49 protein-coding genes, 3 tRNA genes and 2 pseudogenes (1 of these 54 running past the window's edge) are annotated in these 57,147 nt (G+C 49.1%); 20 read left to right on the forward strand and 34 right to left on the reverse strand.

Going from position 1 to position 57,147, the window contains the following annotated elements; translation table 11 throughout:
- Positions 1-62: 62 nt before the first annotated feature.
- The 5 genes from HMPREF2696_RS09645 to ccoG all read right to left on the reverse strand — a co-directional run bounded on the left by HMPREF2696_RS09645 (position 63) and on the right by ccoG (position 3,625).
- Positions 63-138: transfer RNA gene (locus HMPREF2696_RS09645), tRNA-Gly, on the reverse strand.
- A 24-nt stretch (positions 139-162) separates the two neighbouring features.
- Positions 163-238, reverse strand: a tRNA-Gly gene (locus tag HMPREF2696_RS09650).
- A 95-nt stretch (positions 239-333) separates the two neighbouring features.
- A complete protein-coding gene (gene pgsA / locus HMPREF2696_RS09655; RefSeq protein ID WP_003679552.1) occupies positions 334-894 on the reverse strand; it encodes a CDP-diacylglycerol--glycerol-3-phosphate 3-phosphatidyltransferase in 561 nt (186 codons plus the stop codon).
- A gap of 676 nt (positions 895-1,570) precedes the next feature.
- The gene (locus HMPREF2696_RS09665) at positions 1,571-2,137 is read right to left on the reverse strand and encodes a FixH family protein (protein WP_039862483.1); all 567 of its coding nucleotides are present in this window, start codon (positions 2,135-2,137) and stop codon (positions 1,571-1,573) included.
- A gap of 3 nt (positions 2,138-2,140) precedes the next feature.
- Positions 2,141-3,625 carry a cytochrome c oxidase accessory protein CcoG gene (gene ccoG, locus HMPREF2696_RS09670; protein WP_004520803.1) on the reverse strand — a complete coding sequence of 495 codons (1,485 nt, stop codon included), beginning with the start codon at positions 3,623-3,625 and terminating at the stop codon, positions 2,141-2,143.
- 444 nt (positions 3,626-4,069) lie between these two features.
- Here ccoG and tkt point away from each other — a divergent pair, with 444 nt between their 5' ends.
- A complete protein-coding gene (gene tkt / locus HMPREF2696_RS09675) occupies positions 4,070-6,049 on the forward strand; it encodes a transketolase (protein WP_039862482.1) in 1,980 nt (659 codons plus the stop codon).
- A 66-nt stretch (positions 6,050-6,115) separates the two neighbouring features.
- Here tkt and clpA read toward each other — a convergent pair whose 3' ends face one another.
- Both clpA and clpS read right to left on the reverse strand, forming a co-directional pair.
- The gene (clpA, locus tag HMPREF2696_RS09680) at positions 6,116-8,395 is read right to left on the reverse strand and encodes an ATP-dependent Clp protease ATP-binding subunit ClpA (RefSeq protein WP_004520800.1); all 2,280 of its coding nucleotides are present in this window, start codon (positions 8,393-8,395) and stop codon (positions 6,116-6,118) included.
- A 3-nt stretch (positions 8,396-8,398) separates the two neighbouring features.
- Positions 8,399-8,710: an ATP-dependent Clp protease adapter ClpS gene (gene clpS / locus HMPREF2696_RS09685; protein WP_004520799.1), complete on the reverse strand. Its 312-nt coding sequence runs from the start codon at positions 8,708-8,710 to the stop codon at positions 8,399-8,401.
- 257 nt (positions 8,711-8,967) lie between these two features.
- On the opposite strand from clpS, the gene HMPREF2696_RS09690 reads away from it, so the two are divergent.
- The 4 genes from HMPREF2696_RS09690 to HMPREF2696_RS09705 all read left to right on the forward strand — a co-directional run bounded on the left by HMPREF2696_RS09690 (position 8,968) and on the right by HMPREF2696_RS09705 (position 10,505).
- Positions 8,968-9,171, forward strand: coding sequence for a cold-shock protein (locus HMPREF2696_RS09690; RefSeq protein ID WP_003682902.1), 204 nt, complete (start codon positions 8,968-8,970; stop codon positions 9,169-9,171).
- Positions 9,172-9,246: 75 nt separating this feature from the next.
- Positions 9,247-9,462 (forward strand): hypothetical protein, encoded by a 216-nt coding sequence (locus tag HMPREF2696_RS09695; RefSeq protein WP_003679564.1) that lies wholly within the window; start codon positions 9,247-9,249, stop codon positions 9,460-9,462.
- Positions 9,463-9,546: 84 nt separating this feature from the next.
- Positions 9,547-9,993, forward strand: a complete 447-nt coding sequence (gene smpB, locus HMPREF2696_RS09700; RefSeq protein WP_003679566.1) for an SsrA-binding protein SmpB — start codon at positions 9,547-9,549, stop codon at positions 9,991-9,993.
- A gap of 71 nt (positions 9,994-10,064) precedes the next feature.
- The gene (locus HMPREF2696_RS09705) at positions 10,065-10,505 is read left to right on the forward strand and encodes a hypothetical protein (RefSeq protein ID WP_004520797.1); all 441 of its coding nucleotides are present in this window, start codon (positions 10,065-10,067) and stop codon (positions 10,503-10,505) included.
- A 72-nt stretch (positions 10,506-10,577) separates the two neighbouring features.
- On the opposite strand, the gene HMPREF2696_RS09710 is transcribed toward HMPREF2696_RS09705, so the two are convergent.
- The 6 genes from HMPREF2696_RS09710 to HMPREF2696_RS09735 form a co-directional block, all read right to left on the reverse strand.
- Positions 10,578-11,063 (reverse strand): DUF4189 domain-containing protein, encoded by a 486-nt coding sequence (locus HMPREF2696_RS09710; protein ID WP_004520796.1) that lies wholly within the window; start codon positions 11,061-11,063, stop codon positions 10,578-10,580.
- A 170-nt stretch (positions 11,064-11,233) separates the two neighbouring features.
- On the reverse strand, positions 11,234-12,184 hold the full coding sequence (gene trxB, locus HMPREF2696_RS09715; protein ID WP_004520795.1) for a thioredoxin-disulfide reductase: 951 nt from the start codon (positions 12,182-12,184) through the stop codon (positions 11,234-11,236).
- Between the two features lie 108 nt (positions 12,185-12,292).
- The gene (locus HMPREF2696_RS09720) at positions 12,293-13,588 is read right to left on the reverse strand and encodes an NAD(P)/FAD-dependent oxidoreductase (protein ID WP_004520794.1); all 1,296 of its coding nucleotides are present in this window, start codon (positions 13,586-13,588) and stop codon (positions 12,293-12,295) included.
- A gap of 149 nt (positions 13,589-13,737) precedes the next feature.
- Positions 13,738-14,625, reverse strand: coding sequence for an ABC transporter permease subunit (locus HMPREF2696_RS09725; RefSeq protein WP_003679574.1), 888 nt, complete (start codon positions 14,623-14,625; stop codon positions 13,738-13,740).
- The gene (locus HMPREF2696_RS09730) at positions 14,625-15,590 is read right to left on the reverse strand and encodes an ABC transporter permease subunit (RefSeq protein ID WP_004520792.1); all 966 of its coding nucleotides are present in this window, start codon (positions 15,588-15,590) and stop codon (positions 14,625-14,627) included. Before HMPREF2696_RS09730 ends, HMPREF2696_RS09725 begins: the two co-directional genes overlap by 1 nt.
- A 15-nt stretch (positions 15,591-15,605) precedes the next feature.
- Entirely contained in the window at positions 15,606-16,730 is a 1,125-nt protein-coding gene (locus HMPREF2696_RS09735) for an ABC transporter ATP-binding protein (protein ID WP_004520791.1), read from the reverse strand.
- 475 nt (positions 16,731-17,205) lie between these two features.
- On the opposite strand from HMPREF2696_RS09735, the gene radC reads away from it, so the two are divergent.
- Complete coding sequence (radC, locus tag HMPREF2696_RS09740; RefSeq protein WP_039862480.1) at positions 17,206-17,880, forward strand: RadC family protein; 675 nt, start codon at positions 17,206-17,208, stop codon at positions 17,878-17,880.
- A gap of 59 nt (positions 17,881-17,939) precedes the next feature.
- Here radC and HMPREF2696_RS09745 read toward each other — a convergent pair whose 3' ends face one another.
- From HMPREF2696_RS09745 to HMPREF2696_RS09760, 4 genes are all read right to left on the reverse strand, one after another.
- Entirely contained in the window at positions 17,940-18,218 is a 279-nt protein-coding gene (locus HMPREF2696_RS09745; RefSeq protein WP_004520788.1) for an NF038104 family lipoprotein, read from the reverse strand.
- Positions 18,206-18,538, reverse strand: a complete 333-nt coding sequence (locus HMPREF2696_RS09750) for a hypothetical protein (protein ID WP_004520787.1) — start codon at positions 18,536-18,538, stop codon at positions 18,206-18,208. Before HMPREF2696_RS09750 ends, HMPREF2696_RS09745 begins: the two co-directional genes overlap by 13 nt.
- Positions 18,539-18,686: 148 nt before the next feature.
- On the reverse strand, positions 18,687-19,430 hold the full coding sequence (gene aqpZ / locus HMPREF2696_RS09755; protein ID WP_004520785.1) for an aquaporin Z: 744 nt from the start codon (positions 19,428-19,430) through the stop codon (positions 18,687-18,689).
- Positions 19,431-19,735: 305 nt separating this feature from the next.
- Complete coding sequence (locus tag HMPREF2696_RS09760) at positions 19,736-22,789, reverse strand: DNA translocase FtsK (RefSeq protein WP_004520784.1); 3,054 nt, start codon at positions 22,787-22,789, stop codon at positions 19,736-19,738.
- A 164-nt stretch (positions 22,790-22,953) separates the two neighbouring features.
- Here HMPREF2696_RS09760 and HMPREF2696_RS09765 point away from each other — a divergent pair, with 164 nt between their 5' ends.
- Positions 22,954-23,631, forward strand: a complete 678-nt coding sequence (locus tag HMPREF2696_RS09765) for an energy-coupling factor ABC transporter permease (protein WP_049335881.1) — start codon at positions 22,954-22,956, stop codon at positions 23,629-23,631.
- Between the two features lie 81 nt (positions 23,632-23,712).
- Complete coding sequence (locus tag HMPREF2696_RS09770; RefSeq protein WP_003679592.1) at positions 23,713-24,072, forward strand: CrcB family protein; 360 nt, start codon at positions 23,713-23,715, stop codon at positions 24,070-24,072.
- 76 nt (positions 24,073-24,148) lie between these two features.
- Here the strand turns inward: HMPREF2696_RS09770 and HMPREF2696_RS09775 are convergent, their stop codons facing one another.
- The 5 genes from HMPREF2696_RS09775 to ppx form a co-directional block, all read right to left on the reverse strand.
- The gene (locus HMPREF2696_RS09775; RefSeq protein ID WP_004520782.1) at positions 24,149-24,838 is read right to left on the reverse strand and encodes a suppressor of fused domain protein; all 690 of its coding nucleotides are present in this window, start codon (positions 24,836-24,838) and stop codon (positions 24,149-24,151) included.
- Positions 24,839-24,950: 112 nt separating this feature from the next.
- Complete coding sequence (locus HMPREF2696_RS09780) at positions 24,951-25,577, reverse strand: NAD(P)H-hydrate epimerase (protein WP_004520781.1); 627 nt, start codon at positions 25,575-25,577, stop codon at positions 24,951-24,953.
- Between the two features lie 22 nt (positions 25,578-25,599).
- A complete protein-coding gene (truB, locus tag HMPREF2696_RS09785; RefSeq protein ID WP_004520780.1) occupies positions 25,600-26,514 on the reverse strand; it encodes a tRNA pseudouridine(55) synthase TruB in 915 nt (304 codons plus the stop codon).
- Positions 26,515-26,583: 69 nt separating this feature from the next.
- A complete protein-coding gene (gene rbfA / locus HMPREF2696_RS09790; protein ID WP_003685554.1) occupies positions 26,584-26,955 on the reverse strand; it encodes a 30S ribosome-binding factor RbfA in 372 nt (123 codons plus the stop codon).
- A gap of 87 nt (positions 26,956-27,042) precedes the next feature.
- Positions 27,043-28,551, reverse strand: a complete 1,509-nt coding sequence (ppx, locus tag HMPREF2696_RS09795; protein ID WP_070588378.1) for an exopolyphosphatase — start codon at positions 28,549-28,551, stop codon at positions 27,043-27,045.
- A 173-nt stretch (positions 28,552-28,724) separates the two neighbouring features.
- Between ppx and HMPREF2696_RS09800 the strand changes: the two genes are divergently transcribed.
- The 3 genes from HMPREF2696_RS09800 to HMPREF2696_RS09810 all read left to right on the forward strand — a co-directional run bounded on the left by HMPREF2696_RS09800 (position 28,725) and on the right by HMPREF2696_RS09810 (position 31,374).
- Positions 28,725-29,348: a lytic transglycosylase domain-containing protein gene (locus HMPREF2696_RS09800; protein WP_049335878.1), complete on the forward strand. Its 624-nt coding sequence runs from the start codon at positions 28,725-28,727 to the stop codon at positions 29,346-29,348.
- Positions 29,349-29,462: 114 nt separating this feature from the next.
- The gene (locus HMPREF2696_RS09805) at positions 29,463-30,845 is read left to right on the forward strand and encodes an MFS transporter (protein WP_004520777.1); all 1,383 of its coding nucleotides are present in this window, start codon (positions 29,463-29,465) and stop codon (positions 30,843-30,845) included.
- Between the two features lies 1 nt (position 30,846).
- Positions 30,847-31,374 carry a single-stranded DNA-binding protein gene (locus HMPREF2696_RS09810; protein ID WP_004520776.1) on the forward strand — a complete coding sequence of 176 codons (528 nt, stop codon included), beginning with the start codon at positions 30,847-30,849 and terminating at the stop codon, positions 31,372-31,374.
- A 73-nt stretch (positions 31,375-31,447) separates the two neighbouring features.
- On the opposite strand, the gene HMPREF2696_RS09815 is transcribed toward HMPREF2696_RS09810, so the two are convergent.
- The 5 genes from HMPREF2696_RS09815 to argB all read right to left on the reverse strand — a co-directional run bounded on the left by HMPREF2696_RS09815 (position 31,448) and on the right by argB (position 35,595).
- The gene (locus HMPREF2696_RS09815) at positions 31,448-32,155 is read right to left on the reverse strand and encodes an SIMPL domain-containing protein (RefSeq protein ID WP_039862478.1); all 708 of its coding nucleotides are present in this window, start codon (positions 32,153-32,155) and stop codon (positions 31,448-31,450) included.
- Between the two features lie 112 nt (positions 32,156-32,267).
- Positions 32,268-32,759: a DUF1841 family protein gene (locus HMPREF2696_RS09820; protein WP_049335876.1), complete on the reverse strand. Its 492-nt coding sequence runs from the start codon at positions 32,757-32,759 to the stop codon at positions 32,268-32,270.
- Positions 32,760-32,860: 101 nt separating this feature from the next.
- Positions 32,861-33,136, reverse strand: coding sequence for a cell division protein FtsB (gene ftsB, locus HMPREF2696_RS09825; RefSeq protein WP_003679613.1), 276 nt, complete (start codon positions 33,134-33,136; stop codon positions 32,861-32,863).
- Between the two features lie 23 nt (positions 33,137-33,159).
- Positions 33,160-34,446, reverse strand: a complete 1,287-nt coding sequence (gene eno / locus HMPREF2696_RS09830) for a phosphopyruvate hydratase (protein ID WP_004520772.1) — start codon at positions 34,444-34,446, stop codon at positions 33,160-33,162.
- A 261-nt stretch (positions 34,447-34,707) separates the two neighbouring features.
- Positions 34,708-35,595, reverse strand: a complete 888-nt coding sequence (gene argB / locus HMPREF2696_RS09835; RefSeq protein ID WP_004520770.1) for an acetylglutamate kinase — start codon at positions 35,593-35,595, stop codon at positions 34,708-34,710.
- A gap of 174 nt (positions 35,596-35,769) precedes the next feature.
- On the opposite strand from argB, the gene HMPREF2696_RS09840 reads away from it, so the two are divergent.
- Together HMPREF2696_RS09840 and lgt are read left to right on the forward strand one after the other, a co-directional pair.
- Positions 35,770-36,900, forward strand: coding sequence for a M14 family metallopeptidase (locus HMPREF2696_RS09840; protein ID WP_004520769.1), 1,131 nt, complete (start codon positions 35,770-35,772; stop codon positions 36,898-36,900).
- 74 nt (positions 36,901-36,974) lie between these two features.
- Entirely contained in the window at positions 36,975-37,835 is an 861-nt protein-coding gene (gene lgt, locus HMPREF2696_RS09845; RefSeq protein WP_004520768.1) for a prolipoprotein diacylglyceryl transferase, read from the forward strand.
- Between the two features lie 77 nt (positions 37,836-37,912).
- Here lgt and trkA read toward each other — a convergent pair whose 3' ends face one another.
- The 5 genes from trkA to HMPREF2696_RS09870 all read right to left on the reverse strand — a co-directional run bounded on the left by trkA (position 37,913) and on the right by HMPREF2696_RS09870 (position 44,601).
- Positions 37,913-39,325, reverse strand: a complete 1,413-nt coding sequence (gene trkA / locus HMPREF2696_RS09850) for a Trk system potassium transporter TrkA (protein ID WP_049335872.1) — start codon at positions 39,323-39,325, stop codon at positions 37,913-37,915.
- Positions 39,326-39,420: 95 nt separating this feature from the next.
- A complete protein-coding gene (locus tag HMPREF2696_RS09855) occupies positions 39,421-40,872 on the reverse strand; it encodes a DASS family sodium-coupled anion symporter (protein WP_049335870.1) in 1,452 nt (483 codons plus the stop codon).
- 212 nt (positions 40,873-41,084) lie between these two features.
- Positions 41,085-42,338 carry a complex I 51 kDa subunit family protein gene (locus HMPREF2696_RS09860; RefSeq protein ID WP_070588379.1) on the reverse strand — a complete coding sequence of 418 codons (1,254 nt, stop codon included), beginning with the start codon at positions 42,336-42,338 and terminating at the stop codon, positions 41,085-41,087.
- Positions 42,335-43,963 (reverse strand): FAD-binding protein, encoded by a 1,629-nt coding sequence (locus HMPREF2696_RS09865; protein ID WP_070588381.1) that lies wholly within the window; start codon positions 43,961-43,963, stop codon positions 42,335-42,337. Before HMPREF2696_RS09865 ends, HMPREF2696_RS09860 begins: the two co-directional genes overlap by 4 nt.
- Positions 43,963-44,601, reverse strand: coding sequence for a 4Fe-4S dicluster domain-containing protein (locus HMPREF2696_RS09870; protein WP_004520763.1), 639 nt, complete (start codon positions 44,599-44,601; stop codon positions 43,963-43,965). The genes HMPREF2696_RS09865 and HMPREF2696_RS09870 overlap by 1 nt, the downstream gene beginning before the upstream one ends.
- Before the next feature lie 855 nt (positions 44,602-45,456).
- Here HMPREF2696_RS09870 and HMPREF2696_RS09875 point away from each other — a divergent pair.
- Together HMPREF2696_RS09875 and HMPREF2696_RS09880 are read left to right on the forward strand one after the other, a co-directional pair.
- Positions 45,457-46,980: a fumarate hydratase gene (locus HMPREF2696_RS09875; RefSeq protein WP_070588382.1), complete on the forward strand. Its 1,524-nt coding sequence runs from the start codon at positions 45,457-45,459 to the stop codon at positions 46,978-46,980.
- Positions 46,981-47,134: 154 nt separating this feature from the next.
- A tRNA-Pro gene (locus tag HMPREF2696_RS09880) sits at positions 47,135-47,211 on the forward strand.
- 154 nt (positions 47,212-47,365) lie between these two features.
- Here the strand turns inward: HMPREF2696_RS09880 and HMPREF2696_RS09885 are convergent.
- Together HMPREF2696_RS09885 and yciA are read right to left on the reverse strand one after the other, a co-directional pair.
- Positions 47,366-47,902 (reverse strand): annotated as a pseudogene (locus tag HMPREF2696_RS09885) (formate/nitrite transporter family protein); the annotation flags it as partial.
- Positions 47,903-47,973: 71 nt separating this feature from the next.
- On the reverse strand, positions 47,974-48,408 hold the full coding sequence (yciA, locus tag HMPREF2696_RS09890; protein WP_004520760.1) for an acyl-CoA thioester hydrolase YciA: 435 nt from the start codon (positions 48,406-48,408) through the stop codon (positions 47,974-47,976).
- Between the two features lie 124 nt (positions 48,409-48,532).
- Between yciA and pip the strand changes: the two genes are divergently transcribed.
- The 5 genes and pseudogenes from pip to cas8c form a co-directional block, all read left to right on the forward strand.
- Entirely contained in the window at positions 48,533-49,462 is a 930-nt protein-coding gene (gene pip, locus HMPREF2696_RS09895) for a prolyl aminopeptidase (protein ID WP_004520759.1), read from the forward strand.
- A gap of 121 nt (positions 49,463-49,583) precedes the next feature.
- Positions 49,584-51,871 (forward strand): annotated as a pseudogene (cas3, locus tag HMPREF2696_RS09900) (CRISPR-associated helicase Cas3').
- A gap of 137 nt (positions 51,872-52,008) precedes the next feature.
- On the forward strand, positions 52,009-55,089 hold the full coding sequence (locus tag HMPREF2696_RS09905; protein ID WP_070588385.1) for a TrlF family AAA-like ATPase: 3,081 nt from the start codon (positions 52,009-52,011) through the stop codon (positions 55,087-55,089).
- 165 nt (positions 55,090-55,254) lie between these two features.
- On the forward strand, positions 55,255-55,929 hold the full coding sequence (cas5c, locus tag HMPREF2696_RS09910; RefSeq protein ID WP_070588386.1) for a type I-C CRISPR-associated protein Cas5c: 675 nt from the start codon (positions 55,255-55,257) through the stop codon (positions 55,927-55,929).
- Positions 55,926-57,147, forward strand: the 5' portion of a protein-coding gene (gene cas8c, locus HMPREF2696_RS09915) for a type I-C CRISPR-associated protein Cas8c/Csd1 (protein WP_070588387.1). The gene runs 557 nt beyond the window's last position; 1,222 of the gene's 1,779 nt are visible here — the first part of the coding sequence; the start codon lies at positions 55,926-55,928; its stop codon lies beyond the right edge, outside the window. The genes cas5c and cas8c overlap by 4 nt, the downstream gene beginning before the upstream one ends.

Here is a 57,147-nt window from a genome sequence, read left to right on the forward strand (position 1 = left end):
TGCGCTCTACCAACTGAGCTATTCCCGCATATTGAAAAAGAACAATCAACAAGTAATCAGAATGGAGCGGGAAACGAGTCTCGAACTCGCGACCTCAACCTTGGCAAGGTTGCGCTCTACCAACTGAGCTATTCCCGCATTTGAGTGCATCTGAAATTAAACTGGAGCGGGAAACGAGTCTCGAACTCGCGACCTCAACCTTGGCAAGGTTGCGCTCTACCAACTGAGCTATTCCCGCTCTGATAGTTTGTTGCTTCGTATATCGAAGAAGACGCAATTATTATGGATTTAATCGCGTGCGTCAAGTATTTTGTTTTTATTTTTTTTAAAAATTTATTTGAATTCTTTCCATGCCATTTTCAGGTAGTAGCACATGGACCAGATGGTCAATACAGATGCTATAAACATCAATATGTTACCAATGAGATAGAAAGGATCGTTATATTTGTCTGTGCCGATAAGCAAAAGGAAGATGGCGATCATTTGGGCGGTGGTTTTGAATTTGCCGATAGTGGCCACTGCAACGCTGCCGCGTTTGCCCATTTGTGCCATCCATTCGCGCAAGGCGGAAATGGTGATTTCCCGGCCGATAATAATCATGGCGAAGATGGCGTATGTTCTGCCAAGGCTGACGAGCAGGAGCAGGGCAACGGCAACCATGAGCTTGTCGGCAACGGGGTCGAGGAATGCACCGAAGTCGGAGGTTTGTTTCCAGCGGCGTGCTAAAAAGCCGTCGAACCAGTCTGTAATAGCTGCAAGTGCAAAGATGATAGCGGCTGTCCAGTTGACGGTTTGTGGTTGAATCCATGTGTTCGGTAAATAGAATAGGATGGTGAACACGGGGATTAATAGGACGCGCATCCAGGTAAGTAAAATAGGTATGTTCCAAGGCATGGTTTGGGATCTTTTGGATGATGTGTCGGGTTGTTCATTATAGCTTATTTGTTCACTCTGCTTTTTGAAGTGTTGTTTTTTTGCCGACAAGTATCTTGGGCATAGATTTTTGTCGTGTGGGTTGTGAAGAAAATCTGCTAAGGCCGTCTGAAAAATAGGCTGTTGCGGGGTGTAAATGTTTTTGGGTAGAAAAGTAGCTGCGAAATAGTGAGCAATAAGGTCTGCCTGCTGTTCGATATTTAATTGGTTGATGTGGGGTAAGGGGATAGGGTAGGCGTAAGCTTTGCGTTTTCTGTATCCGCCTTTGAGCATGATGAATAGGCCGGAAAGCCAAACTTTGTGACCGCGCTGGTGTTGCCAGACATGTGTCAGCTCATGAATCAGCCAGATTTTGTAGGCGATGCCGGCTTGAGTGAAATCATCAGGGCAGTGTTTACGAGGAAAGTATATGTTTCCATTGGGCGCAATGGCGGTATTGGCGTTGGGTATAAGTGGAATGCCGCGATATATTTTGATGTGGTGGAAGTCTATGCTGTCCGCAAAAACTTGTTTTGCCATACGGACTTCATTTTCGGTCAGTCTGCGCCAATCGGAAAAAATCATATTTGGAAGGGAATATAAGAGGGTATGAAGATTTCAGGCCGTCTGAAAGGTTTCAGACGGCCTGGGTCGGGATTTATTGTTCTGTTGAAGCGGCTTGTTTGCCGTTGTCGAACAATTTGTCCATAGGCGTCAGATTGACTGCATTGCCTTGGCTGACTATCCATTTGTTTTCAACACGCCATACGCCTGAGGCATCTTCAACGCGTAAGTACCAATGATTGGTTGGGCGTAAAGGTTTAAAGACGGCTTCGTATTCCATGCGGCCGTTTTGTGGTTCGGCTGTTACGGCGCGCAGCTTGACGGTTTGGTCATCGGCTTTGCGCGTCGGGTGCATCAACAATAGGTTTAATGGCTGTTTGGTATCGAATTGTCCGCTGACGAATACTTTGGCGGCATTCATATCCGGACTGATTAAGACCTGCACTTGAATTTGCCGTTTAACGGCTTCTTCATCACGGTGAAGTTGGATTTCGATGTGTTTGCCGTCTTTGTAGTAATCGTCAGACACCAAGTCTGTCGTGTGTTCTTTTGCGACGAAGAACATGGAAACGCTGGCGATAACGACGAAGATGGGGCCTGCCATCAGCACCCAGGGCCAAATATGTTTGTACCAAGGTTTGATTTTGGGTTGTGGGGACACCGTTTATTCTCCGATAAAGGTTGCTTTTTCTTCTAAAGTAGTCGGTTTGGAGTCGGCAGAGCCGGTCTCGCGATAGATAAAGGTAAATTCAATCGGATGGCTGCCTTTGTCGGCGTATTCGGGAATGGTAGATACCTGTACTGGGATGGTAACGGTTTCCCGCGGCGCAATTTTAATACCGTTTTCAGGCAGGCCGGTCAGCGCGATTTCGTCAAAGCCTTTGACGGTTGCGGTCATCAGTTGTTCGTTTTCACTATTGTTGATAATACGCAGGTTATAGGCATTTTCCAACCAGCCTTGGCTGTTTTCGCGAACCATGACACCACGGTCTTTCAGGATATCGACTTCGACCATTTTTCGGGTGGAAATGCCGACCAGGAAGGCGATGATGACCACCAGGAGTACTGCGCCATAACCAGCTACGCGCGGACGTTTCAAGCGTTTTTTGATGTCGCTTTCAGGGTATTCGTGTTCCAACGCGCCTTCGGTTGTATAACGGATCAAGCCGCGCTCGTAGCCCATTTTGTCCATGATTTCGTCGCAGGCATCGATACACGCCGCGCAGCCGATACATTGGTATTGCAAACCGTCGCGGATGTCGATACCGACGGGGCAGACTTGCACGCACATGGTGCAGTTGATGCAGTCGCCCAAGCCGCTGTCTTCTTTGTTGGCGGTTTTCTTGCGTGCGCCGCGCGGTTCGCCGCGTTCGGTATCGTAAGAAATAATCAGCGTGTCTTTGTCAAACATTGCACTTTGGAAACGTGCATACGGACACATATGCAGACACACTTTTTCGCGCATGATGTGGGCGAAGAAGAAAGTCATGAATCCGTAAAATGCTGCGGCAAACATTGCGCCGCCGCCTGCTGCTCCGGTGAATAAATCGGGAACAAATTGGCGGATCGGGATAAACCAGCCTGCAAAAGTGATACCTGTCCATGCGCAGACAAGGAAAATCAGCAGGTATTTGGTGGCCTTAATGCGAATTTTAGTAAAGTTCCAAGGCGATTTTTCCAGTTTTAGGCGTTTGTTTCTATCGCCTTCGACCAAGTTGTCAATCCACAGCATAATTTCGGTGTAAACCGTTTGCGGGCATGAATAGCCGCACCACAAACGACCGGCAATGGTTGTCCACCAAAACAATCCGAATGCGCAAATCATCAGCAGTAAGGCAAGGTAAATCAAATCGCCCATACCCAGCGACAGTCCGAAAATGAAGAAATGACGGTCAGGGATATTGAATAAAACCGCCTGACGGCCGCTCCAGTTGAACCATGGAATAACGTAAAATACAAACTGGGTCGCCAATACTGCGGCGATACGCAGTTTGGCAAAGCGTCCTTCCGCCTTTTTAGGATGGATGCGTTCGCCTTCAGGATGGATTTGAATCACGCTGGATTTAGGTTTGGAAGGTTTGGGCGGAGTGGCTTTTGCTGTTTTTTCTGTTGAGGGTGTGGTATTTTCAGCTTGGTTTTCTGGTGACATTTCAGTGTTCCTTGATGAAGTGCACACAAGCCTGTTGTCATGGTAGTAATTTGATGTGAATATTTTCAGACGGCCTTTCGCGTGCATACAAATCATAACATTTGACTCTATTCAAAGCAAAAGAGGGACTTCGTCTTAACGATGGATTCCTTGTGGCCGTTTGATGTAGGGCCGTCTGAAAAGGGCAGTATTCAAAGGTTTACGAATCAGCCTGTATGCAAACTTATAGTGATTTGCTATTTACACGATAAAAATATATAAAGCACTGTTTCAAAACGAAATAACAGTTAATATCATCTATCCTGTCCGTTTCGGGCAACCGAGTGGAAACAGGCCGTCTGACAAAGCGAATATCAAAAGCTATCCTTGAAAGCACGGCTGATTCAGGCGATAATCGGCACACCTTTTTTCATATTTCCAATCTTGTCCAAGGAAGGTCAAACCATGTCTCAACTGGCAAACGCAATCCGTTTCCTCTCAGTCGATGCCGTACAAAAAGCCAACTCCGGCCACCCGGGTGCGCCTATGGGTATGGCGGAAATGGCGGAAGTATTGTGGACGAAGTTCCTCAATCATAATCCGGCCAACCCAAAATTCTACAACCGCGACCGTTTTGTCCTCTCCAATGGTCATGCTTCTATGATTCTTTACAGCCTGTTGCACCTGACCGGCTACAACGTTTCCATTGATGATCTGAAAAACTTCCGCCAACTGCACAGCAAAACCCCCGGCCATCCTGAATATGGCTACACCGACGGCGTGGAAACCACGACCGGTCCATTGGGACAAGGTATTGCCAACGCAGTGGGCATGGCTTTAGCCGAAAAAATCTTGGCTGCCGAATTTAATAAAGACGGTTTGAACATCGTTGACCACCACACCTACGTCTTCATGGGCGACGGTTGTATGATGGAAGGCGTATCGCACGAAGCCTGCTCGCTTGCCGGCACTTTAGGTTTGGGCAAACTGATTGTTTTATATGATGACAACAATATTTCCATTGACGGTAAAGTGGACGGTTGGTTTACCGAAAACATCCCGCAACGTTTTGAAAGCTACGGCTGGCAGGTGATTCCAAATGTAAACGGTCATGATACCGATGCCATTCAGACGGCCATTGAAGCCGCCCGCGCCGAAACCGGCAAACCTTCCCTGATTTGCTGCAAAACCTTAATCGGTAAAGGCAGTGCTAACAAAGAAGGCAGCCACAAAACCCACGGTGCGCCTTTGGGTGCGGACGAGATCGAAGCCACGCGCAAACATTTGGGTTGGGCTTATCCTGCGTTTGAAATCCCTCAAGAGATCTATGCTGCATGGGATGCAAAAGAAAAAGGCGCGAAACTTGAGGCCGAATGGAACGAACTCTTCGCTCAATATCAAGCCAAATATCCTGCCGAAGCCGCAGAATTTGTGCGTCGCATGGATAAAAAACTGCCTGAAAACTTCGATGCTTACGTTCAAGCCGCATTGAAAGAAGTGTGCGCCAAAGCAGAAACCATCGCCACCCGTAAAGCCAGCCAAAACAGCATCGAAATCTTGGCAAAAGAGCTGCCTGAATTGGTGGGCGGTTCTGCAGACTTGACCCCGTCCAACCTGACTGACTGGTCAAACAGCGTTTCCGTTACCCGCGAACACGGCGGCAACTATATTCACTACGGCGTTCGCGAGTTCGGCATGGGCGCAATCATGAACGGCCTTACCCTGCATGGCGGTGTTAAACCATTCGGCGCGACTTTCCTGATGTTCAGCGAATACGAGCGTAATGCTTTGCGTATGGCGTCGCTGATGAAAATCAACCCTGTATTTGTGTTCACTCACGATTCCATTGGTTTGGGCGAAGATGGTCCTACCCACCAACCTATCGAGCAAACTGCCACTCTGCGCCTAATTCCAAATATGGATGTATGGCGTCCATGCGATACCGTTGAATCTTTGGTGGCGTGGGCTGAAGCCGTTAAAGCTGCCGATCATCCGTCCAGCTTGATTTTCAGCCGTCAAAACCTGAAATTCCAAGCGCGTGATGAACAACAGCTGAACGACATCAAACGCGGTGGCTACGTCATCAGTGAAGCTCAAGGCAATGCACAAGCTGTTGTAATTGCTACCGGTTCTGAAGTTGAATTGGCTCTGGAAGCGCAAAAAGTATTGGCAGAACAAGGTATTGCCGTACGCGTTGTTTCCATGCCTTCTACCAATGTATTCGACCGTCAAGATGCCGCCTATAAAGCCGCTGTTCTGCCGGAAGGTTTGCCACGCGTAGCCATAGAAGCCGGACATGCCGACGGTTGGTATAAATACGTCGGTTTGAACGGCGCCGTGGTCGGTATCAACCGCTTCGGCGAGTCTGCACCTGCTGATTTGCTGTTCAAAGAATTCGGCTTTACCGTAGACAATGTGGTTGCCACTGTTAAATCTGTTTTGTAAATCAGATTTTTGATTGGGATAAAAAGGCCGTCTGAAATTTCAGACGGCCTTTTATTTTTCAGTCGGTTAAACAGTTTCTGTTTCAGGTTTGACCTTGCTTTTCTTAAACTTCAACACGGCTTTTTCTTTTGCTGCATCCCAGTCTATCAGCACAAAGCCACCTTCGGTGAGTTTGCCGAACAGAAGTTCGTCGGCGAGCGGTTTGCGGATTTTTTCCTGGATCAGGCGGTTCATCGGGCGTGCGCCCATTTGCGGGTCGAAACCTTTTTCCGCCAGATATTTGCGCAATGCCGGTGTGAATTCGGCTTCGACTTTTTTGTCGAGGAGCTGGTGTTCGAGCTGGAGCAGGAATTTGTCCACGACTTTGACGATAATGGGTTCGGACAAGGGCGCAAATGGGATAATCGCGTCCAAGCGGTTGCGGAACTCGGGCGTGAAGAGTTTGTTGATTGCCTGCATTTCGTCGCCGCGCTCGCGTTTGGCGGTAAAGCCGAGGTTGGGTCGGCTGAGGCTTTCCGCGCCTGCGTTGGTGGTCATAATCAGGATGACGTTGCGGAAGTCGGCACTCTTGCCGTTGTTGTCGGTCAGTTTGCCTGCGTCCATGACTTGCAGGAGGACGTTGAAAATGTCGGGGTGGGCTTTTTCGATTTCGTCCAAGAGCAACACGCAATGCGGCTGCTTGTTGACGGCTTCGGTCAAAAGGCCGCCTTGTTCAAAGCCGACGTAGCCTGGTGGTGCGCCGATGAGGCGCGATACGGCGTGGCGTTCCATGTATTCGGACATATCAAAGCGTTGCAGCGGTACGCCCATCGAGTAGGCAAGCTGTTTGGCGACTTCGGTTTTGCCGACGCCGGTTGGGCCGGAGAAGAGGAAACTGCCTATCGGTTTGTCGGGCAGGGCGAGGCCGGAGCGCGACATTTTGACGGCGGCAACCAGCGCGTCAATGGCGTTTTCCTGACCGTAAACCATGTTTTTCAAATCACGGCCGAGGAATTGCAACACTTGTTTGTCGTCGTGCGACACGGTTTTTTCGGGAATCCGCGCAACTTTGGCGATGACGGTTTCGATTTGCGCTTTGCCGATGACTTTTTTCTGTTTGGATTTGGGCAAAATCCGTTGCGCCGCGCCTGCTTCATCCATTACGTCGATGGCTTTGTCGGGCAGGAAACGTTCGTTGATGTAGCGGGCGGAAAGTTCGGCTGCGGCTTCAAGTGCGCCTTGCGTATAGCGGACTTGGTGGAAATCTTCAAACATCGGTTTCAAGCCGCGCAGGATTTGTACGGTTTCGGAAATGGTAGGCTCGACCACGTCAATTTTTTGGAAACGGCGGCTTAAGGCGTGGTCTTTGTCGAAAATGGTACGGTATTCGTCATAAGTGGTCGCACCGATGCAGCGCAGCGAGCCTTTTGCCAGCGCAGGTTTGAGCAGGTTAGACGCATCCATTGTGCCACCGCTGGTGCTGCCCGCGCCGATGATGGTGTGGATTTCGTCGATGAATAAAATGGCGTGCGGGATTTTTTCGAGCTGTTTCAAGACGGATTTGACCCGTGCTTCAAAGTCGCCGCGGTATTTCGTGCCCGCCAAAAGCGAACCCATATCCAGTGCGTATACTTCGGCTTCTTTCAGCACGTCGGGAATATCGCCGTTGACGATTTGGTGTGCTAAGCCTTCCGCCAGCGCGGTTTTGCCCACACCAGCCTCGCCGACCAAAAGCGGATTGTTTTTGCGGCGGCGGCACAGGATTTGTACCAGCCTTTCCATTTCGTGTTTGCGACCAATCAAAGGGTCGATACGGCCGGCTTTGACTTCGGCGTTGAGGTTGACGGTGTAGTCGGAAAGAGAGCCGGTTTTCTGTTCCGCTTCTTCGCCCTCGCGTCCCAGGCCGTCTGAATCATTGCAGTCTTCGTCATCAGGCGAGCCATGGGCAATGCAACGCAAGACTTCAAAGCGTGTAATGGATTGCAATTTGAGGAAATAAACGGCATGGCTTTCAGATTCGCTCATCATGGCAACCAAAATATCCAAAGGCTCTACTGCGGCTTTGCCGGCAGACTGGGTATGCACCATTGCCCGTTGGATGACGCGTTGGAAGCCCAATGTCGGCTGGGTTTCGACCGTATCCAGAAGATGATCGGGAATTTGCGGTGTATTTTCTGCAACGCTGGCCGCAAGCTGCTCGGACAGGACTTTCAAATCCGCACCACACAGTTTCAAGACGTTCGGCACAGCCGCATCTTCTTCTATCAACACCAAAAGCAGGTGTTCCAAGCTGATAAACTCATAACGGGCGTTGCGTGCTTCACGGTAGAGCAGTTGCAGGATGTGTTCCAATTCGGGTGAAAGCATGATTTAAACCTCTTCGACTATACATTTGAGCGGATGCCCTTCAGCTTTGGCACGTTCCATGACCTGATGTTGCTTGGTCTGCGCAATATCGCGCGTGTAGGTGCCGCACAGGCCTTTGCCTTCGTGGTGCACCAGCAACATGACGGCCACTGCCTGTTCCTGTGTAAGCATAAAGACTTCGGTCAGGATTTCGACGACAAATTCCATGGTGGTGTAATCGTCGTTCAATAAAAATACGCCGTAACGTTTCGGCGGCTGTGTGTTGATATCGCTGAGCAGGGTATCGGATTGGTGGTCGGTATTCGGATGGTTCATAAGCTTAGGTTTCAGTTTTCAGACGGCCTGTTTTAGAGTGTAAACAGTTTTCTGTTGTATTTCGGCAATTTTTTTCTATTTTCCCACTTTTTTGAAAACATAGCTTGACGTTTTGTCTTAACAAATGTAAAAAGACGGTTAAGCAGAAGTTGGCACTCGACCGCGTATGTGATACGTGGGAGAAACGCTGAACGTTTTAGTTTGCTGTATGCCTTGTTTTGCTGATTTTGTTAATTTTTAAGTATAGGAAGTTTCTAATGGCAACCGGTATCGTAAAATGGTTTAACGACGCTAAAGGTTTTGGTTTCATCACTCCTGATGAAGGTGGCGAAGATTTGTTCGCTCACTTCTCAGCGATCAACATGGATGGTTTCAAAACCCTGAAAGAAGGTCAACGCGTATCTTTCGACGTAACCACCGGCCCTAAAGGCAAACAAGCTGCTAACATTCAAGCTGCTTAATCAAATGCGCGGCGTAAGCCGTAAAATCATGGCGGGGTTTCCCGCCATTTTTTATGGGCGTTCGAGTTAAAAATTATGAATCAAAATTCATCTTATCAAAATGCTTTAAACCAGTTAGACGAGCTTATCCGTCATTTTCGTAGCGAAGGCGAGGTCAGCTGCGCCGTTGCCGAGCGTGAAGACCAAATCTTAATCCGCCTTGCCGATTTGAAACTGGATTTGCGCCCTGAAGATGAAAAAGCGATTGCTGATATCGACCGTTTTTACCGCCGCCATGTTTTAAGCGAATAAACGTTTCAAAACCGTTTGCCGTTTTATTTTTTAAGCATGCCTGATAAAATAGGCCGTCTGAAAAGTTTGTAAAGAATCAGCACAATGAGTATTGCCAATAATAAAAAAGCCTTTCACGATTTCTTTATCGAAGACCAAATCGAAGCCGGTATAGTATTGGAGGGATGGGAAGTCAAAGCCATCCGCGCTGCACGCGTGCAATTAAAAGAAAGCTATATCTACTGGAAAAAAGACGCATTCTATTTGGTGGGCTGCCACATTACCGCATTGCCCACTGCCTCGACACACGTCAAACCCGACCCTGTCCGTCCGCGTAAGTTGTTGTTGAAACAATCGGAAATCAACAAGTTAATCGGTAAAACCGAACGTGCCGGTTATACGATTGTGCCCTTAAACCTGCATTACACACGTGGTAGAATCAAAGTGGAAATCGGTTTGGCCAAGGGTAAGAAACAGCATGACAAACGCCAAAGCCTGAAAGAAGCGGATTGGAAGCGTGAGAAACAACGTTTGATGAAAAACGTACGTTGATTTTTTCAGACGGCCTTTTTGTAAAGGCCGTCTGAATATTTATTGTTTGAAAATTTTAAAAAGGAAAACAGATGAAAACCATGATTTTAGCAGCGGCTTCAGCCGTATTGTTGCTGGGCGCGTGTTCTACTACGGAACAAAGAGTATTGAAACCTGAAGAGCTGACCAGCATCAAACATGTCTGCATCATTCAGAATGCAAAAGTGCGTCCGCATGATTTGGACAAGGCTTTGTCCAAAGCTTTGGCAAAACGCGGCATTGGCAGCACGATTGTAACCGCAGACAACCGTGGCAAACTGTATGATTCTTCTTGCCCGTATAATCTGCGTTACAAAACCAAAGGCAATGACGAAATCTTGCGTAAAGGCGTATTTGTGTTGCGAAGCACGAAGTATGCGGTTTCTACTGTCAGCTACTCTTTAAATGATGAAAACCACTTCCGAACCAACCCTGATTTGGTGAAACAGGCTGAAGGCGTTGTGGCCAAATTGTTGGAAAAAAACAGCAAATAAAAGCCAGAATAAAAAACCGGCTTGCCGTGATATAGAGAATATCGGGCAAGCCGGTTTTATTTTCAGACGGCCTTAAATGGATTTGATTTTTTCCCAAAGGGTTTTGACTGTACCTTGATAGTAGGTTTCGGAAGTGCAATAGACTGTTTCTAAAGCACATTGTCCTTGTGAGCCGTATTTTTTGATACATTGGTTCAAGGCAATTTGATGCACGGTTTTGAAACGTGGGGAGGTAATGGCTACCACGTTTTGAGCAGTCAATTTGCCCATGGCTTTAGGATAGGCAACAGCGATACAGGTGTTGTGCAGAGGGACAACCGTTTTGCAGCCTGTTGCTTGGCCTGCACCGATGCCGGCTAAGGCATCTTGGCCTTTGCAGAATGTTTCGAGTTCGGCTGTCGCATCCAGTTGGGTGGCATTTTCTTTGGTGGTTTTGATTTGCAGCGCTTCATCGCTGTTGGCTGGGTTTTGCCACATGGCCAGGTAGCCGTAAGTATCGGCAGCCAGGGCGGCAGGAGTCAGTGCGCAAAGGATAAGTGTCATTAGTGTTTTTTTCATGTTCGTTCCCTGTTTGTTGGGTATTTGTCGTTATTATAAAGCAAAAGTACTTATTTGATATAAATTTGCTTTTAAAATGAATATTTAGTGTGGCAGATAGATTATAGGCCGTCTGAAATTTCAGACGGCCTTTTGATTATGTTTTAAAGAATAGGGCGTAGCTTAGAGGTTTATACACCGTGGCGGTCGAGCCAACGTTCGGCATCAAGCGCGGCTTGGCAGCCGGAAGCGGCGCTGGTGATGGCTTGACGGTAGGTATGGTCTTTGACGTCGCCTGCCGCCCATACGCCTTCGATATTGGTTGCGCCGACATTGTCACCGGTACCGCCTTTGGTTTTCAGGTAGCCGGTTTCATCCATATCGAGTTGACCTTTGAAGATATCGGTGTTGGGTTTGTGGCCGATGGCGATGAAAACGCCTTTTACAGCGATTTCTTCAGTACTGCCGTCATTGTGTTTCAGGCGTGCACCGGTAACGCCGCTTTCGTCGCCCAAGATTTCATCAACCGAGCTGTTGAGCTTGAGGATGATTTTGCCTTCTTCGACGCGTTGCATCAGTTTGTCCACCATGATTTTTTCGGCACGGAAGCTATCGCGGCGGTGAATCAGGGTAACGGTGTTGGCGATATTGGCAAGGTAGAGTGCTTCTCCCACAGCGGTATTGCCACCGCCGACTACGGCAACATCTTGTTTTTTGTAGAAGAAACCATCGCAAGTCGCACAGGCGGAAACGCCTTTTCCGGCAAAGGTTTCTTCGCTTGGCAAACCTAAATATTTGGCGGATGCGCCGGTGGCAACGATGAGTGCATCGCAAGTGTATTCGCCCATATCGCCTTTGAGGGTAAACGGACGGTTTTGCAAATCAACGGTGTGGATTTGGTCGAAAATCATTTCAGTACCGAAGCGTTCGGCATGAGCTTGGAAACGGGCCATCAGTTCCGGACCTTGTACACCTTCGGCATCGGCAGGCCAGTTGTCCACTTCGGTGGTGGTCATCAATTGTCCTCCTTGCTCAACGCCGGTAATGATTACAGGGTTGAGGTTGGCACGGGCGGCATAGACGGCGGCCGTATAGCCGGCAGGGCCGGAGCCGAGGATGATGAGTTTGTGATGGTTGCTCATGATGGTTTCCTTGCTGATAAATGATTGAATTTTGTCGTATCTAAGCTTTCAGACGGCCTGAATTTTACTTGAATCTGCCGCCGTCTGAAATATGTTTGTTACTTGGGTTTAGTGGCTGTCTTTCCATTGATAGTATTTTGAGCCGAGGAAAGAGCCGAGTTTGCGTAGGAAAGGCTGGGTAATGATGTTGCTGTGGCGCAGTTGCTCAAAAGGTTTCAGACGGCCGTCATCGCCCATGATGGCTTCGGCAATCGCCAAACCGGCAATGCCGGTAATCGCCATGCCGTGTCCGGAATAGCCTTGGGCGTAGAAAACGGTAGGGGCGAGGCGGCCGAAATGTGGAGCGAGGTTGCGCGTGATGTCGCATTCACCGCCCCAAGAATGCTCGATTCTGGCATCGGCAAGTTGTGGGAAAACTTTCAGCATGTCTTGGCGGACGAGTTCGGTCATGCGGCCAGGATCGTCGATAAACTCGTTGTCTTTGCCGCCGAAGAGCAGGCGGCCGTCAGCGCTGAGGCGGTAGTAGTCGAGGACGTGGCGGTTGTCGCAGATGGCCATATTGTTGCGGATCAGGTCTTTGGCACGTTCGCCCAGAGGCTCGGTGGCAATGATAAAGGTGCTGACTGCAATGGCTTTTTGTTCCAATACTTTGAATTTTGGGTGCAAACCGGCATAAGTATTGACGGCATAAACGAGGTTTTTGCACTCGACGCTACCATTAGGTGTATGAACCAGCCAGCCGTTATCGCATGGCTCGATACGCGTCATCGGGGATTGCTCAAAAAGTTGTGCGCCTGCATCGGCTGCCGCTTTGGCAATGCCTAGGGTGTAATTAAGCGGGTGCAAGTGACCGGATAAAGGATCAAATTGCGCGCCTTGATACATATCGCTGGCAAGTTGTTGCTTCAGCGTGGCTTTATCCCAAAGCTGGTAATGGCTTGCACCATAATGTTTTTGAGCGTGTTCGTGCCATTGCTGCAATTCTTCCCAATGCTGAGGACGGACGGCGACGGTAGCGTAGCCGCGTTGCCAATCGCATTGGATATTGTGTTTTTGAATGCGCGAGTCAACCAGTTCAACGGCTTGCAGAGATTGCTGCCAGAACCATTGGGCCTGTTCCAAGCCGACTTGTTTTTCGATTTCTTCCATGCCGCAGGCAAAGTCGCTGATGACTTGTCCGCCGCTGCGGCCTGATGCGCCGAAACCGATACGGGCGGCTTCAAGTACGATGACTTCATGGCCGTTTTCGGCAAGCGGTAGGGCGGTGCATAAGCCGGACAGGCCGCCGCCGATAACGCAGGTTTCAGTTTTCAGACGGCCTTCAAGCGTCGGATAAGATGGATGGGGATTGGCCGTGCTGACATAGTAGGAAGGAAGGTATTCTTTGAAGCTGGGATTGATCATGATTTGAGCTTTAGGTTGGTTTTCACTTCATTGAAATTGGTTTTCAGACGGCCTGGAATGTGGGGTTTATGTTCAGGCCGTCTGAAAGGATAAGATGCAGTTAATAAAACAGGCTGTTCCGACACTTTATCGGACAGCCTGTCTGCATATTAGGCGGCTTTCTCGGCTGCCAATTTTTCTTGGCGGTAGGCTTCGGCAGCCTCGCGTTCCCGTTTGGTTGCCTGACGCATCATCCAGTAGTTGACGACAATCACCAGCGTACCGATGATACCGATCAGGATGGTTGCCAAAACGTTCATCTGAGGGTCAAGACCGAGTTTGATTTTGGAGAAAATCACTTGCGGCAATGTCGATGAACCTGGGCCTGACAGGAAGGAGGTAATCACCAAGTCGTCTAAAGACAGGGTAATGCCTAAAAGGAAGCCGGAAGCAATCGCAGGGGCAATTAGCGGCAGGGTAATCACGAAGAAAATCTTCAGTGGACGGGCCCCCAAGTCCATTGCAGCTTCTTCCAAGGATTGATCCAATTCCACCAAGCGCGAGCGGATAACGACGGTAATGTACGCCATGCAAAGCGTGGTGTGGCCGAGGAAGATGGTGAAGAAGCCGCGATCGAAGTAGAGCGATTGCAGCAATTCACTGCCTTGCAGGAACATTTGCACCTGAATAATCAGCAGTAGCATGGACAAACCGGTAATCACATCAGGCATCACCATAGGCGCGGAAATCATACCGGCAAACAGGGTGCTGCCTCGGAAGCGTTTGATACGCGCCATGGCGTAACCAGCCAATGTGCCGAGTGCCACGGCGGCAAGCGAGGAAACGATGGCGATACGCAATGACAGCCAGGCCGCTTCCAAGATGGTGTCGTTTTCCATCAATGCGCCGTACCATTTGGTTGAGAAACCGCCCCAAACGGTAACCAGCTTAGATTCATTGAAAGAATAAATGACCAAAACCACCAGCGGAATATAGAGGAATGCCAGCGAGAGCAGGAGCATCAGTTTCAAGAACCAGGATAATTTGGTTTTCTGCATTATTTGCCTCCTTCTTCCAATTCGCGGTTTTCATAGTGTTGGAACAGGGCAATCGGTACAACCAACAGGGCAACCATGACGACGGCGACGGCAGAAGCCAGCGGCCAGTTGTTTTGGTCGAAGAATGCCTGCCACAATACTTTACCGATCATCAGGTTTTCAGAGCCGCCCACCAATTCAGGAATCACAAATTCACCGACGGCCGGAACGAAGACCAGCATAGAGCCTGCGATGATGCCTGTTTTGGATAAAGGCAAGGTAATGGTAAAGAACGATTTGATCGGACCTGCACCCAAGTCGGAAGCGGCTTCGAGCAGGCGGTTGTCCAGTTTTACCAGTTGTGTGTACAGCGGCAAAATCATAAACGGCAGATAGGCGTAAACCATCACCAAATTCAGCGAGAAAGCATTGTAGAACAGGTCTAAAGGCTCGCTGATGATTCCGTATTTGATTAAGAAATTGTTGATGATGCCGTTGTGACCCAATAAGCCCATCCATGCGTAAACACGCAACAGGAAAGAGGTCCAGAAAGGCAGCATGATTGCCAACAGCAGGCCGTTGCGCGCAGCCGGATTGGCGCGTGAAATGGCATAAGCGGTCGGATAACCAATCAGCAGGCAGATGATGGTCGTCGTCAGCGCGGTCTTAATCGAAGACCAGTAGGTCATCAGATAGATATTGCTGTTTTCACTGTCGCCAAACGGATTGAGCGTATTCCAAAAGTTTTGGAAGATGTCGGCGTAGTTCTGATAGCTGATGGCAATGTTTAGACGGCCTAAGTCTTCATCAATCGTTGTCAGTGGCGTAAATGGCGGAATAGCGATTTCTTGTTCGGCAAAGCTGATTTTCAATACGATGGCGAACGGAATCAGAAACAGAATCAAAAGCCAAATATACGGTACGGCAATAACTGCACGTTGTCCAGGACGGCGAAACAGTTTCTTTTTCAGTTTTTTAAGGTCCATTGCATTTCCCTCAAATTAACTGTACAGAGGCGTAGGTTGGTTTTCAGGCCAGCTGATATAGACGGTCTCGTCCCAAGTCGGTGGCGTAATGTTACGCACATACCAATAAGGTGCGGGAACTTGGCTTTTGACAACACGGCCGTTGGCGAGTTTGATGTGGTAAATCGCAAAGCTGCCCAAGTAGGCAATTTCTTTGACTGTGCCTTGAGCCCAGTTGTGTGCGCCCAAATGTTCTGGTTTTTCTTTATGCAAATCAATATCTTCAGGGCGGATACTGATCCAGATTTCATGCTCGTTCGGAACGCCCAGGCCGTGGTCGATGCGGACGTGGTTTTCCAAGCCGTCACATTTGACGATAGAGAAATCGGCGCGGTCGTCAACAACGACACCGTCAAAAATATTGGTTTCGCCGATAAATTCGGCGGTAAAGCGACTGTTAGGGTAGTCGTACACGTCGCTAGGGGTGCCGACTTGGCGCAATTGGCCGTCAGACATAATGGCGATACGGGTAGCCATGGTCATCGCTTCTTCTTGGTCGTGGGTAACCATGATGCAGGTTACGCCGACTTGTTCCAGCGTGTTGACCAATTCCAGTTGGGTTTGTTGGCGTAGTTTTTTATCGAGTGCGCCCAAAGGTTCGTCAAGCAGCAGGATTTTAGGACGTTTCGCCAGGCTGCGCGCTAAAGCGATACGCTGTTGCTGGCCGCCGGAGAGTTGGTGCGGCTTGCGTTTGGCGTATTTGGTCATTTGCACCAGGCGCAACATTTCTTCGACGCGGGCGTCGATTTCGCCTTTAGGCATTTTGTCTTGTTTCAGACCAAAAGCGATGTTTTGTTCAACGCTCATGTGCGGGAACAGGGCATAGCTTTGGAACATCATGTTGATTGGGCGCTCATACGGAGCAAGCTTGGTAATGTCTTGGCCGTCGAGAATGATTTTGCCCTGGTTTGGGCTTTCCATGCCTGCCAACATGCGCAGCAGCGTGGATTTGCCACTGCCTGAACTGCCCAAAAGGGCAAAGATTTCATGTTGGTAAATGTCCAAGTCGATGTTATCGACAGCGTAATTGTCACCAAACTTTTTCACCAAGCCTTGGATTTGCAAATAAGGTTTGGCTGAAGACGCAGTGGTTGCGGTCATAATGGCAATACTCCAAAAAGAAAGACGAGTACCGGCAAAACGGATTTTCGAATGGGTGATAAAAAGCTGTTTGATTGCTGGCGGGAGTTGGACGGAGGCCGTCTGAAACTCTTGTAAAGCGCACGGGCAGCGTGGATAGAAAGCAGTTTAAGCCTCAGCTTTTGCTCTCGGCAAACTCAATATTATATTAGCCTAAGCCTCATAGGGGCAATATGAAAATGCTTGTAGCGGCTGATTTGAAACAAATAGGAAAGGAAAGGCAGGCAGGGGAACAGGATAGCAAAAATGGGTAACGTTGTTTTTCTGCACAAAAGGGTTTAATTTATATTTAAATGTCTTAAAAAATAATTTAAGATAGAATAAAATACGCAAATTGCATTAATTTTAATAAAATCGTGCGGATTGCGTTTTATGCGGGCAAGATGGTTTTGTTCTAAATAAAAACTAAATCCGCTATATGAATAAAAGGGAAAACATGAGTATCAAAGAATGGCCTGAAGGGGAACGGCCGCGCGAGAAGCTCTTGGCGCATGGTGCGGCGGCGTTGAGTGATGCGGAGTTGCTGGCGATTTTGTTGCGTGTCGGAACGCGCGGTATGAGCGCGGTCGATTTGGCTCGTTATTTGTTGAGCGAGTTTGGCAGTTTGGGGAAGCTGATGAGTGCGGATGCCAAAACACTCGCTGCTTATAAGGGCATGGGCTTGGCGAGCTATACTCAATTTGCAGTGGTCAAAGAAATCGGGCGGCGGATTTTGGGTGAGGATTTGCAGGAGCAGATGGTTCTGTCAAACCCGAAATCGGTTGCGGATTATCTGCGCCTGCATCTTGGGCATGAAAAAATCGAGGTCAGCGTTGCTTTGCTTCTCAACCGTCAAAATCAATTGATTGCGGTACGGGAATTGTCGCGTGGTACGGTGGCGGAAAACACGGTTTATATCCGTGAAATCGTCAAATTGGCATTGGATGAATACGCCGACAGTTTGATTTTGGCACACAATCATCCGGGTGGTTCGGGAAGGCCGTCTGAATCTGATGTGCAGTTTACAGAGCGTTTGAAACAGGCTTTAAGTTTGGTCGATATTACGCTGTTGGACCATTTTATCGTGACGGCAAAAGAAACCTGCTCTTTGCGCGAACAGGGCTATATGTAAGGATGAATGTTCAGACGGCCTCAGTAGGATTGGTTACCTTACTGAGGCCGTCTAAAGGATTATTGCGCTACTTCGTCGGATGAATCTTCCTTATAGACGATTTCTTCCGATTTTGGCTTTTCTTTGCTCTTTTCCTTCTCTTTTTCTTTATCCTTGTCTTTTTTACTGTCGGGAATGGCGGCATCAATCACTGCCCCCGTTCCTTTGACGACCAATTTTCCGGCAGTCAGGACGGTTGTGGCAGCCAAATCGACAGCCGCGCCTATAACGCAGCCGTTAAGCGTCAGACAAAGGGCAAGTGCCGGAAGCAGGCGTTTTGTGCATCTCAATGACTGCATCCGCAGTGTCCTTCATGATGATGGCCGCATCCGAGTGCTTCTTGCCAAGCATCATCATCGCCGTCAAATTCTTCAACTTCGTCAAATTCGCCGTTTTCTACCATGCTTACCAGCTCTTCCAGGCTTTCTGCGCCTTCTACCCAAAAGCAGGGAATATCGGGTGGTGTGTCGGGGGCAAGCAGGGCGGCTTGCTGGTCGTGCCAGGCAATCCAATAGCCGTTTTGCGTTTGTACGAATACGGCATCGGGATGAATGGTTTCGTTTTCGGTATTGACAAGCATTCTGGCAGCGATATCGGTTTGAAAAGGTAAGGTTTGCATGATGGTTTGAGAATGTGGGAAAAGAAAATATTGTAACACGGCAAAAACAAACGCACCGTCTGAGGCAGGCGGTGCGTTTGTGTCTCGGCAACTTGGGTGCGGTCAGTTTAGAAGTGTCAGCCGCACCGGGAATGTCATTCCGTCAAGATTATTTGTCGTTGTTAGCCAAAACGAAGCGGTAAATAGCCGCGCCAACTGCTGCGCCGGCAATAGGAGCCAACCAGAACAACCACAGTTGTTCAACAGCCCAGCCACCTTGGAACAAGGCAACGCCGGTAGAACGTGCAGGGTTAACGGAAGTATTGGTCACAGGAATGCTGATCAAGTGAATCAGGGTCAGACCCAGGCCGATGGCGATAGGGGCAAAGCCGGCCGGAGCCAATTTGTCGGTAGAACCCATGATGATAATCAGGAAGAATGCGGTCAGTACGAATTCGATCAGCAAAGCAGCCATCATGTCGTAACCGTTAGGAGAGTGCTCGCCGAAACCGTTGCTGGCAAAGCCGGAAGCAACAGCATCAAAACCGGTTTTACCGGAAGCAATCAGATACAGAACGCCCGCGGCGGCAATCGCACCGATAACTTGGGATACGATGTAAGGCAACAGGTCTTTACCGTTGAAACGGCCGCCGATGAAAAGGCCGACGGAAACGGCAGGATTGAAGTGGCCGCCGGAAATGTGGCCGACGGCGTAAGCCATGGTCAGTACGGTCAAGCCGAATGCCAAGGCGACACCGGCAAAACCAATGCCAAGTTCAGGGTAGGCTGCTGCCAAAACTGCGCTGCCGCAGCCGCCGAATACCAGCCAGAAAGTGCCGAAAAATTCTGCAAAATATTTTTTCATTTGTTTTTCCTCGTAAAGGGTGGGGGTGTTGCCGAAGGCATGAATCATAATAATATTGCTTCTAATCGAAAAACGGATTTACCTGTTTTTTCCGGTCTTGACAAAAGGCAGTCTGAAAATGGCGACAAATGGATAGGGACATATATTTGGCAGGTCGAATTTTGATTATTGGGACTGGATTTATTTGATAGCGAAGCAAATGCCGTTAATGCAAAAGCATTTGTTTTTGTAAGAAATGCCGTTTACAGATTACTTATTTGCTTGTTTATTTAATTGGAATCTCTGAACCCATTATCTGATTAAAAAAGGCCGTCTGAAAACTTTTCAGACGGCCTTTTATTGATGGAGATAAGTTAATCTAAATGCTCACTGCTTTGCGCCAAGATGGTGCGGTTGCCATTGTTTTCCGCCGGGGAAACAATACCGTCGGCTTCCATTTGATCAATCAGGCGGGCAGCGCGGTTGTAGCCGATGCGCAGTTGGCGTTGGATATTGGAAATGCTGGCCTTACGCGATTTCAAGACAACGGAAACGGCTTCGTCATACATGGGGTCGAGGTCGCTGTCGTTGCTGCGGCTGGTGCTGGTAAAGTCCTCGGTCGAACCGCTGCTTAAAATATCGTCGATATAGTCAGGCGTGCTGAATTGTTTCAAGTATTCCACTACGCGGTGTACTTCGTTGTCTGATGCGAATGCGCCGTGTACACGTTGCGGATAGCCGGTACCGGGTGGCAGGAACAGCATATCGCCTTGACCGAGCAAGTTTTCCGCACCCATTTGGTCAAGAATCGTGCGGCTGTCGATTTTGCTGGACACTTGGAAGGCAATGCGTGTCGGAATATTGGCTTTAATAAGTCCGGTAATGACATCCACGCTTGGGCGTTGGGTGGCAAGAATCAAATGGATGCCGGCTGCGCGTGCTTTTTGGGCAAGACGGGCAATCAGCTCTTCGATTTTCTTGCCTGCAGTCATCATCAGATCGGCAAACTCATCTACCACGACCACGATAAACGGCAGTTTCTCCAATGGTTCAGGATTTTCAGGCGTGAGGCTGAACGGGCTGCCGATTTTTTCGCCACGAGCGGCGGCTTCGGCAATTTTTTGGTTGAAGCCGGCAAGGTTGCGCACGCCCATAAAGCTCATCAGGCGGTAGCGTTTTTCCATTTCGTTGACGCACCAGTTCAGCGCGTTTGCGGCCAGCTTCATATCGGTTACGACAGGGGCGAGCAGGTGAGGAATGCCTTCGTAAATGCTTAATTCCAGCATTTTCGGGTCAATCATAATCATGCGCACGTCTTCAGGCGTTGCTTTGAAGAGCATGGACAGAATCATGGCATTCACACCCACGGATTTACCCGAACCGGTCGTACCGGCAACCAGCAGATGCGGCGCTTTGGCCAAGTCGGTGACGACAGGCTGGCCGGTGATGTCTTGGCCGAGTGCGAGGGTCAGTTTGGATTTGGACTCGGTAAATGCAGGCGAATTGAAGATTTCGCTCAGGCGGATCATTTGGCGTTTCGGATTAGGCAATTCCAAGCCCATGCAGGTTTTGCCTGGGATAGTTTCCACCACGCGGATGGAAGCCACGCCAAGCGAGCGCGCCAAGTCTTTTTCAAGGTTCAAAACGGCACTGCCGCGTACACCGACATCAGGCTCAATCTCATAACGCGTAATGACCGGGCCGGAATAGGAGTCCATCACTTTGACTTTAACTTTGAACTCGGCCAGTTTTTCTTCGATGGTAATGCTGTTTTCCAGCAACTGTTCTTCAGTTTGCGAGGCGCTTGGGTCAAACTGCGGCGGCAGGAGCAGGGCAGTGGTCGGCAGGTGTGCCTCGGTCAGGGTTGCCGAAGTTGGAATAGCTATGCTTGGTGTATCTTCTTGAACGCTTGGTTCTACGCTTCGAACAGGCGTTTCAATGACTGTCTGTGTATATTCAGACGGCCTTGCGATTGTTTCAACAGGTTCAACAGGTTCAATCGTTTCAACCGCTTGAATCGCTTCTGTTTCCGCTTGTACAGGCGCTTCCGGCTCACCATCGAATTCTGTTTCTTCTTCCGCAGATTCGCTGATTAAATAATCGCGGATACTGCGTTCAGGCTGATTGCTAACATGCGCATTGACTTGCGAATCAAAAATCGGCACTTGGATTTTATGTTCGAAAGCAGGCGGCTCGGGGATATCAATCGGTGCAATCGAGGTTTGGAAAACGGGCGGCTCGGGAATATCGGTTTTCGCCATCGGGACAACCGGTACGGCAGGCGGCTCGACTACGGTTGCGTTTGGCGCGGCAGGTCGGGAGATATAAGGGGATTTTTTAACAGGCGCAGCCGGTTTTGGACGGGACGGCGTTGCCGATACGGCAGGTTGTGGTGCAACAGCTTCCGTGGCAGCTTGTTTGCGCGCCCATCTTTCGGCGGCCGCTTCGGTATGGCGAACTTGACGGCGCAGGCTGGCAGGACGGCTGATTTGTCCCAAATTGGCCAGAATTTCGTCATTTTCGATGGTGCGCGGAGAGTAGTCGCGCAATGGGGCGACGGCCGCAGCTAGTTTGTGGCGGGCGGCGGTGCGGCGGGCAAGGTTGTCGTGAATATCTTCCGCTTGGATTTCAGAAGGGAATGCCTGCATGGAAGTATAGGGGAGGATGGCTTCTTTTTCGGCAGTTCTTAAGGCCGTCTGAACGGTTTCGATATGCGGCGCATTGGCTTCTGCCACGCGGACATTATTGGCACGCGCCAAGGCACGCTCGCGTGTGCGGCGCAAGATAGGGTCGTTGTAGTCGATGATTTCCATGCCGGTCATCGGCAGGGATGAAGCGCGCAATAATGGAGTTTCAACTTCGTCTTTGTAAATCGGCGCATTTTTTTCTGCCAAATGCTCGTTCCATTCTTCAACCGCTGCTTCGTGCAGGGAACGGGTGGCTTCTTCTAATGTGATTTCTTCAAAATTGCTGTTTTGCACCAAAGACGGGCTGTATTCGGGAGTTTCCATTTGTGCAAACGGCGTGATTTTAGGAATACGTTCCGGTTTGGCAGATTTACGGGTTTTAGGCGCAACTTTGATTTCTTCTTCGGTAGCTGCGATGTGTTCCGGCTCTTCGGCAAACGGCTCTGCTGCATGCTCTTCGTTTGTTTCGGCGCGTTGCGTTTTATTGTGTTCGAGCGCAGAAAGCAGGCGGATGCGGGCGATTTTATGGTTGTCGGCAGTGTGCTTGTTCATACTGAACAAACGTTTCAGGCTGTCCAGTTGGTCGGAAAAACCGACCGGGCTGTCTTCTTCGTTTATTTCTTGTTCGTCGCCACTGAGTCGGGCCAATTCTTGGCGCCACTTTTGCTCTTGTTTCTGGCGCCACCAGAACAAGCCGGCTATGACAGCAAGCAGAATTAAAGCCAATATTGTCCAAAGCATGCGTCCATCCCCTTAATTAAACGGCAAAGTCCGTTATTCTAACGCTTTTTTCGGGTAAACAAAACCAGCCGAAACAAGCTTTAACGGCAAAGGCAGACAGGATTGTCAAAGCTATGGCTTGAGACGCGTATAATAGGCCGTCTGAACATTTTGCGGATGAGATGATGATTTTTCAAAACGGATGGTTTCCCGTTGGTGTCGTGATGGCGGCATGGCCTGTGTTGCTGGTGATTTTTGCTTTGTGTGCAAAGCAGGCATGGGTGTCGGTATCGCAGCATCGTTCCGCTTTTTTGGTGGCTGCCGTGATGTTGCCGCTGGCTTGGAGTTTGAATGCCTCCCCGGAAAGCGGACAACTAGCCGGCATGAGCTATCATTTGCTTGCCTTAAACTTGACAGCTTTAATGCTGGGCACTTCTGCCGCTTTCTGCCTTGGCGTATTGCTGTTTTTTCCGTATTTGTGGCTTTGGGGCGATTGGCATATGTTCCCCATCAATGCCTTGTCCGTATTGCTTCCGCCTTTATTGGTGAACTTGGGTTTCCGCCATTGGGTGTCGCGTTTGCCTGCCAATATATTTATCTTTATTTTTCTGAATGGTTTTTGGGCTGCGGCGGTCGGAATGGTGTTTACCGGCGTAATTTTGGTCGGTTTGTTAGACTGGGCGGATGTATTTGATACGACGGTATTATGGAAAACCGCCTTTCCTGTTTTCTTCTTAATCGCTTGGGCAGAGGCATTTTTGAGCGGTATTTCAACAGCTATTTTCATCGCGCTCAAGCCGCAATGGATTTGTACTTTCGATGACGACAGGTATTTGAAATCCGCGCCTAAGATTTGGCAATAAGATATGAAGGCATCCTTGCTGGGTTTTCAGACGGCCTCATGACCGGATGGCCTGTTTTTTGAATTGAATGTTTAACTTGTTATGTTTGCGTATATTTTTCCTATTGTTTGCGGTGCCGCTGTTGGGGCTGTATTGCGTTGGTTGTTTGGCTTAGTGCTGGTGTCTTCTGCGCCTTTTTCTATCGGTACATTGGCGGCAAACTGGCTGGGAGCGCTGCTAATCGGCGTATTGGCAGAACTCTTAACCGATCCGCAATGGCGTTTGCTTTGGATTACCGGCTTTCTCGGCAGCTTGACCACATTTTCAGGTTTTTCAGTGGAGATGGTGGGTTTGATGCAGGCGCAACGTTGGGGCATGGCTTTGATGGCGACCTGTCTGCATGTTTTCGGTTCGTTTGGTTTGACGGCGCTGGGGATTAAATTGGCTCAGATTTGGAAGTAAGTTGCTATTTTTTATTTGAAATATAAACTAAAGGCCGTCTGAAAATTTGTTTTCAGGCGGCCTTTGGCTTTATCAATTAGGGTTGTACATAGCTTTTTGTACGCGCTAAATCGGTAATCAACAGCGGATTGTCTTTGCGCATCATATCGATCAGCTCTTGGCAACGTTTGGTTGTTGGATCTTGCCAGAGCCAGTCAAGCTCGGGCTGGGTAAGGCCGACCATCTGCAGAAATTGAACTTCACCGTTTGGCGTTTTGATAGCGGGCAGCTTGGGGTCTGGTGCGAAGGCTACGCCGACGATGGCGGTTTCTGTATCCATTCGGATAGGGTCGTTAGTTGAAGTAAAGTGATAGGCTTCAAACCAGTTACCACTTTCAAAAACGTAACGGCCAAGATTATTCATTAGATTAATTGCCCAGTAAGGCTCGTGTTTGGTGTTGTAGCCAGAATCCGGATCCTGATCGTAAGGGGGAGTACGGAAGGTAAATTCAAATCCCCATTTACTGTAATCTGCACCGGCAAGTTCTGGATTAAAGTAAAGTTCGCTCATGCCGTAGGAAACAATGTGGCGATGGAAGGTTTGCTCTTCGCAATCATAAATACTACTGCCGTCTAATGGGTCATCACCACCTAGAATGTATTTGATAATAGAGCCGTAATGACGAGGTTTGATATCACCATAAAGTGCTTTAAGCACAGCATCGATGGCTTCCCAGCCGACGGCTTGATCTTCTTTAAAAGTTTGGCGGTATTCTTGTTCGTTCATTATCTGTTTCCGTGTCGTTGATAATTTGGTCGTAAATTAATTGGCGTGTTTCTTTTAGAATGTGTTGTTTCTAAAAATAAAGCGATTTAAATATGACATCTTATTTGCTTTTTTAATCAATGCCAATAGGTAAACAGACGGTTTCTTGACAATAGGTTTTGCCGGATTCGCTTAAATGTGCCGGTTTGTAGGCGGCAAAGGTGTAGGTCAGGTCTGCGCGGAATGTGTCGGGATCGGCTTCGGCGGTGTCGCAGTTGAGGCCGGTGGGGATATCGAGGGCGACCTTCAGGCCGTTTGAATGATTGAGTTGGCTGCAGAGGGCGGCGATTTCGGTTGGAAGTGCGCCACTGAAGCCTGTGCCGAATATGCCTTCGATAATGATGTCGTAACCTTTTTTCAGACGGCCTTCCAGTTCTTGTGCGGATATCAATTCAATATGGGGCAAACCGTTGAGGCGTTCGCGATTGGTTTGAGCTAAAGGGGAGAGGTTTTCTCCGAGTGAAAACAGAATATCGATGTGCCACCCTTGCGCCTGCATATATCTTGCCATGACTAAGCCGTCGCCGCCGTTGTTGCCTTTGCCGCAAACAATCAGGGCGCATCCGGCTTGAGGATGACGCTGCATGAGGTCTCGGGCGGCAGAACTGCCGGCGTTTTCCATTAGTTGGTCGAAGCTTGTGCCTTTATCGACGGCTGCTTGTTCGCGTTCGCGCATTTGGGCGGCGGTATAGACTTTCATGATCGGCTCTCTTTGCAGGAAGTTATTTATCGGCGGTATTCATCAGGCGCAAGGCTTTCAGACGGCCTATTTCTTTTTGATATTCCACCAGTCCGATAAATGCGCCGTCTCGGTTGTATACACGGATGGGCTGTTCGGCGGAAATGTCTTCGGTAAACTGGGGGCGTTGGCCGTGTTTGAGCATGGTAATGGCGTAGTCGTTTAACTCAAGTTTGGGGAAATGTTGCACCAAGACATCGCAAGGCAGCAATAGGGCATCGCGTTCGGCTTCATCCAATTCTGTCAAGGCTTCGAGCGTGTGGCTTTGGGCAATGGTAAAGCCGGCGGTTTCAGTACGGCGCAGGGCGGTCAAGTGGGCGAATGTGCCGATGTGTTTGGCGATGTCTTCGCTGAGTGTGCGGATGTAGGTACCCTTGCTGCAACGTACGTCTATCACGGCTTTAGGTGCATAAAATTCAGTGATATCAATGGAGTAAATGGTGATGTCGCGCGCTTTGCGTTCGATAACGATGCCTTTGCGTGCGTATTCGTATAGCGGTTTGCCTTCGTGCTTGAGGGCGGAAAACATCGGCGGCACTTGGCGGATATCACCCGTTAAGGCTTGGCAGGCCGTCTGAAATTCGGACAATGAAATATCGGCGCGTGCGGTGGCAATGATTTCACCTTCGGCGTCGCCCGTACTGCTGGCTTCGCCCAGTTTCAGAGTGGCCGTATAGGCTTTGTCGGCATCAATCAGATATTGGGCAAACTTGGTCGCTTCACCGAAACAAACAGGTAGAAGCCCTGTAGCCAAAGGATCAAGTACGCCGGTATGCCCGGCTTTTTCGGCACGGAACAAGCGCCGCGCCTTTTGCAGGGCGGTATTGCTGGAAAGGCTTTCAGGTTTGTCGAGGAGAAGAACGCCGTTGACAGGGCGTTTGGTGGGTTTGGCTGTCATATTAAGTTGGGGGAGTGTTAATGTTTAGGCCGTCTGAAAGGGTTCAGACGGCCTGTGTGTTTTAATCAATCAGTCTTCAACCGGTTTTTCCGCCGCTACTTGGTCGATCAGGCTGGAAATACTCATGCCGCGTTCGAGTGATTCGTCGTATTTGAAGTGCAGCTCAGGCGTTTTGAAGAGTTTGATGCGTTTGGCCAATTCGCTGCGCAAATGACCTTTGGCGTGTTCCAAAGCTTCTTCGGTAATGTCGCGTGTGCTGTCGTCGAGGACGGTGTAGAACACGGTTGCGTGGCTGTAATCGCGGGTAACTTCGACTTCGTTGATGGTGATGAAGCCTGCGCGCGGGTCTTTCAGGCCGGTGCGGACGAGTTCGGCAAGCTCGCGCATGATTTGTTCTTTGACACGGTCTTGGCGGGCGTAGCCGCGTTGGGGTTTTCTCATGGTTTTCCTTGATGTATGGCAGGCTGTCGTTTTCAGACGGCCTGCGGTTTGGATTTTGAAAAGCTGCCTATTATAACGGAGCGCGGTTTATTGTGCTTGAACCGAGAAAGGCATATCGATTTTTTGCCATTGCGCGCTTTCGTAGTCCAGCGCATCGGCGATGAGGGGGTGTTGCTCCAGCCATTGGGCGTTGATGCGCAAGATGAAGCTGTGGTTATTTTCATCGACGCGAAGCTGGGTTTGCGGCGGCAAATCCAGCGGTAGGCGCGAACGGCAGAAGAGAGCTGCCAGGCGCAGGGACAACACGGCACACCACATGATTTCGTTGTTGCCGATAATGTCCGCCATTTTCTTAAGGTCGCCGCGATGGCCGATAACCAGTTGCGCCAAAATGGTTTGCTCTTTGCGTGAGAAGCCCGGCATATCGGCGTTTTCGAGAATGTAGGCGGAGTGTTTGTGATAACCGGTATGGGCGATATCCAAACCGATTTCATGCAGACGGCCTGCGCGGCTGAGGTATTGGTTCCACAGGGCAAGCTCTTGAACGGTTACGTTTTTGGCGTGGCACAGGCTGTTCATAAAGGTTTGCGCGGTATCGGCAACGCGTTTGGCTTGGTTGAGGCTGACGTGGTAGCGTTTTTGGAACTCCGCCGTTGTCTGTTCGCGCATATCGACATTGAGGCTGCGGCCGATTAAGTCGTAGAACACGCCGTCGCGGAGGGCAGCCTCGGTAACGGTCATTTTGGTCAGCGAAAGCTCTTCAAAAGCGGCCATCATCACGGCCAATCCGCCTGCAAAAACTTCGATTCGTTCGGGTTTGAGGTTTTCAAATTTGGCTTTTTTAACCGAACCGGCTTCGATAATCCTATCGGCAAGATAACGCATGCCTTGGGCGGTAATGTCGGCTTCTTGCGGTAATTCGGCTGCCAAAACGTCGCGTATGGATTTTGCCGAACCGGACGTGCCGATGGCGAAATCCCAACCGGTACGCTTCATCATTTTGCTGATGCGCTGGATTTCGATACGCGCGGCGGAAACGGCAGCTTGGAAATCTTTGGCGGTCACTTTGTTTTGGAAGAAGCGCATGCTGTACGTTACGCAGCCTAAAGGCAGGCTTTCTGTGGTCAGCGGTTGCAAATCCGAGCCGATGACAAATTCGGTCGAGCCGCCGCCAATGTCGATAACCAGCATTTTGTCGCCTTTGGGTGGCAGGGTATGCACTACGCCGGTGTAAATCAGACGCGCTTCTTCACGGCCGGCGATCACTTCGATGGGGAAACCCAGCGCCGCTTCGGCACGAGGCAGGAATTGGGCGATGTTTTTGGCGACGCGGAAAGTATTGGTGGCCACCACGCGCACGTTTTCAGGTTGGAATCCGCGCAGGCGTTCGCCAAATTTTGCCAAGCATTCCAAGGCTTGTTCTTGAGAGGCTTCGCTCAGGTTTTTTTGTTCGTCCAAGCCGGCGGCAAAGCGAACCATTTGTTTGAACGAGTCGATGACTTTCAGCTGGCCGTTGTTGTTTTCACAAATTTGCAGGCGGAAACTGTTGGAACCCAAGTCGACGGAGGCTAAAACGTTGGCGGGAGTGGTGGTCATAAAAAATACCGGTTGATTAGAAAAACCTAAATGTTACTTGAGGCTGTATCACTTGACAATAAAAGGTATACAGCTCTTTGATTCTGCTCATAGATGTATTTTATAATGCTGAATTTAAGCAAGTATATCAAAGGCTGTCTGAACTTTTCAGACGGCCTAAAAAGAGAAAACACATGAAATCGGAAAACCAAGATTCCTTATTTTTATCGCGCCGCCGTTTATTGCAAGTCGGAGGAGCCATGCTTTTGACGCCTACGACTGCATGGGCGGGGGCGCAACGTGAAGAAACACTGGCCGATGATGTGGCTTCCGTGATGCGCAGTTCGATCAATAGCGCCAGCCCTGCGCGGCTGGTGTTTGCCGATTCGAGGGAAGGGGAACGTTGGTTGGCGGCGATGTCTTCCCGATTGGCGCGCTTTATTCCCGATGAGGGCGAGCGCCGCCGTCTGTTGGTCAATATTCAATATGAAAGCAGTCGCGCCGGACTCAACACTCAAGTGATTTTGGGCTTGATTGAAGTGGAAAGCGCGTTTCGCCAATATGCCATCAGCGGCGTGGGTGCACGCGGTTTGATGCAGGTGATGCCGTTTTGGAAAAACTATATCGGCAATCCGTCACACAACCTTTTCGACATCCGCACCAATCTGCGCTACGGCTGTACCATTCTGCGCCATTACAACAATATCGAAAAAGGCAATATTGTCCGCGCTTTGGCAAGGTTTAATGGCAGCTTGGGCAGTAACAAATATCCGAATGCCGTATTGGGCGCGTGGCGGAATAGATGGCAGTGGGGTTGAGCGGCTTACGATTTGCCCCATGCAATTCCTTTGAATCCTGTATAATCAGAAAATCTGTTAATTCACACTTTCAGACGGTCTTTTGCAAACTTAAGGCCGTCTGAAACATTATTTATGGCAAGAGATAACCGCATTCAAATGTTTCCGCACGAATGGCGTGCCAGTACCACACTTTCCGGCGTTTACGCACTGCGTATGTTGGGGATGTTTTTGGTATTGCCCGTTTTGGCGATGTATGCCGCTTCGTTGCCCGGCGCAGAAAACAATAAAGCGCTGGTCGGTATGGCGATGGGTATTTACGGGCTGACACAGGCTTTGCTGCAGCTGCCTTTGGGCATGGCTTCCGATAAGTTCGGCCGTAAAAAAGTGATTTATGCCGGCTTGATTGTGTTTGCGGCGGGTAGTTTTTTGGCCGCAGTTGCCGACAGCCTGCAGATGTTGGTTGCCGCGCGTGCCATTCAAGGTGCGGGTGCCGTCAGTGCGGCGGTAACGGCTTTGCTGGCGGATTTGACCCGTAACGAAGTGCGGACTCGTGCGATGGCGATGATCGGCCTGAGTATCGGCTTGACCTTCTCCGTCAGCCTAGTGCTTGCGCCGATGATTGCCAGCTTTATCGGCGTATCCGGCCTGTTTGCGCTGACCGGTATTCTGACTGTAATCAGTATCGGCGTGGTTGCCTGGATGACCCCTGATCCGGAAGTGTCAAAAATGCACGAAGACACGCAGGCGCAGCCTTCGCGTATGGGCGAGGTATTGAAAAACCGCCAACTGCTCAATCTCGACTTCGGTATTTTTGCCTTGCATGCGGCACAAATGGCTTTATTTACCGCATTGCCGTTTGCCATGACGCAGTTGGGTTTGGAAAAAATCCATCACTGGCAAGTCTATCTGCCGTCAACCATTACCGGCCTGATTATTATGGTGCCGCTGATTATCGTCGGCGAAACGCGTAACAAGCTCAAACAAGTGTTTATCCTTGGTATCATCTGCATTGCTGCGGCACAAATCGGTTTGCTGTTTGGCATGCACTCGGTATGGTTAATTACCGCTTATCTGATTGTTTATTTTATTGGTTTCAATGTATTGGAAGCCAGCCTGCCGTCTATGGTGTCGAAAATCGCTCCGTCCGATTTGAAAGGCACGGCGATGGGCGTGTATAACACCATGCAGTCGGTCGGCTTGTTTGTCGGCGGCGCAACCGGTGGTTTATTGTTCCAAAAATATGGTTTTGCAGGCGTATTTGCCTTTTGTAGCGTACTGATGTTGCTGTGGCTGGTATTGGCAGTCATTTCGCCGGCACCGAAGCCTGTCAAAAACCTCAGCTATCCGCTTAACGCCGAATGGCAACAAAATCCGGATTTGCTCTACCAAAAATTGACCGAAATTGAAGGCGTTGAAAGCATCAGCTTTAGCGCAGACAAGCAAACCATTTATATCAAGGCCTTGCAAAAAGGATTCGACCAAGAGGCCGCCGAAAAAATCATCACAGGAGTGTAAAATGTCATTGAATAAAGTTATCCTCATCGGCCGCCTCGGCCGTGACCCGGAAGTCCGCTATATGCCCAACGGCGAGGCCGTCTGTAACTTCAGCGTTGCCACCAGCGAAACTTGGAACGACCGTAACGGCCAGCGCGTAGAACGTACTGAATGGCACAACATTACCATGTACCGCAAGCTCGCCGAGATCGCCGGTCAATACCTGCGTAAAGGCAGCCAAGTGTACCTGGAAGGCCGTATCCAAAGCCGTAAATACCAAGGCAAAGACGGCATCGAGCGCACCGCTTACGACATTATCGCCAACGAAATGAAAATGCTTGGCGGCCGCAACGACAACAGCGGCGGCGCACCATACGATGACGGCTACAACCAAGGCGCTCATTCAAGCCAAGGCAGTTACCAACAAGCGCCACAACAGCAATACCAATCTGCTCCGGCTCAAGAACCCCCAGCAGCCCCAGCCCGTCGTCCCGCTCCGGCACAACCGACCGCTCCGGTTGATGATATCGACGACGATATTCCATTCTAATCATTGAGTAATATAAAAGGCCGTCTGAAAAATATACTTTCAGACGGCCTTTAAAATGATTTCAAAGAAAATCCTACATTTGCACCGAGCCGTTGACGGTCAGGCTGATCTCTTCCGAACCTGGGGAGGCTGGTACGCCATCTTCTATTCCTGCCGCTACTTCTGCGGCGGGGATTGCACGCAGCATTTTGGCGCGTGCAAAATTGCCGCCGACTTGACGGTTGCCGATGTGACCCAGGTTGAGTTTAACGATTTTGTAGCTGGAGAAGCCGAGTGTTTGGGCGAGGTTTTGGGCGCGATCTTTGAAGCGCAGGATGACGGCCTTGCTCAGTTGGTCGACGGTTTCTTCGCGTTTTTCTTTGGATACGGAAAACGAGGAGCTTTCCAAAATGGCGATATTGATGCTGTCGGCAATCAGGCGGTTGAGTGCTTCAAAGTCTTTGCTTTCTACTTTGAAGTAGGCGTGTTCTTCCCAGCCGGTTTGGGTGCGTTTGCCGTTGGTGTATTGATAGCGCGGGGATGCGTTGCGCTCCATCAGCTCGGCTTTAAGTTTGCTGTTTTGGGAGATTTTGTTGAACTGGTTGAATTTCTTCATGAAAGCTTGGTTGGCGGCTTGACGGTCTTTGCCTTCTGCGTTGATGCTGAAATGCGCGGTCATGGTATCTCGCGGCACTTCCATGTTGGCGGATTCGGAAAATTCAACGATGTTGTAATTGAGGCTTTCTGCTGCAACGGGCAGGGAGACGGCTAGTAGTAGGGCGGTAAGGGCTGGGCGGAGCATTTTGGTTTTCCTTGTAATGCGGATTTCAAAAAAGTAATTTAGCATGAAAGATGGAAATGTTGGCTTTGGCAAGCGTAAGGATTTGTATGGGGTGAAGCCGTCTGAAAAGAAGTTACTTTGTATCCATCAGGCCGACTTCATGGGGATTGAGGCGGGCTTTTTCTTCTTGGCCTAAGCCGACCAATTTCCGTAATCGGGTCATGTAGGCATTGACGTCAAGGCCCCGTCCGTAGCGTTGCGCTTCCCAGATGGTTTCTGCCAAGGCTTCCATCATATCGTGTTCGGCTTTGACCCAGTCGCCGTTGTAACGGGCGCAAAGTTGGTGGTGGATGGCACGGATGCCCGGGGGCTGGTCGATGGCGCTTTGCTCTTGCAGGGAAAGGTGTAGCGACATATGCAGGAATGGGTTGCTTTCGCCGTCTTCGGGCAGCCATTCTTTATCTAAATATTGTTCGATGTCTTCGAGATAGTGTCCGTATTCGGGATGGGCTTCGATAATGCGCAATGCTTTTTGTTGCAGGCCGTCCAATTGGAGCGGTGCGAGTCTGTGTTGCCAGACGTGGGCAAAGAATCGGCGGACATCGTGGGTGTTTACGTCATACATGATGAGTGTGATTTGATTTTGGGATATGTGATTATATAGCGATTGCGATGAAAAAGGCCGTCTGAAAAATATGTTTTCAGACGGCCTTTGTTTTGCAGGGTTTAGCGGCGGTCGATGATTCGGTAATACACTTCGCCGTCTTGGACATAGCCCAATTCGACGCGGGCAATTTCGGCGATGGCCTCTTGTCCGTGTGCCAAGTCTTCAACTTCCGCATTGAGGAAATTGTTGCGCAAAGTGAGCGTTTGGTTTTTTTCCTCCTGACGGACGAGCTGCTCCTGCAATTCTTCCGTATGCCCGACGCTGCCTTTACCAAACCAAAGGCTGTACTGACAGCACAAAAGTGCGAAGGTTAAAACAAAAGTCACCCACTTCATACAATCAATATCCTATATTCTGCTTATTTGCCCAATTGGTAGAATGCGGCTTTGCCAGGGTAGTAAGCGGCTTCGGCCAATTCTTCTTCGATGCGCAACAATTGGTTATATTTCGCCATGCGGTCAGAACGGGACAGGGAGCCGGTTTTGATTTGCATACAGTTGGTAGCAACTGCCAAGTCGGCAATGGTGCTGTCTTCGGTTTCACCGGAACGGTGGCTCATTACGCTGGTGTAGCGGTTGCGTTTGGCCAAGTCAACGGCTTTCAGGGTTTCGCTCAATGTACCGATTTGGTTGACTTTGACCAGCAATGCGTTTGCCACGCCTTTTTCGATGCCTTCAGCCAAGATTTTTGGATTGGTTACGAACAAGTCGTCGCCGACCAATTGAACTTTGCCGCCCAATTTTTCGGTCAGCAGTTTCCAGCCTTCCCAGTCGTTTTCGTCCATACCGTCTTCGATGGAAACAATTGGGAATTCGTTAACCAGGCCTTCCAAGTATTCGGCAAATTCTGCGCTGGTGTAAGAGCGGCCTTCGGCTTCCAAGTGGTATTTGCCGTCTTTGTAGAACTCGCTGGATGCGCAGTCCAGGGCGAACAATACGTCTTCGCCTGCTTTGTAGCCTGCGGCTTCGGTTGCTTCTACGATCAGTTGCAGGGCTTCTTTGTGGCTGTTCAGGTTAGGTGCGAAACCGCCTTCGTCGCCCACGGTAGTTGGGAAGCCTTTGGCATCACACAGTTTTTTCAGTGCGTGGAAAATTTCGGCGCCGCAACGCAGAGCTTCGCGGAAAGATTTTGCGCCGACAGGCATGATCATGAATTCTTGGATGTTCAGGCTGTTGTTGGCATGTTCGCCGCCGTTGATTACGTTCATCATCGGAACAGGCAGAGCCATTGGGCCTGCGCCGCCCAAGTAACGGTACAGCGGCAGGCCTGAATCTTCAGCGGCTGCGCGTGCTACGGCCATGGAAACGGCCAAAGTGGCGTTGGCACCTAAGTTGCCTTTGTTTTCAGTACCGTCCAATTCGATCATGATTTGGTCGATATAAGATTGTTCGTTGGCATCGATACCGATGAGGGCTTGCGCGATTTGGTTATTGACGTGGTCAACGGCTTTCAATACGCCTTTGCCCAAGTAACGGGATTTGTCGCCGTCACGCAGTTCCAAAGCTTCTTTTTGGCCGGTTGATGCGCCGCTTGGTACGGCTGCGCGTCCCATGACGCCGGATTCCAACAATACGTCACACTCTACAGTAGGGTTGCCGCGGGAGTCCAAAATTTCGCGTGCAAAAATATCAACGATTGCGCTCATGAATATCTCCAAATAGGATGGTAAAAGAAAAGTAGCTTTGTTACGTTTCAGACGGCCTTAAGGATGATTGCCAAAGTCTGATGAATGCAGACATTATACCGTCTTTGCCAGGTATGGCATCGGAGTCGGTATGAAACCGACTGTAAGTTTGTTTCACGTCAATATCGCTCAAACAAACATAAGCCGTATAGTGTAACATTTTTTACCCTTTTTAGGGTGAAAAGCTGATTAAATAAGGCATAAGGCCGTCTGAAAAACGGATTAGCCTTCGCCCAAAATCATCGAGCCTACGCCGTCATCGGTCAGTACTTCCAAGAGCAGGGCGTTGGGAACGCGGCCGTCTATGATATGCGTAGCTTTGACCCCGCTTTTGGCGGCCTCGACGGCGGAGGCAATTTTAGGCAGCATTCCGCCGTACAGCGTACCGTCTTCAATCAGTTCGTCAATGCGGCTTGGCGTGAGGGTGGTCAATAATTTGCCTTCTTTATCCAGTACGCCGGGGATATTGGTCATCATCAGCAGTTTTTCGGCTTGAAGTTTTTCCGCCAGTTTGCCGGCAACCAAGTCGGCATTGATGTTGAACGCTTCGCCGTTTTGGCCTACGCCGATGGGTGCAATGACAGGAATGCAGCCGCGCTCAACCAAGCCTTCCACCAAACGGGTATCGATGTCGGCCACTGTGCCGACTTGGCCGATGTTCACGCCTTTTTGTTCAGGCGTGTCGATCAGGAGTTTTTCCGCTTTGATGAAGTGGTTGTCCCGGCCGGTAATGCCGACGGCGCGACCGCCGAAGGTAGTAATCATGGAAACGATTTCTTTATTGACGTGTCCGCCCAAAACCATTTCTACAATGTCCATGGTTTCGCTGTCGGTCACGCGCATGCCTTGAACAAATTCTCCTTTTTTGCCGACTTTTTCCAACATTTCATTAATTTGCGGGCCGCCGCCGTGAACGATGACGGGATGCAGGCCGATTAGTTTGAGCAGGACGACATCGCGTGCGAAACCCTCTTTTAAGGCAGGTTCGGTCATGGCATTGCCGCCGTATTTGATGACGATGATGGAGCCGGAAAAACGGCGGATATAAGGTAAAGATTCAGCAAGGACGCGCGCCTTGATGGAAGGGGAGACAGATTGTTGCTGGGTCATGGTTTCAACCTTGTTTCATGATTTCTGCCTTTATCTTAATCCCAAAGGCCGTCTGAAACAATATTTCCAAGCGCTTGAAATCCTGTTAAATCAGTTAAATGGTTGAAACCAGCCTCATGCAAACGGTAAAATGACGGTTTGCTTCGGCCTCTTCGCCGATTACTAAGGATACCCATGATGAAAATCAGCACCCAATTCGATGCCGGTTCGGTCGTTGTCAAAGACTTGAGCAACCCTGCCGATATCCGTCTCGCCCTGCGTCCCGACAATGCTTCGGAGTTTGCCCAATGGTTTTACTTCCGTTTGCAGGGTGCGGCCTATCAAAACTGCGTGATGCATTTTGAAAATGCGGCGGACGCTGCGTATCCTTTGGGCTGGGAGGACTATCAGGCTTGCGCTTCTTACGACCGCCAAAATTGGTTCCGCGTGCCGACCAGCTACGAAAACGGCGTATTGACCATCAACCATACGCCTTTGTCCAACAGCGTTTACTACGCTTATTTCGAGCCTTATTCCAACGAGCAGCATTTGAACCTTTTGGGCGATGCTCAGGGCAGCGGTTTGTGCCGTATCGACGATTTGGGCAGTACCGTTCAAGGCCGCGACATCAACCTTCTGACCATCGGTAACCAAGTCGAAAGCGATATGAAAGTCTGGATTATCGCCCGTCAGCATCCGGGCGAAACCATGGCGGAATGGTTTGTCGAAGGTTTGCTGGGTCGCCTGCTTGATCCGCAAGATCCGACCGCGCGCATGCTGCTTGACCGTGCAACTTTTTACATTGTGCCGAATATGAATCCGGACGGTTCGGTTTTGGGTAATCTACGCACCAATGCCGCCGGCGCCAACCTCAACCGCGAATGGGAAACCCCGACTTTGGAGCGAAGCCCCGAAGTCTTTACCGTCCGTGAAAAAATGATGGAAACCGGCGTGGATTTGTTCTTGGATATTCATGGCGATGAAGGTCTGCCGTTTGTCTTTGTGGCCGGTACCGAAGGCGTGCCGAACTACAACGAGCGCATCGAAGCCTTGGAAGACCAATTCAAGCTCGCGTTGCTCAATGCCAGCCCCGATTTCCAAGACGATTACGGCTATGACAAAGATGCGCCGGGTCAGGCAAACATGACTTTGGCGACCAACTGGGTCGGCAATCATTTCAACTGCCTTGCCTATACTTTGGAAATGCCGTTTAAAGACAATGCCAACCTGCCGGACGACGATTTCGGCTGGAACGGCCAACGCTCGCTGCGCTTGGGCGAGGCAATGTTGTCTGCTATTTTGAATGTGGTTGGCGATTTGCGTTAAACTATCCGATACCGCATACAGGCCGTCTGAAAGTTCAGGCTTTCAGACGGCCTTTGAGATAAGGAACACACATTATGATGATACATCCCCAGTTTGATCCGGTGCTGATCAGCATCGGCCCGCTTGCCATCCGCTGGTATGCCTTGAGCTATATTGTTGGCTTTATCCTGTTTACGATTTTGGGCCGTCGCCGTATCGCGCAGGGCAATTCTGTGTTTACCAAAGAAACACTCGACGATTTCCTGACTTGGGGTATCTTGGGCGTGATCTTGGGCGGCCGTATCGGCTACGTTTTGTTTTATAAATTTTCCGACTATCTGGCCAACCCGTTGGATATTTTCAAAGTTTGGGAAGGCGGTATGTCGTTTCACGGCGGCTTTTTGGGTGTGGTCGTTGCCATGTGGCTGTTTGGCCGTAAGCACAACATCAGCATTTTAAAATTGATGGATACCGTTGCGCCACTCGTACCGCTGGGCTTGGCTTCCGGCCGTATCGGCAACTTTATCAACGGCGAACTTTGGGGACGCGTGACCGAACTCAATGCTTTTTGGGCAATGGGTTTTCCGCAAGCGCGTTACGAAGATGCGGAAGCTGCGGCGCACAATCCTTTGTGGGCCGAATGGCTGCAACAATACGGCATGCTGCCGCGCCATCCGTCTCAGCTTTACCAGTTTGCCCTTGAAGGCATTTGCCTGTTTGTCATCGTTTGGATTTTCTCGAAAAAACCACGTCCGGCCGGACAAACGGCGGCATTGTTCTTGGGCGGTTACGGTTTGTTCCGCTTTATTGCCGAATTTGCCCGCCAGCCTGACGACTATCTCGGCCTGTTGACCTTGGGTTTGTCCATGGGTCAATGGTTGAGCGTACCGATGATTGTATTGGGTGCGATTGGTTTTGTTTGGTTTGGTCGTAAAAACAGCGTTGCTAAAGCATAAATAAAACAAGAAATAAAGGCCGTCTGAAAAGGTTTTCAGACGGCCTTTTTATGACTTCAAGCAAACGGATTTTGGGTTTAACCGAAAAAGCCCATTTTAACTTGAATGAGTTTCTCCAGTTCCGGCAGAACGCGGCGGCGTGAGACGAAGAAGATAATGTGGTCGCCGTCTTGGAGGATGGTTTCGGTGTGGTGTCCCATGATGACCTCGCCGGTTGCGCCGCGGACGATGGCGGAGATGTAGCAGTCGCTTGGCCATTTGATGCCGCTGATACGGCGGCCGACGATGGCGGAAGTGTTTTTGTCGCCGTGTACCACCACTTCAATGGCTTCGGCTGTACCGCGGCGCAAAGGATGGACGGCAACGACGTCGCCACGGCGGATGTGGGCGAGGATGGAGCCGATGGTAATCAGGTGGGGGGAAACGACGATATCGATTTTGTTGCCTTCGAGCAAATCGACGTAACTTGAGCGGTTGACGATGGTGATTACGCGTTTGGCACCAAGGTTTTTCGCCAGCAGGCTGGACATGATGTTGTTTTCGTCGTCGTTGGTCAGCGCGCAGAAGACGTCGATTTCGTCGATGTATTCTTCGTCCAGCAGGGTTTCATCGGTGGCGGAACCTTGCAGGACGAGGGTGTTGTCCAGATTCTCGGCTAGCCATTCGGCGCGGTGGGGTTTGTATTCGATGATTTTGATGTCGTATTTGGATTCGAGCTGTTTGGCGAGGCGGTAGCCGATGTTACCGCCGCCGGCAATCATGATGCGGCGGGTACGCGCTTCTTTGGGGCGCAGTTCGCGCATGATGATGTTGACGCTGCTGATGTCGGCGGTAAAAAGTACCTCGTCACCTTCGATGATGACGGTTTGCGGCGTGGGGACGATAAGGCGGTTGTTGCGGTAGATGGCGCAGATTTGGCAGTCCGCGCCTTCGGGGAGATGTTGGTTGATGTCGGCAATTTCACGGCTGATCAGCAAACCGCCTTTGCGAGCTTGAACAATCACCATGCGGACTTGGTCGTTGGCAAAGCTGAGTACCTGTAATGCGCTGGTGTAGCTGAGCAGGCCGACAAGTTGTTCTGTAACCAGTTGTTCTGGGCTGATGGTTTCGGTAATGCCGAAGATGTTGAGGCTGCCTTCTTCGGGTTTGTCGCTGCCGGCAACCGGATATTCGAGGTATTCGCTTGAGCGTACGCGTGCAATACGGCCGGGGATGTTGAACAGGTCGGCGGCGATTTTGGAGGCAACGATGTTGGTTTCGTCGCTGCGGGTCAGGGCAAGCAGGAGGTCGGAGTCCGCCGCACCTGCCTGTTCGAGGGTAAAGGGCGATGCGCCGTTGCCGACGATGGTTTGGACATCGAGGCGGCTGCTGATGCGGTTGAGCGCTTTTTCGTCGATGTCGATGATGGTAACGTCGTTGCTGGGAACGGAGGCAAGGTTTTGGGCGACGGTCGAGCCGACTTGGCCGCTGCCGAGGATGAGTATTTTCACGGTAATTGAGTGTGTTCGGTAAAAATGAAATTGTAACAAAAGGCCGTCTGAAATTGGAGTTTTCAGACGGCCTGAGTTTTAAATAAGCCAGAAGGTTACCAGTAGCCCAAAACTTTCCACCACAAGATACCGACAGTGCCGAAAATCAGGATTTCGAGCACGCTCATGATGAAGCCGGCTTTCCACCATTCGGTCATGGTTACATAGTTGGAGCAGTAAATGACAGGTGCAGAACCGGTAGCGTAGTGGGTCAGCGACATCATGATGCCGGTAGCGGCTGCCATAATCAGGGCAAACAGCATCGGTGGTGCGCCCAAGGCCAAGCCTGCGCCGTAGAATGCGCCGAACATGGCGGTAACGTGTGCCGTACCGCTGGCGAAAACGTAGTGGGCGTAGAGGTAGGCCAGCATCAACAGGGCACAACCGGCTTCCCAACCCAAACCCATGTGGGCGATACCGCCTTGCATGGAGTCGGACAACCAACTGATGAGGCCCAGTTTGTTGAGGAAGTTTGCCATCATCACCAAGGCAGCAAACCAAACAATGGTATCCCACGCGCTTTTTTCTTTCAGCGCGTCGTCCCAAGTCAGTACGCCGGTCAACAGGCACAGGCTCAAGCCGAGGAAGGTGGTGGCAGTAGCGTCCACTTTCACGCCAAACAGCATCTCAGGAATACCCGCCCACAACAGCAGCAGAACCAGGAAAATACCGAGCATGATTTTTTCTTCACGCTTCATCGGTCCCATTTGGGTCAAATGCTCTTTTGCCAATGCAGTGGCGTTAGGGGTTTGTTTGATTTCAGGCGGATACAGGAAATACAGCACCAGCGGCATCAGTAGCATAGCAAGCAGGCCGGGTACGATCATTGCCAAGAACCAAGTACCCCAAGAGAGTTGGATTTGTGAATTGGTGGCTTTGGCAACCAATTCGACCACCAGTGGATTAGGTGCGGTGGCGGTGATAAAAATCAGACAGGTAATTACATTGGAGTGGAAGTTGACCAGTGAAAGGTATTTACCGATTTTGCCTTCCGTACCCTTTTCAGGGTCGGAGTCGAAGCTCAAGGCAATGGATTTCATAATCGGATGTACGATGGCACCGCCGCGCGCGGTATTACTCGGCGTTACCGGACCGATGACCAAGTCGGCAAGCGCTAAGCTGTAACCTACGCCCAGCGTGCGTTTGCCGAAGAGGGAAATCAAGAGGTAGCCGATACGCATACCCAAGCCGGTTTTCAACAGGCCGCGCGAGATGATGATGGCGATACCGATCATCCAGATGAGTGAGTTGTTGAGGCTGCTCAGTGCGTCTTTGGTTGCATCGGCGGCTTTTTCGTTGGTCACGCCGGTCAGTGCAACCAAGGTAATGCCCAAAATCGCCATTGCGCCGATAGGCATGGCTTTGCCGATGATGCCGGCAATAATGCCGACAAACAATGCCAAAAGATGCCATGCGTCAGGCGATACGCCTTGAGGAACGGGGATAACGAACCAGATAAGCAGCGTCAGCACAAGTGCGACCGCGGCAGGAATTGGCTTGAAGCCCATGTTGAATCTCCTAATTTGAGGATTGAAGTATTGGGAAATCGGTTTTCAGACGGCCTGAGTGTTGCTAAAGCCTGTCTGAACGTATTTTGGTAGGTTCGGAAGGTATTTTTCTTATTGGGCTTCTCTTCCATCTTGGAAAGAAGAGAAAGGGATTCGGGTATCGTTTTTCAGACGGCCTTCACAGTAACAGGCCGTCTGAAAACAACGCCGTTTTACTCCTGTTCTTGCGGTAGGCCGTATTCTTCGGGGAAGGTACGCAACGAGCTTTGCAACACAGTTACCGCGCCGTCAATCAAACCGCAACGGCCGCTTCGTGGCAACAGTTGGCACAGGCTTTGCAGGGCGCGCAGGTCGTCGGGAGTGCCGATGCCGGTGTCCACGCGGTTGAGCAGGCGGGAAAGCTGGAATGTGCCGCCTTTACAAGGTGGGCATTGACCGCATGAATTGGAAGCGAAAAATTCCACATACTCAGCCACTTTGCGCACCACGCTGGTGCCTTCGGAAATCACAATCATCGCGCCGGTGCCGAGGCTGGATTTGCGTTCGCGTACGGAAACGAAGTCCAAAGGCACATCCAAATCTTTTACGGTCAAAAGCGTGTTTGACGGGCCGCCGGTAAATACGGCTTTAAACGTGCGGCCTTCGAGCATACCGCCGCCGTGATCGTAAATCAGCGATTGCAGGGTGGTACCCATCGGCAGTTCGTACAGGCCCGGATTCAATACGTCGCCGGAGAGCGAGTAGAGTTTCGTGCCTGCGGCATCGCCCAAACCCAAAGATTTGTACCATTCCGTGCCTTTGGCAAGGATTTGCGGAATATTGGCGAAGGTTTCGGTATTGTTGATAAGGGTCGGCTCACCGTTGACACCGCTTTCGGCTGGGAAAGGCGGCTTGCGGCGAGGGAAAGGGAAACCACCTTCCAGCCATGAAATCACGGCAGTTTCTTCGCCACCAATATAACGGCCTGAAGTTTCGACCAGTTGCAGGTCTAAAGGTTTACCCAAGTAGTTTTCAATACGGATAAACAAATCGCTGTTTTTCCATTGCTCGATGGCCGGTGTGATGGAAGCGATGGATTCAGTTTGATGAGGGTTGACGTACAAAATCGCTTTGTTGGCACGGCAGGCAACGGCGGCAATCAGGACGCCTTCGATGACTTGGTGCGGCGTATTTGCCAGCAGTACACGGTCTTTAAATGTACCCGGTTCGTCTTCGTTGGCATTGCAGACAACGTATTTGTCGCCATTTTTGCTTTGGGCGGCAACGGCGGCCTCCCATTTGCGCCAAGTTGGGAAACCTGCACCGCCCATACCGCAAAGATTGGCATCTTGCAGTTTGGAAACAATGCTTTGAGGATCGGCAAGCGCGGCCAGCAGGCCTTCGCCGCCGCCGACTTTGCGCCATGCGGCTAAATCTGCGCCGACTTGGCGGGAAGGATGCAGTAAGTTTTGATTGGCTTGATTCATGATTGTTGCTCCTGCAAACCGGCGTGTTCGCGCAAATCGAATTTGCCGTAGTCGGGATATAAAACGGGGGCTTTGATGTCGCTGGTCAGACCGGCACGGGTCATTTCGCGTTGCAGGTCGTGAACGTGTCCGACACCGCCGCGTACTTTTTTCAATGGCAGGCCGCAAGTTGCCGCGGCTTTACCGGCACGGCGGCCAAAGCTGATGATATCCAAAAGTGCATTGCCCATCAGACGGTTGCGGCCGTGAATGCCGCCGGTTACTTCGCCGGCGCAATAGAGGCCTTCGACGCAGGTTGCGCCGTCGCCGTTGATTTCGATACCGCCGTTTTGATAGTGCAGGGTCGGATGAATCATGACCGGCTCAACAGCAGGGTCAATGCCGCATTTGTGGGCAACGTGGCCGAGTGTTACCAAACGGTTTAATACGTCAGGGTCGTTAGCAATCAGGCGCGGGGTGTCGAGGAATACACCGACTTGTCCGTCGCGTACCACGCCACGGCCTTCGCGGCATTCACGCAGAATCGCAGCGGCAACAACGTCGCGCGGCTGCAATTCGTCAACGAAACGTTCGCCCAAACCGTTGACCAGTTTGGTGCCTGCGGAACGCACGGCTTCGGAAATCAGCGCGCCCGCCAAGTGTGGAGGGTGGGCAACGCCGGTCGGGTGGTATTGGAAAGAATCGACATCGCGCAGTTTGGCACCGATACGGTAAGCCATTACCAGGCCGTCTGCAGTCGCGCCATAGTGGTTGGAAGTGGCGAAACCTTGCAAATGCAGGCGTCCGCTGCCGCCGGTTGCCAATACCACGGCTTTGGCGTGAACCAACACCAAAGAACGTTTTTCCAAATCGCACAAAATCGCGCCGACGCAGCGGCCGTGTTCGTCTGATAATAATTCGATGGCGGGGTGGCGGTTGAGCTGGGTAATGTTTTCGTCGAGTTCGACTGCCTCGCGCAGTACGCGCATCATTTCGAGGCCGGTAAAGTCGCGGTAGCTCAAAATACGCGGTACTGTCGTACCACCTGCGCGTTTGCGGCTCAACATTCCGTTGTTGTCTGCACCTTTAGCCAAGTCAAAAGTCATGCCCAAGCCAATCAGCCAACGAATGGCAGATGGTGCATCGGTAACCATTTGCGCCACCAATTCTTTTTTGCCGACGTTGTGGCCGCCTTTGATGGTGTCGTCAAAGTGTTGTTGCAGGCTGTCTTCTGCGCCGACCGCAGCTTGAATGCCGCCTTCGGCCATCACGGTATTGCTGTCGCCGATACGCAGCTTGTTTGCCATGATGACGCGTGCGCCTGCTTCAGTCGCAGACAATGCCGCTGCCGCGCCTGCACCGCCACCGCCAATTACCAATACGTCGGTGTTCAAGTGTTCTGCGCCTGACAAATCATAGTCGTCAATCAGAGGCTGACTGATTAAGAGTTTGGCCAAATCAGGATGGCAGTAATCGCCTTGGTTTGGACCGATAGGTAGTTTCACACGGGCATTTGCCTGATAGTCAGGGTGAAATTGGCTCAATAATTCGTTCTTTTCAGGTAAATCGCCACGAAGTTCCAATGAGGACGCACGCAGGTTGGCAAGGGCGGTTTCGTAGTCTATGCCTTGGATTTTGTTAACCATTACACTGACTCCTCTTCAAATTCGACTTTCATTTTGCCGCTGTCGATTTCGCGCAGGCGGCGCATCAAATCCACAGGGCGCAATGTACGCGCCGCTTTCATACGGCGGGCGAACAGGCCCAAGTGGTTCGGACGTATGTGTTCGGGGCAGGAGAGGGTGCAGAGGTTGCACATCACGCATTGGTCGAAGGTCAGCGCAGCCGCGCCGAAATCGCCGGAAACTACCTGCGCTACGCCGTTTTCCACTTGCAAACCTTTAGGACAGGCGCGATTGCAGCCGCCGCAATGACGGCAGTTTTGCGCTTCTGGGAAGGCTTTGGCGGTATCGTCCAACCAGTTCCAGCCGTCACCAATTTCCCCGACGTCGTAATATTGGATATGCTCGGGAATAAAGTAGTCCAAGAAGCTGATATGCATGCCTTCTTCAACTTTAGTCTCGCATGCCAGTGCGGTGGTTACTTCGCGCTCGCCTTCTTTACGAATCATGCAGCGGCAGGAACCGCATACGCCTTGACCCATACAGCCGACATTGGCAGTAATCGCATTGCCTGAACGGGCATAGGCTTGGATGATTGACGAGTCGGCGGAAGCTTTGACTTCATGGCCGTCTATGGTCAGGGTTAACAAATTTTCACTCATGGTTTGTTCCTGTGAAATTGGAAGTTGGAATAGTGGGTAATTTGATTAATTGTATTTTTATTACATTTATTGCGTATGAGGAAAATATCCAAGTGATTTACTCGGAAATTCTTTTAAAATCAATGTTTATCTTTATGAGTCGAAGTGTATCAGAATTTAGTGGTTTTGATGATAGGGGTAACCTAAGGTTTTATAGAAGGAGGATTGCAAACAAAATATGCCTATTATTTAGACAAATTTATTACAACAACTTGATTTTAAAAGTAAAATAAAATTACTTTTTTATTATAAATTTTAAAATATTCGTATATTTACTAGTAAAAATCATTATTATATGTTAGACAATTTTACATAGATTGTTGTATATATTGAATAATATTCTTATAGGTAAGTAAGTGAAAAGATTGTTATAAAATTTCAGAAAATTAAATGAGTTTGATATCAGTCAAGAAGATTGAGGGAGAAAATGACACAGATTTTACAATTGTGTATCGTATTGGAAAATAAGAAAGGCCGTCTGAAATTTAGGTAGTTTCCTTTTAAATACAAGCTACTAAATTTCTTTCTCAGATACTTAAAGCAAACATTTTCAGACGGACTTGTAATTAGAATATCATTTAAAAATAATGTAATTTTATTTCTGTGTAAGTGAATGGTCAGTGGATATATATTATCAATAACCAAGTGATTTAATGCGATATTAAATTCTATTTAAATCAATAAGGTATGAAAATGATATTGTCTGAATTATTCATTTGAAAGCACTATTACACTATTGAAGGCCGTCTGAAAAAATCGGTCTCTTAAAAAATAAACAAACCCTTCCTACCATGACTCCCGAAAAGGAACACAATCATGACCGTCATCAAGCAAGAAGACTTTATCCAAAGTATTTTCGATGCTTTCCAATTCATCAGCTACTACCATCCTAAAGACTACATTCAGGCTTTGTATAAGGCTTATCAAAAAGAAGAAAACTCTGCCGCCAAAGATGCGATGGCGCAGATTTTGGTCAATAGCCGTATGTGTGCTGAAGGCCATCGTCCGATTTGTCAGGATACCGGTATTGCGACCGTATTCTTGAAAGTGGGCATGGATGTACAGTGGGATGCCGAGATGAGCGTACAGGAAATGGTTAACGAAGGCGTACGCCGTGCATACACCTATCCTGACAACAAACTGCGCGCCTCTGTATTGGCCGATCCGGCTGGTAAACGTCAAAATACCAAAGACAACACCCCTGCCGTTGTACATATGGAAATCGTAAAAGGCGACAAAGTCGAAGTCACTTGCGCAGCCAAAGGCGGCGGTTCTGAAAACAAAACCAAAGTTGCCATGCTCAACCCTTCAGACAATATCGTTGATTGGGTATTGAAAACCGTTCCTCAAATGGGTGCCGGCTGGTGTCCTCCGGGCATTTTGGGTATCGGCATCGGCGGTACGCCTGAAAAAGCAGTGTTGATGGCCAAAGAAAGCCTGATGAGCCATATCGATATTCAGGAACTCAAAGAAAAAGCCGATTCCGGTGCAGAATTGTCTACAACCGAAGCCCTACGCTTGGAACTCTACAAAAAAGTAAATGCCTTGGGCATCGGCGCACAAGGTTTGGGCGGTTTGAGCACCGTGCTGGATGTCAAAATCCTTGACTACCCAACCCACGCGGCTTCCAAACCGATTGCCATGATTCCAAACTGCGCGGCTACCCGCCACATCGAATTTGAATTGGACGGCTCAGGCCCGGCCAAACTGGAAGCCCCATCTTTGGAAGACTGGCCGGATTTGACTTACAGCCCGGACAACGGCAAACGTGTCGATGTCAACAATCTGACCAAAGAAGAAGTGGCAACATGGAAAACCGGCGACGTGTTGTTGCTGAACGGTAAAATCCTGACCGGACGCGATGCCGCGCACAAACGTTTGGTTGATATGCTCAACAAAGGCGAAGAATTGCCGGTAGATTTCACCAACAAACTGATTTACTACGTTGGCCCGGTTGATCCAGTCCGTGACGAAGTTGTTGGCCCGGCCGGTCCGACTACTTCCACCCGTATGGATAAGTTTACCCGCCAAATGCTGGAACAAACCGGCCTCCTGGGTATGATCGGTAAATCCGAACGCGGTGCAGCAACTTGCCAAGCCATTGCCGATAATAAAGCCGTTTACCTGATGGCTGTCGGCGGCGCGGCATATCTGGTTGCCAAAGCCATTAAAGCATCTAAAGTCTTGGCGTTCCCAGAATTGGGTATGGAAGCGATTTACGAATTTGAAGTCAAAGACATGCCTGTGACCGTTGCGGTGGATAGCAACGGTGAATCGGTTCACGCCATTGCGCCAAAACAATGGCAGGCCAAAATCGGTATTATTCCGGTTGAAGCTTGATATTTGCCTGGATAATCAAAGGCCGTCTGAATGATTTTAGACGGCCTTTTTTTGTTTACAAATAATTTAAATGTTTTCAAACGAGTAAATTTCCCTTTCTAAAAAGCACTTGTCAAAATCAGCGTTTGAAACTAGAATTCACAGCTTATCGAGTCGGAGTGTGGCGCAGTCTGGTAGCGCACTTGCATGGGGTGCAAGGGGTCGAAGGTTCGAATCCTTTCACTCCGACCAAAAAATTGGAAAGAGTCGTTTTAAAAACGGCTCTTTTTTCGTTTGGATGATTTATCTGAATAATGTGTCCGAATGGATTTTAAAACTTAATACCAATGCCGTCTGAAACAAAACCTGCTTTCTCAAAGCAGGTTTTGTTGTTTCTAAAGCAGGGCTATTCGGCACTATCTTTCAGCGTGTCTTTATAAGTATAAAGATAAGACGCGCCGACAAAGGATGCACCACCGACGACATTGCCCAAGAATACGGGAATCATGTTAAAGAAAAATTGCCCCCATGTGATGTTTGCGCCTGCCAGAATACCCGCTGGGATAACGAACATATTGGCGACAAGGTGTTGGAAGCCGTTTAATACGAAAATCATGACGGGGAACCAAATGGCCAGCATTCGTCCGGTTGTGTTTTTAGCGGCAAAATGCAGCCACGCGCCCATGCAGACCATCCAGTTACATGCTACTGCCGATACAAAAGCGCGGCCGAAATCCATATGGACTTTTGCCTCCGCCACAGCAATGGTTTTTTCTGCCATGCTGCCTTCAATCATACCGACATAGTACCCAAGGAAAAAAGCCATTGCCAGTGTGCCCACCAAATTGCCCATGCAGACGATAACCCAGTTGCGCAGCAGCATTTTGGAGGAAATCCGTCCGGCCAATCTGCCTAAAGACATGATCATCATATTGCTGGTTACATTTTGCTTCTGTATGAAAAAAGGCCGTCTGAACATTGAGGTTTCAGACGGCCTTGTTTTGATTTTTAAACTTACAAATGTGCCAGCTTTGCATTGCCTTCGCGAGGAATAGGGCGCGGATTGCCTTGTGCATCGATAGCGACGTAAGTGAACACGGCTTCGGTGACCAGTTGGCGGTCTTCCGTTACCATATCGTTCATCAAAGTCTTAACCCATACCTCGATTTTCAGTTGCAAAGAAGTATTGCCTACGCGGACACAATGACCGTAGCAGCACACGACGTTGCCGACCTTTACCGGTCTGATGAAATTCATTTCTTGAACGGCTACGGTTACAATTCGTCCCTGTGCGATTTCTGCCGCCAAAATACCGCCGCCTAGATCCATTTGCGACATAATCCAGCCGCCGAAGATATCCTGATTAGGGTTGGTATCGCGCGGCATGGCTACCGTACGCAATAAAAGTTGTCCTTCGGGTGCCGCATGTGTTTGTTTGTTGTCAGTCATAAATAATCCTGTCAAAAAAGTGCTATTTTACGCCATTTGTGGCGATAAACCTATGTAGGCCGTCTGAAAAATCAGCAGGTAAAGTGTTACAATCAACCTATTCATCAGACAAAGGAGAAAGCTCATGCATCCGATTCAAGAACCACGAAATAGCGGCCTTTTGCGCGTATCCGACATTCACGAAATCTACTGGGAAGAGTCAGGCAATCCTGATGGCCACCCCGTGATTTTCCTGCATGGCGGCCCCGGAGCAGGCGCATCACCGGCCTGTCGCGGCTTTTTCAACCCAGAGCATTTCCGCATCGTCATCATTGATCAACGCGGTTGCGGACGCTCTAAACCGTATGCCTGTATTGAAGACAACACCACATGGGATTTGGTTGCCGATATTGAAAAAGTACGCGAAATGCTCGGCATTCAAAAATGGCTGGTTTTCGGCGGCTCATGGGGCAGCACCTTGTCGCTGACTTATGCCGAAACCCATCCCGATCGCGTCAGCGGCTTAGTTTTGCGCGGTATTTTCCTGTGCAGGCCGTCTGAAATGGCATGGTTGAACGAAGCAGGTGGCGTAAGCCAAATTTATCCGGCTCAATGGCAAAAATTCATTGCCCCCGTAGCCGAAAACAAACGCCAAGCCCTAATTAAAGCCTACCATGAAATGCTGTTCAGCGAAGATGAAGCTACGCGCCTCAAAGCAGCTAAATCATGGGCAGATTGGGAAAGCTACCTTATTCGGTTTGAACCAAAAGACGTGGATGAAGACCCGCAAGCCTCCCTTGCCATCGCAAGAATGGAAAACCATTATTTCGTGAACGAAGGCTGGTTGCAGGGCGATAAAGCCATCTTGGCAAACATCGACAAAATCCGCCATATCCCAACCATCATCGTCCAAGGCCGCTACGATCTGTGCACCCCGATGCAAAGCGCGTGGGAACTCTCGCAAGCCTTCCCTGAAGCAGAATTGAGAATCGTCCAAGCAGGCCACTCTTCTTTTGATCCTTCGCTTTCCGAGGCTTTAGTGAAAGCGGTGGAGGATATCAGAAGCAAGTTATAAAGGGTAATTAATAAAAATGCCGTCTGAAAAAGTTTCAGACGGCATTTTTTCTATTTGCATATTAAATTTAATATCATATTATCATTGCATAATATCAGTTTAAATTTTTTAGAATTTCAATATGAAAACCCTAATTTACTACGCCCATTCTGCCCAAGACAAACTCGGTAATCTCTTGCCTTACGAACATTGGCAAACCTTGCAAAGCCATTCGGTCAATGTTGGCGAAATGGCGGCGGAGTTTGCTCGGGTATTTGGTGCACAGGAAATTGCTTGCCAGACGGGACAGCTTCATGACTTAGGGAAATATTCGGAACCCTTTAATCACCGATTGCATGGCGGTCCTTCAGTTGATCATGCCACCGCTGGAGCAAAAATTGCGGTAGAACACTGGGGAAATGTTATCGGCAAACTGATGGCGTTTTGCATTGCGGGGCATCATGCCGGGTTGGCAAATGGCAATGGTGAAGGGGATAACCGCCGCACGTTAAAGCAGCGGTTAGTATTGCAATTTGGCGCAGATATTCCCGCTCTCGATAACCTGTGGCAACAAGAAATCAAGCTTCCTGAAACCCTCTCTCCGCCACCACTCAAAGCCGACGCGCATCATCCTTTTTTCTCCTACGCTTTTTTCACCAGAATGCTCTATTCCTGCTTGGTGGATGCCGATTATCTTGATACTGAAGCCTTTTATTTAAACCTAGAAAACAAAACCGTCAAGCGCGGTAGTTATCCCGATTTAAACGCCTTACAACACAATTTCAATCAATTTATCAACGATTTCAGACGACGTATCGCCCAAGCTCCAGAGCAAACCGAAGCCGAAAAACGCAATGCCGCTTTAAACCGCCTGCGCAGCGAAATTCTCGATCATGGCGTAGAACAAGCGGCACAAGCGCAAGGACTGTTTACGCTCACCGTGCCGACCGGCGGCGGTAAAACCTTCACTTCCATGGCATTTGCGCTGGAACACGCCAAACGGCACGGTATGCGGCGCATGATTTACGTCATCCCGTTCACCAGCATCATTGAACAAAATGCCGCCGAATTCCGTAAAGCCTTTGGCGAATTGGGCGAACAAGCCGTATTGGAACATCACAGCACCTTCGACGACGGCAAACTGCAAAATGAGGCCACCAAAGACAAATTGCGCCTGGCCTCGGAAAACTGGGATGCGCCGATTGTCGTGACCACCGCCGTGCAATTCTTCGAATCCCTCTTTGCCGATCGCTCCTCGCGCTGTCGCAAGCTGCACAACATCGCAGGCTCCGTCATCATCCTCGACGAAGCGCAAATGCTGCCGCTCAATCTTTTGCTGCCCATTATGCAAGCCATCAAAGAATTGGCGCAGAACTACCGCTGCAGTGTCGTCATGTGCACCGCCACCCAGCCAGCCGTGCAAGCCGAAAACGGCTTCTATCGCGGCTTTGAAAACGTGCGCGAAATCGCTCCAAAACCGACCGCACTTTTCGAAAAACTGCGCCGCACCACCGTGCAACACATCGGCACACAAACCGATGCCGACCTGCTCGCCAAACTCGCCGAACACCCGCAAATGCTCGTCATCGTCAATAACCGTCGCCACGCCCGCAGCCTGTACGACCAAGCCAAACACCTTGACGGCACGTTCCACCTGACTACCTTAATGTGTGCCAAACACCGCAGCCAAAAACTCGATGAAATCCGAGGCCGTCTGAAAAACGACGAACCCTGCCGCGTCATCGCCACCTCCTTAATCGAAGCCGGCGTTGATGTGGATTTTCCGCTAGTAATGCGCGCCGAAGCAGGTTTAGACAGCGTTGCCCAAGCTGCAGGACGCTGCAACCGCGAAGGTAAAAGGCCGTCTGAAAACAGCTTTGTCTGGATATTCGCGCCTGAGGATAAATGGACAGCCCCGCCCGAACTTGCCACCCAAGCCGCCGTCATGCGCCTGACCGCCGACAGCTTTTCAGACGACCTCTTATCAACCCAAGCAGTTGCCGCCTACTTCGCCGAGCTTTATCAATTAAAAGGCAGCGAACTGGACAATAAAAAAATTCTGAAAATGCACAACGATACAGGGCAAAGCCTCGATTTCCCATTCCAAACCATCGCCGACAAGTTCCGCATGATCGAAAGTCACATGCAGCCGCTGATTATTCCGTTCGATGTTGATGCTGAAAACCTCATCAGCAGCCTGCACCACGCCGACCACATCGGCGGACTCTTACGCAAACTGCAACCCTACACCGTCCAAATCCCCGAAAAAGCCCTTGCCGCTTTATATAAAGCAGGACGTATTGAACCGATTAACGAGAAAAACTTTGGCAAACAGTTTTATACGCTGATTGGGCTGGATTTGTATGATGAAGTGGCTGGGCTTTCTTGGGAGGATACGGAGTTTTGAAGGGAGAGAGTTTGGTGTTTTGAGGTTGATTTCTTTATTTAACTTCTTTAGAAGTTGATTTTGGTATTTGCTAGGGATAATATACTACAGAATGCTAATTCATTGATATGAGACTAACGAAATAAGACTGATTAGAAAATCTTAACTTAAGGATAACATTATGAATAACAAAAAATTTTTGCGTGGTTCAACTTGGAGTCAATGGGATTTGCACATTCATACTCCAGCTTCATTTCATTGGAATGGAGAAAAATTCAACGGAGATAAAAAACATGATGATGCTTTAATCGATGAAATGATTCATGCTTTGAATAATGCAGAACCAGAAGTCTTTGCCATTATGGATTATTGGACGTTTGACGGATGGTTTAAATTGCAAAATAGGTTAAAAGAACCCGATTCGCCTAAATTGGAAAAAACTGTTTTCCCAGGAATGGAACTTCGATTAGCTTCCCCAATGAAAGGAAGATTGAATGCCCATGTTATCTTTTCTAATGAAATTGAAGAACAGAACCTTTTAGATTTTCGTTCTGCATTAAAAATAGAATTAGTCGATAGACCATTATCAGAATCCGCACTAATAGAACTAGCTCAAGAACATATAGGTGAAGATAAATTAAGAGTTCATGGTTTTAATAAACAGAAAGTTTCTTGCGATACAACTGCCTTATTAGCAGGAGCAATCATTGCTGAAATTAATGCTGATTCCTATAAAGAAGCAATCTCAAAAGTTCCTAATGGACATGCAATAGGATTAATGCCTTGGGATACAAATGATGGCTTAGTGGAAGTTAAGTGGCAAGAACATTATGCTTACGCAATGAAATTGTTCCAGAGTTCCCTTATTTTTGAGACAAGAAATAATACTGATTTGCGGGCTGCATTTGTTGGGGAGAAAACATCTGGTAATGCGAAATATTTTGATAGTTTTCAATCTGGCTTAAAAAATATCTCTAGACTTGCTGTTTCAGGTAGCGATGCGCATTGTTTTATTGGCGAACAAGGTAATAACAATAAGCGTGGCTATGGTGATTTCCCATCAAATAAGAAAACTTGGATTAAAGCAGAACCAACTTTTAAAGGATTGCAACAAGCGATTTTAGAGCCTGCAAAACGTTCTTATATTGGAGAAAAACCACCCAAATTACATGAAATTGAGTTAAATAAAACTTTTTATATTGATTCTGTAAAAGTTCAAAAAACAGGAATAAAACCTGTAGGTCAATGGCTGGATGGTTGTGAAATTCCTTTAAATCCTGATTTGACAGCTATTATTGGGAATAAAGGTAGTGGTAAAAGCGCATTGGCTGATGTAATTGCGATGCTTGGAAATTCCAAGCAATCAAAGCATTTTAGTTTTTTGAAAAGAGATCGCTTTTGGGGCAAATCAGGAGAGCCAGCTAATCATTTTACAGGAACGTTAATTTGGTGCGATGGTGGTGAAGAATCACGTTTACTTAATGAATTATCTCCAGAAGAAAAAACAGAACGTGTACGTTATATCCCGCAAGGATATTTCGAAGAACTTTGTAATGAGCATACATCAGGTAAATCAAATGCTTTTGAACGAGAACTTCGTTCGGTCATATTTTCACATACGAGTGAAGATATGCGACTTGATGCACTTGATTTCGAACAATTAATAGAAAAACAGGAACAATCTCTTAGAAATAGACTAAGTGAATATCGTAAAGATTTAGCTAAGATTAATGAAGAAATTGTTGGAATTGAAGAGCAATTACAGCCTATCGAACTAAAAAAACTGACTGAAGCACTTCAACTAAAAAATACGCAAATTGAGGAACACAAAAAGCTCAAGCCAAATGAGGTTATCAAGCCCGAAATTGCTTTGGATACAACACAACAGAAAATTGCTGATGATCTTGATGAAGTTAATCGACAAATACAAAGCCGACAAGAACGTCAGAAGACTATTGCTAGCGCAAATACAGTACTTGCTAAGCAAAAACAAGCGATATTCAATATTCAGGAACGATTATCCTTACTTCAACGTTCATTTGAGCAACTGGAACAAGAATCAACAGATGATTTAACTTTACTTGAGTTGTCTTGGAATGATATTGCTGTACTGGATATTAGAATATCAGCATTAGATTCCAAAAAGGAAGTGATTTCATCTAAACAGTTAGAGTTCAAAACGGAGAGTGAAAGAGTTGCAGGTGAGATTAACGAATTAACAGGAAAACAAAAAACATATACTGCTCAATTGGATGCGCCGCAAAGGCAGTATGAGGCATATCAACGACAACTCACAGAATGGACGCAAAAACTTGATGCTTTAACAGGGTCTCCTACTGAACCTGAAACGAAAATAGGGTTGGAAACAAGGATACAACAGATTGAACAACTACCTTTAGAGCTTGAAAAACTCCGTGAAAGAAGATTGCAGTTATCAAGAGATATTTTTGATACGTTAAATGCGCAACGTGAAGAAAGGGAAAAATTATTTAAACCTGTTCAAGATTTAATCCAAGATAATTCTCTGATAAGAGATGACTATAAATTACAATTTCAGGCGACGTTGTCTGCTTCTTCGGATGCAATTGCTAACCAGCTATTTGGATTAATCAAACAAACTTCTGGAGAATTTCGTGGACAAGACGAGGCATTAACCGTTATTAGAACATTATTTGATGCCTATGATTTAAATGATAAAGAGGGGGTTACAGGTTTTATAAGTAATCTATTTGAAAAAATTGAAACAGCTTCCAAGGGCAATAATGAAAAGGCAGTTGGTATCTCTAATATATTGAAGAAAGATCAGACTGCCAATGCTGTTTATGATCTGATATTTGGCTTGGAGTTCCTTGAGCCAAGATATTCATTAGTATTTCAGGATACACAGATAGAACAGCTATCACCAGGACAAAGAGGAGCATTGTTATTAATCTTCTACTTATTGGTGGATAAAGGACAATTGCCGATTATTCTTGATCAACCGGAAGAGAATTTAGATAACGAGACAGTATTTCGCTTATTAGTACCAGTGCTTTCTGAAGCAAAGAAAAAACGCCAAATTATTATGGTTACGCATAACCCTAATTTGGCGGTTGTTTGCGATGCTGAACAAATTATTTATGCCAATTTCAGCCGTTCCGATAATTTCACAATAAGTTATCAGACTGGTGCTATTGAAAACGATGAAATCAATAAACGAGTAGTTACGGTACTAGAGGGTACTAAACCAGCCTTTGATAATCGTTCGGGAAAATATTTCTAAAGAATGTTTAATACTGATTTATAAGAGTTTTTCCGTTGTTTTTTAGGTCATCTGAAAACTTTTCGCACTTAACCGTGCGTGGATTGAAACTAAAGTAGTTAGATTAGTCAGCTAATCCGCCCCTTCTTTATGAAGGGGCGTGTGTACAACCAAAAGGAGAACCAAATGAACCAAATCCGCCTACACATTTGGGGCGATTATGCCTGTTTTACCCGTCCGGAGATGAAGGTGGAGCGGGTGTCTTATGATGTCATCACGCCGTCGGCGGCGCGCGGGATTTTGGCGGCGGTGCATTGGAAGCCGGCGATTCGGTGGGTGATTGACCGGATTTATGTGTTGAAACCGATTCGGTTTGAGTCGGTGCGGCGCAATGAGTTGGGCGGCAAGATTTCGGCGGGCAAGGTCAGCGGCGCGATGAAGCGCAAGAGCGTTGCTGATTTATATACGCTGATTGAAGACGACCGCCAGCAGCGCGCAGCGACGGTGCTTAAAGATGTGGCTTATGTGATTGAAGCCCATGCGGTGCTGACGGCAAAAGCGGGGACGGATGAGACCGTTACCAAGCATATCGAGATGTTCAAACGCCGTGCGAAAAAAGGGCAATGCTTTCAGCAGCCTTGTTTGGGTGTGCGTGAATTCCCTGCCGATTTTGCGTTGATTGATGAAGGCGAGCCGCTGCCGCCGTCGGCATTATCGGAAAACGAGGCAAACCGCGATTTAGGCTGGATGCTGCACGATATTGATTTTGACCACGGCAATACGCCGCATTTTTTCCGCGCGGAAATGAAAGATGGCGTGATTGATGTGCCGCCGTTTTACGCCGAGGAGGTGAAAGCATGATTCTTGCGTCCCTTGCCCGCTATTACCGCCGTTTGGCGGCGGAAACCGATGAAATGGGCAACCCGAAAGTACCGCCTTATGGCTTTAGTGAGGAGAAAATCGGTTGGATTTTGGTGTTGGATAAAGAAGGCTGTCTGAAAACCGTTGTGCCGAATCTGACTGCCGATAAAAAGCCGCAGCCGAAGTTGATGAGCGTGCCGCGCCCTGAAAAACGCACGTCGGGTATCAAACCGAATTTTTTGTGGGATAAAACCGCTTACGCGCTTGGCGTGGAAGCCAATAAAAACAAAGCCGAAGCGAAAGAAAAACCCTTTACGTCGTCTGAAAAAACTTTTGACGCCTTTAAGCAATACCATCTCGATTTACTGCAAAACAGCGAAGATGAAGGCTTGCAAGCCTTGTGCCGTTTTCTGCAAAACTGGCAGCCTGATAATTTCGCTACCGAAAATCTGCCTGCCGAAATGCTCGATGCTAATATTGCATTTTCTTTTGAAAAACCGACCGCTTGTATTCATAAGCGAGAAGCAGCACAGACCATATGGGCTAAATGTCTGAAAAGTGATGAGGCTGAAGAAGGCTTGTGCCTGATTAGCGGCGACACCGCCCCGATTGCACGGCTGCATCCGGCGATTAAAGGCGTGTTTGGCGGGCAAAGCTCCGGCGGTTCGATTATTTCATTCAACAAAGAAGCCTTTGCCTCTTTTGGCAAAGAGCAAGGCGCAAATTCGCCTGTTTCCGAACAATCCGCGTTTGCCTACACCACCGCGCTGAACTATCTGTTGCGTCGCGAAAATGATCACTGCCTGACCATAGGCGATGCCAGCACGGTCTTTTGGGCGGAAGCGGACGATAATGCGACGGCGCAGACTGCCGAAGGCTTCTTCGCGCAAGTGTTCACGCCACCAGATGACGAACAAGAAAGCGCCAAAGTTTTCAACGTATTGGAACAAATCGGCAAAGGTCGTCCGCTGCAAGAAATTGCGCCCGAACTCTCTCCCAATACCCGTTTTTATATCTTAGGGCTTGCCCCCAATGCCGCGCGGATTTCTGTTCGGTTTTGGCTGGACACCACCTTTGGGCAGTTGGCGGAAAATTTGGCGCAGCATTGGCAAGATTTAGCCCTTGAGCCTTGCGCATGGAAAACGCCGCCGTCTATTTGGCGACTTTTATTGCAAACTGCCGTATTGGGCAAAAGCGAAAATATCTCCCCTGTATTGG

The organism is Neisseria sp. HMSC058F07 (assembly GCF_001810035.1).
GTDB classification, from domain to species: Bacteria; Pseudomonadota; Gammaproteobacteria; order Burkholderiales; family Neisseriaceae; genus Neisseria; species Neisseria perflava.

What these genes read in the sequence shown, in the direction of transcription:
- HMPREF2696_RS09770 (WP_003679592.1), top strand. Translation starts at nt 23,713, where the DNA reads ATGTTTGCGTATATTTTTCCTATTGTTTGCGGTGCCGCTGTTGGGGCT.
- radC (WP_039862480.1), top strand. Translation starts at nt 17,206, where the DNA reads ATGAGTATCAAAGAATGGCCTGAAGGGGAACGGCCGCGCGAGAAGCTC.
- HMPREF2696_RS09745 (WP_004520788.1), bottom strand. Translation starts at nt 18,218, where the DNA reads ATGCAGTCATTGAGATGCACAAAACGCCTGCTTCCGGCACTTGCCCTT.
- HMPREF2696_RS09810 (WP_004520776.1), top strand. Translation starts at nt 30,847, where the DNA reads ATGTCATTGAATAAAGTTATCCTCATCGGCCGCCTCGGCCGTGACCCG.
- ftsB (WP_003679613.1), bottom strand. Translation starts at nt 33,136, where the DNA reads ATGAAGTGGGTGACTTTTGTTTTAACCTTCGCACTTTTGTGCTGTCAG.
- ppx (WP_070588378.1), bottom strand. Translation starts at nt 28,551, where the DNA reads ATGACCACCACTCCCGCCAACGTTTTAGCCTCCGTCGACTTGGGTTCC.
- HMPREF2696_RS09730 (WP_004520792.1), bottom strand. Translation starts at nt 15,590, where the DNA reads ATGGACCTTAAAAAACTGAAAAAGAAACTGTTTCGCCGTCCTGGACAA.
- eno (WP_004520772.1), bottom strand. Translation starts at nt 34,446, where the DNA reads ATGAGCGCAATCGTTGATATTTTTGCACGCGAAATTTTGGACTCCCGC.
- smpB (WP_003679566.1), top strand. Translation starts at nt 9,547, where the DNA reads ATGAGTATTGCCAATAATAAAAAAGCCTTTCACGATTTCTTTATCGAA.
- pgsA (WP_003679552.1), bottom strand. Translation starts at nt 894, where the DNA reads ATGCCTTGGAACATACCTATTTTACTTACCTGGATGCGCGTCCTATTA.
- rbfA (WP_003685554.1), bottom strand. Translation starts at nt 26,955, where the DNA reads ATGAGAAAACCCCAACGCGGCTACGCCCGCCAAGACCGTGTCAAAGAA.
- HMPREF2696_RS09800 (WP_049335878.1), top strand. Translation starts at nt 28,725, where the DNA reads ATGAAATCGGAAAACCAAGATTCCTTATTTTTATCGCGCCGCCGTTTA.
- HMPREF2696_RS09705 (WP_004520797.1), top strand. Translation starts at nt 10,065, where the DNA reads ATGAAAACCATGATTTTAGCAGCGGCTTCAGCCGTATTGTTGCTGGGC.
- HMPREF2696_RS09870 (WP_004520763.1), bottom strand. Translation starts at nt 44,601, where the DNA reads ATGAGTGAAAATTTGTTAACCCTGACCATAGACGGCCATGAAGTCAAA.
- lgt (WP_004520768.1), top strand. Translation starts at nt 36,975, where the DNA reads ATGATGATACATCCCCAGTTTGATCCGGTGCTGATCAGCATCGGCCCG.
- HMPREF2696_RS09780 (WP_004520781.1), bottom strand. Translation starts at nt 25,577, where the DNA reads ATGAAAGTCTATACCGCCGCCCAAATGCGCGAACGCGAACAAGCAGCC.
- yciA (WP_004520760.1), bottom strand. Translation starts at nt 48,408, where the DNA reads ATGACTGACAACAAACAAACACATGCGGCACCCGAAGGACAACTTTTA.
- HMPREF2696_RS09855 (WP_049335870.1), bottom strand. Translation starts at nt 40,872, where the DNA reads ATGGGCTTCAAGCCAATTCCTGCCGCGGTCGCACTTGTGCTGACGCTG.
- HMPREF2696_RS09750 (WP_004520787.1), bottom strand. Translation starts at nt 18,538, where the DNA reads ATGCAAACCTTACCTTTTCAAACCGATATCGCTGCCAGAATGCTTGTC.
- HMPREF2696_RS09805 (WP_004520777.1), top strand. Translation starts at nt 29,463, where the DNA reads ATGGCAAGAGATAACCGCATTCAAATGTTTCCGCACGAATGGCGTGCC.
- HMPREF2696_RS09690 (WP_003682902.1), top strand. Translation starts at nt 8,968, where the DNA reads ATGGCAACCGGTATCGTAAAATGGTTTAACGACGCTAAAGGTTTTGGT.
- pip (WP_004520759.1), top strand. Translation starts at nt 48,533, where the DNA reads ATGCATCCGATTCAAGAACCACGAAATAGCGGCCTTTTGCGCGTATCC.
- tkt (WP_039862482.1), top strand. Translation starts at nt 4,070, where the DNA reads ATGTCTCAACTGGCAAACGCAATCCGTTTCCTCTCAGTCGATGCCGTA.
- truB (WP_004520780.1), bottom strand. Translation starts at nt 26,514, where the DNA reads ATGACAGCCAAACCCACCAAACGCCCTGTCAACGGCGTTCTTCTCCTC.
- trxB (WP_004520795.1), bottom strand. Translation starts at nt 12,184, where the DNA reads ATGAGCAACCATCACAAACTCATCATCCTCGGCTCCGGCCCTGCCGGC.
- HMPREF2696_RS09735 (WP_004520791.1), bottom strand. Translation starts at nt 16,730, where the DNA reads ATGACCGCAACCACTGCGTCTTCAGCCAAACCTTATTTGCAAATCCAA.
- HMPREF2696_RS09865 (WP_070588381.1), bottom strand. Translation starts at nt 43,963, where the DNA reads ATGGTTAACAAAATCCAAGGCATAGACTACGAAACCGCCCTTGCCAAC.
- argB (WP_004520770.1), bottom strand. Translation starts at nt 35,595, where the DNA reads ATGACCCAGCAACAATCTGTCTCCCCTTCCATCAAGGCGCGCGTCCTT.
- clpA (WP_004520800.1), bottom strand. Translation starts at nt 8,395, where the DNA reads ATGCTTTCACCCGAATTGGAACACATCCTGCAACTGCTCTACCGTGAA.
- HMPREF2696_RS09905 (WP_070588385.1), top strand. Translation starts at nt 52,009, where the DNA reads ATGAATAACAAAAAATTTTTGCGTGGTTCAACTTGGAGTCAATGGGAT.
- cas5c (WP_070588386.1), top strand. Translation starts at nt 55,255, where the DNA reads ATGAACCAAATCCGCCTACACATTTGGGGCGATTATGCCTGTTTTACC.
- HMPREF2696_RS09840 (WP_004520769.1), top strand. Translation starts at nt 35,770, where the DNA reads ATGATGAAAATCAGCACCCAATTCGATGCCGGTTCGGTCGTTGTCAAA.
- HMPREF2696_RS09765 (WP_049335881.1), top strand. Translation starts at nt 22,954, where the DNA reads ATGATTTTTCAAAACGGATGGTTTCCCGTTGGTGTCGTGATGGCGGCA.
- HMPREF2696_RS09820 (WP_049335876.1), bottom strand. Translation starts at nt 32,759, where the DNA reads ATGTATGACGTAAACACCCACGATGTCCGCCGATTCTTTGCCCACGTC.
- HMPREF2696_RS09720 (WP_004520794.1), bottom strand. Translation starts at nt 13,588, where the DNA reads ATGATCAATCCCAGCTTCAAAGAATACCTTCCTTCCTACTATGTCAGC.
- ccoG (WP_004520803.1), bottom strand. Translation starts at nt 3,625, where the DNA reads ATGTCACCAGAAAACCAAGCTGAAAATACCACACCCTCAACAGAAAAA.
- HMPREF2696_RS09695 (WP_003679564.1), top strand. Translation starts at nt 9,247, where the DNA reads ATGAATCAAAATTCATCTTATCAAAATGCTTTAAACCAGTTAGACGAG.
- HMPREF2696_RS09710 (WP_004520796.1), bottom strand. Translation starts at nt 11,063, where the DNA reads ATGAAAAAAACACTAATGACACTTATCCTTTGCGCACTGACTCCTGCC.
- HMPREF2696_RS09860 (WP_070588379.1), bottom strand. Translation starts at nt 42,338, where the DNA reads ATGAATCAAGCCAATCAAAACTTACTGCATCCTTCCCGCCAAGTCGGC.
- HMPREF2696_RS09815 (WP_039862478.1), bottom strand. Translation starts at nt 32,155, where the DNA reads ATGCTCCGCCCAGCCCTTACCGCCCTACTACTAGCCGTCTCCCTGCCC.
- clpS (WP_004520799.1), bottom strand. Translation starts at nt 8,710, where the DNA reads ATGAACCATCCGAATACCGACCACCAATCCGATACCCTGCTCAGCGAT.
- HMPREF2696_RS09725 (WP_003679574.1), bottom strand. Translation starts at nt 14,625, where the DNA reads ATGCAGAAAACCAAATTATCCTGGTTCTTGAAACTGATGCTCCTGCTC.
- HMPREF2696_RS09760 (WP_004520784.1), bottom strand. Translation starts at nt 22,789, where the DNA reads ATGCTTTGGACAATATTGGCTTTAATTCTGCTTGCTGTCATAGCCGGC.
- HMPREF2696_RS09875 (WP_070588382.1), top strand. Translation starts at nt 45,457, where the DNA reads ATGACCGTCATCAAGCAAGAAGACTTTATCCAAAGTATTTTCGATGCT.
- HMPREF2696_RS09775 (WP_004520782.1), bottom strand. Translation starts at nt 24,838, where the DNA reads ATGAACGAACAAGAATACCGCCAAACTTTTAAAGAAGATCAAGCCGTC.
- aqpZ (WP_004520785.1), bottom strand. Translation starts at nt 19,430, where the DNA reads ATGATTCATGCCTTCGGCAACACCCCCACCCTTTACGAGGAAAAACAA.